At 65.4% G+C, this 55,815-nt stretch carries 53 protein-coding genes, 2 rRNA genes and 3 pseudogenes (1 of these 58 cut by a window edge); 40 read left to right on the top strand and 18 right to left on the bottom strand.

From position 1 onward, the window contains the following. Positions 1-42 precede the first annotated feature (42 nt). The 6 genes from AAG092_RS00305 to AAG092_RS00280 all read left to right on the top strand — a co-directional run bounded on the left by AAG092_RS00305 (position 43) and on the right by AAG092_RS00280 (position 3,155). Positions 43-711 carry a Bax inhibitor-1/YccA family protein gene (locus AAG092_RS00305; RefSeq protein ID WP_373388038.1) on the top strand — a complete coding sequence of 223 codons (669 nt, stop codon included), beginning with the start codon at positions 43-45 and terminating at the stop codon, positions 709-711. Positions 712-801: 90 nt separating this feature from the next. After that, on the top strand, positions 802-1,194 hold the full coding sequence (gene tusD, locus AAG092_RS00300; RefSeq protein WP_373388037.1) for a sulfurtransferase complex subunit TusD: 393 nt from the start codon (positions 802-804) through the stop codon (positions 1,192-1,194). Continuing rightward, positions 1,194-1,553 carry a sulfurtransferase complex subunit TusC gene (gene tusC, locus AAG092_RS00295; RefSeq protein ID WP_373388036.1) on the top strand — a complete coding sequence of 120 codons (360 nt, stop codon included), beginning with the start codon at positions 1,194-1,196 and terminating at the stop codon, positions 1,551-1,553. The genes tusD and tusC overlap by 1 nt, the downstream gene beginning before the upstream one ends. Beyond that, positions 1,553-1,852, top strand: coding sequence for a sulfurtransferase complex subunit TusB (tusB, locus tag AAG092_RS00290; protein WP_373388035.1), 300 nt, complete (start codon positions 1,553-1,555; stop codon positions 1,850-1,852). Before tusC ends, tusB begins: the two co-directional genes overlap by 1 nt. Then, on the top strand, positions 1,849-2,184 hold the full coding sequence (locus AAG092_RS00285; protein ID WP_373388034.1) for a TusE/DsrC/DsvC family sulfur relay protein: 336 nt from the start codon (positions 1,849-1,851) through the stop codon (positions 2,182-2,184). Before tusB ends, AAG092_RS00285 begins: the two co-directional genes overlap by 4 nt. Beyond that, a complete protein-coding gene (locus AAG092_RS00280) occupies positions 2,181-3,155 on the top strand; it encodes a glycosyl transferase family protein (protein ID WP_373388033.1) in 975 nt (324 codons plus the stop codon). The genes AAG092_RS00285 and AAG092_RS00280 overlap by 4 nt, the downstream gene beginning before the upstream one ends. 3 nt (positions 3,156-3,158) lie before the next feature. Here AAG092_RS00280 and cysG read toward each other — a convergent pair whose 3' ends face one another. The 6 genes from cysG to ftsK all read right to left on the bottom strand — a co-directional run bounded on the left by cysG (position 3,159) and on the right by ftsK (position 10,836). Further along, positions 3,159-4,535: a siroheme synthase CysG gene (gene cysG, locus AAG092_RS00275; RefSeq protein WP_373388032.1), complete on the bottom strand. Its 1,377-nt coding sequence runs from the start codon at positions 4,533-4,535 to the stop codon at positions 3,159-3,161. 71 nt (positions 4,536-4,606) lie between these two features. Then, complete coding sequence (gene serS, locus AAG092_RS00270) at positions 4,607-5,887, bottom strand: serine--tRNA ligase (RefSeq protein ID WP_110683612.1); 1,281 nt, start codon at positions 5,885-5,887, stop codon at positions 4,607-4,609. A gap of 151 nt (positions 5,888-6,038) precedes the next feature. Then, positions 6,039-6,410 carry a fluoride efflux transporter CrcB gene (gene crcB / locus AAG092_RS00265; RefSeq protein WP_110683611.1) on the bottom strand — a complete coding sequence of 124 codons (372 nt, stop codon included), beginning with the start codon at positions 6,408-6,410 and terminating at the stop codon, positions 6,039-6,041. After that, the gene (locus AAG092_RS00260; protein WP_373388031.1) at positions 6,407-7,729 is read right to left on the bottom strand and encodes a replication-associated recombination protein A; all 1,323 of its coding nucleotides are present in this window, start codon (positions 7,727-7,729) and stop codon (positions 6,407-6,409) included. The genes crcB and AAG092_RS00260 overlap by 4 nt, the downstream gene beginning before the upstream one ends. Before the next feature lie 17 nt (positions 7,730-7,746). Beyond that, the gene (gene lolA / locus AAG092_RS00255) at positions 7,747-8,373 is read right to left on the bottom strand and encodes an outer membrane lipoprotein chaperone LolA (protein ID WP_110683609.1); all 627 of its coding nucleotides are present in this window, start codon (positions 8,371-8,373) and stop codon (positions 7,747-7,749) included. Between the two features lie 15 nt (positions 8,374-8,388). Next, positions 8,389-10,836 carry a DNA translocase FtsK gene (ftsK, locus tag AAG092_RS00250; protein ID WP_181418808.1) on the bottom strand — a complete coding sequence of 816 codons (2,448 nt, stop codon included), beginning with the start codon at positions 10,834-10,836 and terminating at the stop codon, positions 8,389-8,391. A 169-nt stretch (positions 10,837-11,005) separates the two neighbouring features. On the opposite strand from ftsK, the gene trxB reads away from it, so the two are divergent. The 4 genes from trxB to infA all read left to right on the top strand — a co-directional run bounded on the left by trxB (position 11,006) and on the right by infA (position 13,790). Further along, positions 11,006-11,953: a thioredoxin-disulfide reductase gene (gene trxB / locus AAG092_RS00245; protein WP_373388030.1), complete on the top strand. Its 948-nt coding sequence runs from the start codon at positions 11,006-11,008 to the stop codon at positions 11,951-11,953. Between the two features lie 40 nt (positions 11,954-11,993). Then, entirely contained in the window at positions 11,994-12,674 is a 681-nt protein-coding gene (gene aat, locus AAG092_RS00240; RefSeq protein WP_373388029.1) for a leucyl/phenylalanyl-tRNA--protein transferase, read from the top strand. A gap of 67 nt (positions 12,675-12,741) precedes the next feature. Continuing rightward, positions 12,742-13,449: an arginyltransferase gene (locus AAG092_RS00235; RefSeq protein ID WP_373388028.1), complete on the top strand. Its 708-nt coding sequence runs from the start codon at positions 12,742-12,744 to the stop codon at positions 13,447-13,449. A gap of 122 nt (positions 13,450-13,571) precedes the next feature. Continuing rightward, positions 13,572-13,790 (top strand): translation initiation factor IF-1, encoded by a 219-nt coding sequence (gene infA, locus AAG092_RS00230; protein ID WP_002553999.1) that lies wholly within the window; start codon positions 13,572-13,574, stop codon positions 13,788-13,790. Positions 13,791-13,857: 67 nt separating this feature from the next. Here the strand turns inward: infA and clpA are convergent, their stop codons facing one another. Further along, positions 13,858-16,128 carry an ATP-dependent Clp protease ATP-binding subunit ClpA gene (gene clpA / locus AAG092_RS00225; protein WP_110683604.1) on the bottom strand — a complete coding sequence of 757 codons (2,271 nt, stop codon included), beginning with the start codon at positions 16,126-16,128 and terminating at the stop codon, positions 13,858-13,860. Between the two features lie 30 nt (positions 16,129-16,158). Beyond that, positions 16,159-16,521, bottom strand: a complete 363-nt coding sequence (gene clpS, locus AAG092_RS00220) for an ATP-dependent Clp protease adapter ClpS (RefSeq protein ID WP_110683603.1) — start codon at positions 16,519-16,521, stop codon at positions 16,159-16,161. A gap of 230 nt (positions 16,522-16,751) precedes the next feature. On the opposite strand from clpS, the gene cspD reads away from it, so the two are divergent. Continuing rightward, positions 16,752-17,015 carry a cold shock domain-containing protein CspD gene (gene cspD / locus AAG092_RS00215; RefSeq protein WP_110683602.1) on the top strand — a complete coding sequence of 88 codons (264 nt, stop codon included), beginning with the start codon at positions 16,752-16,754 and terminating at the stop codon, positions 17,013-17,015. Positions 17,016-17,075: 60 nt separating this feature from the next. On the opposite strand, the gene icd is transcribed toward cspD, so the two are convergent. After that, entirely contained in the window at positions 17,076-18,332 is a 1,257-nt protein-coding gene (icd, locus tag AAG092_RS00210) for an NADP-dependent isocitrate dehydrogenase (RefSeq protein ID WP_110683601.1), read from the bottom strand. Positions 18,333-18,647: 315 nt separating this feature from the next. Between icd and AAG092_RS00205 the strand changes: the two genes are divergently transcribed. The 23 genes from AAG092_RS00205 (at position 18,648) to nuoN (ending at position 43,770) form a co-directional block, all read left to right on the top strand. After that, on the top strand, positions 18,648-19,109 hold the full coding sequence (locus AAG092_RS00205) for an NUDIX hydrolase (protein WP_373388027.1): 462 nt from the start codon (positions 18,648-18,650) through the stop codon (positions 19,107-19,109). A gap of 66 nt (positions 19,110-19,175) precedes the next feature. Beyond that, positions 19,176-20,294 carry a tRNA 2-thiouridine(34) synthase MnmA gene (mnmA, locus tag AAG092_RS00200; RefSeq protein WP_373388026.1) on the top strand — a complete coding sequence of 373 codons (1,119 nt, stop codon included), beginning with the start codon at positions 19,176-19,178 and terminating at the stop codon, positions 20,292-20,294. Further along, complete coding sequence (gene hflD, locus AAG092_RS00195) at positions 20,291-20,911, top strand: high frequency lysogenization protein HflD (RefSeq protein WP_373388025.1); 621 nt, start codon at positions 20,291-20,293, stop codon at positions 20,909-20,911. The genes mnmA and hflD overlap by 4 nt, the downstream gene beginning before the upstream one ends. A 1-nt stretch (position 20,912) precedes the next feature. Further along, positions 20,913-21,782 (top strand): DMT family transporter, encoded by an 870-nt coding sequence (locus AAG092_RS00190; protein ID WP_203792133.1) that lies wholly within the window; start codon positions 20,913-20,915, stop codon positions 21,780-21,782. Between the two features lie 76 nt (positions 21,783-21,858). Continuing rightward, positions 21,859-23,229 carry an adenylosuccinate lyase gene (purB, locus tag AAG092_RS00185; protein WP_373389540.1) on the top strand — a complete coding sequence of 457 codons (1,371 nt, stop codon included), beginning with the start codon at positions 21,859-21,861 and terminating at the stop codon, positions 23,227-23,229. A 78-nt stretch (positions 23,230-23,307) separates the two neighbouring features. Continuing rightward, the gene (locus AAG092_RS00180) at positions 23,308-24,474 is read left to right on the top strand and encodes a cupin domain-containing protein (RefSeq protein WP_110683595.1); all 1,167 of its coding nucleotides are present in this window, start codon (positions 23,308-23,310) and stop codon (positions 24,472-24,474) included. Further along, entirely contained in the window at positions 24,467-24,892 is a 426-nt protein-coding gene (locus tag AAG092_RS00175; protein ID WP_373388024.1) for a GNAT family N-acetyltransferase, read from the top strand. The genes AAG092_RS00180 and AAG092_RS00175 overlap by 8 nt, the downstream gene beginning before the upstream one ends. A gap of 9 nt (positions 24,893-24,901) precedes the next feature. Beyond that, on the top strand, positions 24,902-25,534 hold the full coding sequence (locus AAG092_RS00170) for a histone acetyltransferase HPA2 (RefSeq protein ID WP_373388023.1): 633 nt from the start codon (positions 24,902-24,904) through the stop codon (positions 25,532-25,534). Continuing rightward, positions 25,531-26,340: a secretin N-terminal domain-containing protein gene (locus AAG092_RS00165; RefSeq protein ID WP_373388022.1), complete on the top strand. Its 810-nt coding sequence runs from the start codon at positions 25,531-25,533 to the stop codon at positions 26,338-26,340. The genes AAG092_RS00170 and AAG092_RS00165 overlap by 4 nt, the downstream gene beginning before the upstream one ends. A 480-nt stretch (positions 26,341-26,820) precedes the next feature. Beyond that, positions 26,821-28,416: an isocitrate lyase gene (locus AAG092_RS00160; RefSeq protein ID WP_110683591.1), complete on the top strand. Its 1,596-nt coding sequence runs from the start codon at positions 26,821-26,823 to the stop codon at positions 28,414-28,416. 497 nt (positions 28,417-28,913) lie between these two features. Then, positions 28,914-29,327 (top strand): NADH-quinone oxidoreductase subunit A, encoded by a 414-nt coding sequence (locus AAG092_RS00155; RefSeq protein WP_110683590.1) that lies wholly within the window; start codon positions 28,914-28,916, stop codon positions 29,325-29,327. 10 nt (positions 29,328-29,337) lie between these two features. Next, complete coding sequence (locus AAG092_RS00150) at positions 29,338-30,015, top strand: NADH-quinone oxidoreductase subunit B family protein (protein WP_110683589.1); 678 nt, start codon at positions 29,338-29,340, stop codon at positions 30,013-30,015. Positions 30,016-30,070: 55 nt separating this feature from the next. Continuing rightward, a complete protein-coding gene (gene nuoC / locus AAG092_RS00145; RefSeq protein WP_373388021.1) occupies positions 30,071-31,852 on the top strand; it encodes an NADH-quinone oxidoreductase subunit C/D in 1,782 nt (593 codons plus the stop codon). Positions 31,853-31,856: 4 nt separating this feature from the next. After that, positions 31,857-32,357, top strand: coding sequence for an NADH-quinone oxidoreductase subunit NuoE (gene nuoE / locus AAG092_RS00140; protein ID WP_373388020.1), 501 nt, complete (start codon positions 31,857-31,859; stop codon positions 32,355-32,357). Beyond that, entirely contained in the window at positions 32,354-33,703 is a 1,350-nt protein-coding gene (gene nuoF, locus AAG092_RS00135; protein WP_373388019.1) for an NADH-quinone oxidoreductase subunit NuoF, read from the top strand. The genes nuoE and nuoF overlap by 4 nt, the downstream gene beginning before the upstream one ends. A gap of 78 nt (positions 33,704-33,781) precedes the next feature. Continuing rightward, a complete protein-coding gene (gene nuoG, locus AAG092_RS00130) occupies positions 33,782-36,520 on the top strand; it encodes an NADH-quinone oxidoreductase subunit NuoG (protein WP_373388018.1) in 2,739 nt (912 codons plus the stop codon). Then, positions 36,517-37,509, top strand: coding sequence for an NADH-quinone oxidoreductase subunit NuoH (gene nuoH / locus AAG092_RS00125; protein ID WP_110683584.1), 993 nt, complete (start codon positions 36,517-36,519; stop codon positions 37,507-37,509). Before nuoG ends, nuoH begins: the two co-directional genes overlap by 4 nt. Positions 37,510-37,521: 12 nt before the next feature. Next, positions 37,522-38,070, top strand: coding sequence for an NADH-quinone oxidoreductase subunit NuoI (gene nuoI / locus AAG092_RS00120; RefSeq protein WP_110683583.1), 549 nt, complete (start codon positions 37,522-37,524; stop codon positions 38,068-38,070). 10 nt (positions 38,071-38,080) lie between these two features. Further along, a complete protein-coding gene (gene nuoJ, locus AAG092_RS00115) occupies positions 38,081-38,590 on the top strand; it encodes an NADH-quinone oxidoreductase subunit J (protein WP_373388017.1) in 510 nt (169 codons plus the stop codon). Beyond that, a complete protein-coding gene (gene nuoK / locus AAG092_RS00110) occupies positions 38,587-38,895 on the top strand; it encodes an NADH-quinone oxidoreductase subunit NuoK (RefSeq protein WP_061904554.1) in 309 nt (102 codons plus the stop codon). Before nuoJ ends, nuoK begins: the two co-directional genes overlap by 4 nt. Next, positions 38,892-40,739 carry an NADH-quinone oxidoreductase subunit L gene (gene nuoL, locus AAG092_RS00105; protein ID WP_373388016.1) on the top strand — a complete coding sequence of 616 codons (1,848 nt, stop codon included), beginning with the start codon at positions 38,892-38,894 and terminating at the stop codon, positions 40,737-40,739. The genes nuoK and nuoL overlap by 4 nt, the downstream gene beginning before the upstream one ends. Before the next feature lie 13 nt (positions 40,740-40,752). After that, entirely contained in the window at positions 40,753-42,282 is a 1,530-nt protein-coding gene (gene nuoM / locus AAG092_RS00100) for an NADH-quinone oxidoreductase subunit M (RefSeq protein ID WP_373388015.1), read from the top strand. Between the two features lie 9 nt (positions 42,283-42,291). Beyond that, positions 42,292-43,770, top strand: a complete 1,479-nt coding sequence (nuoN, locus tag AAG092_RS00095) for an NADH-quinone oxidoreductase subunit NuoN (protein ID WP_373388014.1) — start codon at positions 42,292-42,294, stop codon at positions 43,768-43,770. Between the two features lie 242 nt (positions 43,771-44,012). Here the strand turns inward: nuoN and AAG092_RS00090 are convergent. The 3 genes and pseudogenes from AAG092_RS00090 to AAG092_RS00080 all read right to left on the bottom strand — a co-directional run. Then, positions 44,013-44,609, bottom strand: a pseudogene (locus tag AAG092_RS00090) (methyl-accepting chemotaxis protein); the annotation flags it as partial. Between the two features lie 261 nt (positions 44,610-44,870). Continuing rightward, positions 44,871-45,671: pseudogene (locus AAG092_RS00085) on the bottom strand (cache domain-containing protein); the annotation flags it as partial. A 149-nt stretch (positions 45,672-45,820) separates the two neighbouring features. Then, the gene (locus AAG092_RS00080) at positions 45,821-47,140 is read right to left on the bottom strand and encodes a Na+/H+ antiporter family protein (protein WP_373388013.1); all 1,320 of its coding nucleotides are present in this window, start codon (positions 47,138-47,140) and stop codon (positions 45,821-45,823) included. Between the two features lie 244 nt (positions 47,141-47,384). On the opposite strand from AAG092_RS00080, the pseudogene AAG092_RS00075 reads away from it, so the two are divergent. The 3 genes and pseudogenes from AAG092_RS00075 to AAG092_RS00065 form a co-directional block, all read left to right on the top strand. Beyond that, a pseudogene (locus AAG092_RS00075) lies at positions 47,385-48,668 on the top strand (HAMP domain-containing protein); the annotation flags it as partial. A gap of 102 nt (positions 48,669-48,770) precedes the next feature. Then, the gene (locus AAG092_RS00070) at positions 48,771-49,526 is read left to right on the top strand and encodes a methyl-accepting chemotaxis protein (protein WP_373389539.1); all 756 of its coding nucleotides are present in this window, start codon (positions 48,771-48,773) and stop codon (positions 49,524-49,526) included. Positions 49,527-49,654: 128 nt separating this feature from the next. Continuing rightward, the gene (locus tag AAG092_RS00065; RefSeq protein WP_373388012.1) at positions 49,655-50,251 is read left to right on the top strand and encodes an NADPH-dependent FMN reductase; all 597 of its coding nucleotides are present in this window, start codon (positions 49,655-49,657) and stop codon (positions 50,249-50,251) included. Here the strand turns inward: AAG092_RS00065 and AAG092_RS00060 are convergent, their stop codons facing one another. The 4 genes from AAG092_RS00060 to AAG092_RS00045 are packed head-to-tail and all read right to left on the bottom strand — an operon-like array spanning position 50,252 to position 52,855. Then, positions 50,252-51,568, bottom strand: a complete 1,317-nt coding sequence (locus tag AAG092_RS00060) for a sensor histidine kinase (RefSeq protein WP_373388011.1) — start codon at positions 51,566-51,568, stop codon at positions 50,252-50,254. Then, positions 51,565-52,233, bottom strand: a complete 669-nt coding sequence (locus AAG092_RS00055) for a response regulator transcription factor (RefSeq protein WP_061904563.1) — start codon at positions 52,231-52,233, stop codon at positions 51,565-51,567. The genes AAG092_RS00060 and AAG092_RS00055 overlap by 4 nt, the downstream gene beginning before the upstream one ends. After that, a complete protein-coding gene (locus tag AAG092_RS00050; protein WP_373388010.1) occupies positions 52,233-52,547 on the bottom strand; it encodes a PepSY domain-containing protein in 315 nt (104 codons plus the stop codon). Before AAG092_RS00050 ends, AAG092_RS00055 begins: the two co-directional genes overlap by 1 nt. Further along, positions 52,547-52,855, bottom strand: a complete 309-nt coding sequence (locus tag AAG092_RS00045; RefSeq protein WP_021700274.1) for a PepSY domain-containing protein — start codon at positions 52,853-52,855, stop codon at positions 52,547-52,549. The genes AAG092_RS00050 and AAG092_RS00045 overlap by 1 nt, the downstream gene beginning before the upstream one ends. A gap of 171 nt (positions 52,856-53,026) precedes the next feature. Between AAG092_RS00045 and AAG092_RS00040 the strand changes: the two genes are divergently transcribed. The 3 genes from AAG092_RS00040 to queD are packed head-to-tail and all read left to right on the top strand — an operon-like array spanning position 53,027 to position 54,894. After that, the gene (locus AAG092_RS00040; RefSeq protein WP_373388009.1) at positions 53,027-54,106 is read left to right on the top strand and encodes a patatin-like phospholipase family protein; all 1,080 of its coding nucleotides are present in this window, start codon (positions 53,027-53,029) and stop codon (positions 54,104-54,106) included. A gap of 21 nt (positions 54,107-54,127) precedes the next feature. Continuing rightward, positions 54,128-54,484, top strand: a complete 357-nt coding sequence (locus AAG092_RS00035) for a DUF5329 family protein (RefSeq protein ID WP_373388008.1) — start codon at positions 54,128-54,130, stop codon at positions 54,482-54,484. 53 nt (positions 54,485-54,537) lie between these two features. After that, complete coding sequence (queD, locus tag AAG092_RS00030) at positions 54,538-54,894, top strand: 6-carboxytetrahydropterin synthase QueD (RefSeq protein ID WP_021700277.1); 357 nt, start codon at positions 54,538-54,540, stop codon at positions 54,892-54,894. Positions 54,895-55,075: 181 nt separating this feature from the next. On the opposite strand, the gene rrf is transcribed toward queD, so the two are convergent. Next, positions 55,076-55,191, bottom strand: a 5S ribosomal RNA gene (rrf, locus tag AAG092_RS00025). A 137-nt stretch (positions 55,192-55,328) separates the two neighbouring features. Further along, positions 55,329-55,815, bottom strand: a 23S ribosomal RNA gene (locus AAG092_RS00020); it runs 2,405 nt beyond the window's last position.

Genomic DNA, 55,815 nt, shown 5'->3' with positions numbered 1-55,815 from the left:
GATCGGCCTGACCACGGATTTTCACCCCTCAGGAGGGAAGCCATGCACGAACAAGACTACACACTCGCCCATGCGCAGGCGGACCAGCTGGAAGTCAGCAAGGTCCTGCGCAACACCTATGGCCTGCTGGCCATGACGCTCGTGTTCAGTGCGCTCTGCGCCTTCTTCAGCGCCCAGCTGAACCTGCCGCATCCGGGCTTCATCATCACCCTGGTCGGCTTCTACGGCCTGTTCTTCCTCACCGCCAAGCTGCGCAACAGCGGCTGGGGCCTGCTCAGCACCTTCGCCCTGACTGGCTTCATGGGCTACGTGCTGGGCCCGATCCTCAACCGCTACTTGGGCATGGCCAATGGCGGCGAAGTGATCGCCAGTGCCCTGGGCATGACCGCCTTGGTGTTCTTCGGCCTGTCCGCCTACGTGCTGACCACTCGCAAGGACATGAGCTTCCTCGGCGGCTTCATCACCGCCGGCTGCTTCGTCCTGCTGGGCGCCATGCTGGTGGCCTGGCTGTTCGACATCAGCGGCCTGCACCTGGCCATCAGCGCCGGCTTCGTGCTGTTCGCCTCGGCCTGCATCCTCTACGAGACCAGCGCCATCATCCACGGCGGCGAGCGCAACTACGTGATGGCCACCATCGGCCTGTACGTGTCGATCTACAACCTGTTCGTCAGCCTGCTGCAGCTGTTCGGCATCATGGGCAGCGACGACTGATTCGCCAAAGCCCTGAACGAGCCCGCTTCGGCGGGCTTTTTCATGCCCCGGCGTTTATCATGGCGCCATCGCAACAGCCGCAGATCCACCATGAAGTTCGCCATCGCCCTGTTCGCCCCCGGCCATGCGCCCTCCTCGCGCCGTGCCCTGCGCTTCGCCCAGGCGGCGCTGGCGGGCGGCCACGAGATCGTTCGCCTGTTCTTCTATCAGGATGGTGTGCACAGCGCTTCCAGCAATGTGGTGAGTCCGCAGGACGAACTCGACCTGCCAAGCGAATGGCGCGAATTCGTGCAGCAGCATCAGCTGGACGCCGTGGTCTGTATCGCCGCCGCCCTACGCCGCGGCGTTCTCAATGCCGAAGAGGCGCAGCGCTATGGCAAGCCGGCCGCCAACCTCCCTGCCCCCTGGGAGCTGTCCGGCCTCGGCCAACTGCACGAGGCGGCGCAAACCGCAGACCGTCTGCTCTGTTTCGGAGGTCAGTGATGGGCAAGTCGATGCTGATCATCAGCCGCCAGGCGCCCTGGGCTGGCCCCGCCGCCCGCGAGGCGCTGGACATCGCCCTGGCCGGTGGCGCCTTCGATCTGCCGCTGGCCATGCTGTTTCTCGACGACGGCGTATTCCAGCTGCTCGCCGGCCAGCAACCCGGCGCGCTGCAGCAGAAGGACCTGACCGCCAACCTGCAGGCCCTGCCGCTGTTCGGCGTGGAGGAGCTATATGTCTCCGGCCGCAGCCTGAGCGAACGCGGCCTGGGTGAAGCGCAGCTGGCACTGCCGGCACAGGCGCTGGACGATGCCGCCCTGACCTTGCTGCTCGACCGTTTCGACCATGTGGTGACGATCTGATGGCGACCCTGCACCTGCTCTCCCACTCCCCCTTCAGCGACAGCCGCCTAGGCAGCTGCCTGCGCCTGCTCGGTGCCGACGACGGCCTATTGCTGACCGGCGATGCGGTCTACGCCCTGCAGCCCGGTACCGCCCAGCTGCAGGCGCTGGAGCTGATGCCCGCCAGCATCGCCCTGTACGCCCTGGAAGAGGACCTGCAGGCCCGCGCCCTGAGCGCGCCAGCCCGCGCCCAGGCCATCGACTACCCGGCCTTCGTCGAGCTCTGTGGCCGCTACGCCAAGGTCAACAGCTGGCTATGACGGCACTGCGCATCGACGGGCGCGAAATCGCCCTGGACAAGGACGGCTACCTGGTGGAGCTGGCCGACTGGTCGCCCGCCACCGCCGAAGCCCTGGCTCAGCGGGAGGAGCTGGAACTGACCGCCGAGCACTGGGAAATCCTCGAACTGCTGCGTGGCTTCTATGCCGAGTTCCAGCTGTCGCCGGCCACCCGCCCGCTGATCAAGTACGTCGCCCTCAAGCTGGGCCCGGACAAGGGCAACAGCCTGCACCTCAACCGCCTGTTCAAGGGCACTCCCGCAAAACTCGCCGCCAAGCTGGCCGGCCTGCCGAAGCCCACGAACTGCCTATGAACCTCGTCACCCCACCGGAACACCCCTTCGCCCAGTTCGTGCGCATCCTCGGCAAGGGCAAGCGCGGCGCGCGCAGCATGACCCGCGAGGAAGCCCGCGAAGCCATGGGCATGCTGCTCGACGGCAAGGTCGAGGACACCCAGCTGGGCGCCTTCCTCATGCTGCTGCGGCACAAGGAGGAAAGCGCCGAGGAGCTGGCCGGTTTCACCGAAGCGCTCCGTGCGCGCCTGCAGGCGCCGCCGATCCGCGTGGATATCGACTGGCCCACCTATGCCGGCAAGAAGCGCCACCTGCCCTGGTACCTGCTGGCGATCAAGGCCCTGGCGGCCAGTGGCGTGCGCATTCTGATCCACGGCGGCGGCGCCCATACTGCCGGCCGCCTGTACAGCGAGCAGCTGCTGCAGACGCTGGAGATTCCTCTGTGTGGCGACTGGAGCGAGGCCGGTGAGGCGCTGGATGAGCACAGCCTGGCCTTTATCCCGCTGGGCGCCTGGGCGCCGCAGCTGCAGCGGATGATCAACCTGCGCAATACCCTCGGCCTGCGTTCGCCGATCCACTCGCTGGCGCGCCTCCTCAATCCGCTGGGTGCGCGGGTCGGCCTGCAGAGCATCTTCCATCCCGGCTACCAGGCGGTGCACCGCGAGGCCAGCCAGTTGCTCGGCGATCACGCCATCGTGATCAAGGGCGAAGGCGGCGAGATCGAGGTCAACCCGGACGGTATCTGCCACCTGTACGGCACCGAGAACGGCGCGAACTGGGACGAGGAATGGCCGGCGCTGTCGGCGCAGCGCCACGTCAAGCCGGACAGCCTGGACCCGCAGCACCTGCTCGCCTTCTGGCGCGGCGAGGCGGAGGACAGCTACGGCCGCCTGGCCGTGCTCAGCACCCTGGCCCTGGCCCTGCGCGGCCTGGGCGAGCCACGCGAAGCGGCGTTCACCCGCGCCGAAGCGATCTGGCAGGCGCGCCGCTAGCTCTCAGCCCTTGTCGAACCAGGCCAGCTTCTCGCGCAGGGTCACCACCTCGCCGACGATCACCAGCGTGGGCGCGTGCACCTCATGCTCGGCCACCAGCTGCGGCAGGTTGGCCAGGGTGCCGGTGAACACTCGCTGATTCTGCGTGGTGCCCTGCTGCACCAGCGCCGCCGGGGTGTCGGCAGCCCGCCCGTGGTCGATCAGGGCCTGGCAGATCTGCGGCAGGCCAACTAGGCCCATGTAGAACACCAGGGTCTGCCCCGGTGCCACCAGGTCGGTCCAGGGCAGGTCGGTGCTGCCATCCTTGAGGTGGCCGGTGACGAAACGCACCGACTGGGCATGGTCACGGTGAGTCAGCGGGATGCCGGCGTAAGCGGCGCAGCCAGAGGCGGCGGTGATGCCCGGCACCACCTGGAACGGGATGCCCTCGGCGGCCAGTTGCTCGATCTCCTCGCCACCACGACCGAAGATAAAGGGGTCGCCGCCCTTCAGGCGCAGCACGCGCTTGCCCTGCTTGGCCAGGTCGACCAGCAGCTGATTGATCTCCTCCTGCGGCACCGCATGCTCGGCGCGGCGTTTGCCGACGTAGATGCGCTCGGCATCGCGGCGGCACAGCTCGATGATCGGCGGCGCCACCAGGCGGTCGTAGAGCACCACGTCGGCCTGCTGCATCAGGCGCAGGGCACGGAAGGTCAGCAGGTCGGGATCACCCGGGCCGGCGCCGACCAGGTACACCTCGCCCAGCGCACGCGGCGCGGCACCGGCGATCTTGGCCTCGAGCAGGCGTTCGCCCTCGCCCAGCTTGCCGGCGAACACGCTCTCGGCGATCTGCCCCTGGAACACGTCTTCCCAGAACACCCGGCGTTGCTGCACGTCGGGGAACAGCTGCTTGACCCGCTCGCGGAATTTCTTCGCCAGGCTGGCCAGCTGGCCATAGGTGGACGGGATCCAGGTCTCGATCTTGGCGCGGATCAGTCGCGCCAGCACCGGCGCGTCGCCGCCGCTGGTGACGGCGACTATCAGCGGCGAGCGGTCGACGATGGCCGGGAAGATCACGCTGCACAGTGCCGGCGCGTCCACCACGTTGACCGGAATGCCCAGCGCCTGCGCCTCGGCCGAGATGCGCGCGTTGAGCGGCTCGTCATCGGTGGCGGCGATCACCAGCGCCACGCCCTGCAGGTCGGCGCTGTCATAGCCGCGCAGATGCACACGGCCTTCGCCGGCCAGCGCGGTGAGTTCGCCACGCACCTCCGGCGCCACCACGCGCAACTGGCCGCCGGCGTCGCTCAGCAGGCGCGCCTTGCGCAGCGCGACCTCGCCGCCGCCGACGACCAGCACGACACGCCCCTGGAGTTTGTGGAACAGCGGAAGGAAATCCATGACTCAGCCTCTCCCGAGGTAAAAAAACGGGGTGGCCATCGCCACCCCGCCATTGTGCATGTGCGATCGGCTTAGCCGATCACCTCGATGCCGCCCATGTAGGGCTTGAGCACCTCCGGCACGCGGATGCTGCCGTCGGCCTGCTGGTAGTTTTCCAGCACCGCCACCAGGGTACGGCCCACCGCCAGGCCGGAGCCGTTGAGGGTGTGCACCAGCTCCGGCTTGCCGGTTTCCGGGTTGCGGTAGCGCGCCTGCATGCGACGGGCCTGGAAGTCACCGCAGTTGGAGCAGGAGGAAATCTCGCGGTACTTGTCCTGGCTCGGCACCCAGACTTCCAGGTCGTAGGTCTTCACCGCGGAGAAGCCCATGTCGCCGGTGCACAGGGCCAGCTTGCGGTATGGCAGCTCGAGCAGCTGCAGCACGCGCTCGGCGTTGGCGGTCATGCCTTCCAGCGCCTCGAAGGACTTGCTCGGCTCGACGATCTGCACCATCTCGACCTTGTCGAACTGGTGCTGGCGGATCATGCCACGGGTGTCACGCCCGGAGGCGCCCGCCTCGCTGCGGAAGCACGGGGTATGGGCGACGAACTTCAGCGGCAGCTGCTTGGCGTCGAGGATTTCGCCGGAGACGATGTTGGTCAGAGACACCTCGGCGGTCGGGATCAGGTAGAAGTCCGCCTCGCCCTCGCGGCTGATCTTGAAGAGGTCTTCCTCGAACTTCGGCAGCTGGCCGGTGCCCTGCAGCGCCGGGGCCTGCACCAGGTAGGGCGTGTAGGCTTCTTCATAGCCGTGCTCGCCGGTGTGCAGGTTGATCATGAACTGAGCCAGAGCGCGGTGCAGGCGGGCGATGGGGCCGCGCAGCAGGGCGAAACGGGCGCCGGAAAGCTTGGCGGCGGTCTCGAAGTCCAGCCAGCCGTGCTGCTCGCCCAGGGCGACGTGATCCTTGATCGCGAAGTCGAAGCTGCGCGGAGTCCCCCAGCGCGCCACCTCGACGTTACCGTCTTCATCCTCACCCACCGGCACCGACTCGTGCGGCAGGTTGGGGATATTCAGCAGCAGGTTGTCCAACTCGGTCTGGATGGCGTCCAGCTCGCGCTTGCCGGCATCCAGGTCGCTGCCCATCTGGTCGACTTCTGCCAGCAGCGGAGCGATGTCCTCGCCACGCGCCTTGGCCTGGCCGATGGCCTTGGAGCGACTGTTGCGCTCGGCCTGCAGCTGTTCGGTGCGCATCTGCACCGCCTTGCGCTGGGCTTCGAGGGCTTCGAAGCGCGCGACGTCCAGCTGGAAGCCACGAGTGGCGAGGCGCGCCGCGACTTCTTCGAGCTGGCTGCGAACGAGTTTGGAATCGAGCATGGTGTAGGTCCCAACAAGCAGATGAACGCCGACGCTGAGTCGGTCTTGAATGTGGCGAAGTTTACGGACTTCGGCGCGCCAAGCCGAGCCCTTTTGCCCGTAACCGTCTCAGTAGCTCACAAGCCTGGGCCGACGAAGCGCAGGCGCTAGTTCAGCGCACCAGCAGCATCCCACCCCAGGCCGCCAGCAAACCACCGAGCAGGCTGCTCAGCAGATAGGCGATGGCCACGCCCGGCTGGCCGTTCTCGAACAGCCGCAGCACCTCCAGGCTGAAGCTGGAAAAGGTCGTCAATCCGCCGAGCACGCCCGTGATCAGTCCAGTGCGCAGTGCCAAGGGCAGATCGGTCCGGGCCAGGAACAGCGCCGAGAGAAGACCAATCAGAAAGCAGCCGACCAGGTTCACCGCCAGGGTCGCCAGGTAGTAATGCCGCGGCCAGTGCGCGACCACCCAGGCACTGGTGAGGAAACGCAGTACGGAGCCGGCGGCACCGCCGGCGGCCACGGCCAGTACGACCTGCATCATGGGCGGCGTCTCCGCGGGCTCTGCCGGTCCAGCTGGGCCAGGCGCTCGAGCTTTTCGCGAATCTTCAGCTCCAGCCCGCGCGGCACCGGCTCGTAGTAGCGACGCGGCTGCAGTTCCTCGGGGAAATAGTCCTCACCGGCGGCGTAGGCATCCGGCTCGTCGTGGGCGTAGCGGTACTCCTCGCCGTAGCCCAGCTCCCTCATCAACCTGGTCGGCGCGTTGCGCAGGTGCAGCGGCACTTCCAGCGAGCCGTGCTCGGCGGCATCGCGCATGGCCGCCTTGAAGCCCATGTACACCGCGTTGCTCTTCGGCGCGCAGGCCAGGTAGACAATGGCCTGGGCCACCGCTAGCTCACCCTCGGGACTGCCGAGGCGCTCCTGCACGTCCCAGGCATTGAGGCACAGGGTCAGGGCACGCGGGTCGGCGTTGCCGATGTCCTCGCTGGCCATGCGCACCACGCGCCGGGCCAAGTACAGCGGGTCGCAGCCACCGTCGAGCATGCGCGCATACCAGTACAGGGCGGCGTCCGGATTGGAGCCGCGCACCGATTTGTGCAGCGCAGAAATCTGGTCGTAGAAGGCCTCGCCACCCTTGTCGAAACGCCGGCGGCTGTCGCCCAGCAGGTTGTGCAGCAGCTCCGGACCCATCTCGCCGCCGTCCTCGGCCAGGTCGGCGGCGTTTTCCAGCAGGTTGAGCAGGCGCCGGCCATCGCCGTCGGCGGCAGCCAGGAGGATCTGGAAGCTCTCCTCGGGCAGCGCCAGATTGCGCTTGCCCAGGCCCTTGTCCTCGCCCAGCGCGCGCGCCACCAGCTTGCGCATGGCCGCCTCGTCCAGGCTCTTCAGCACATACACGCGAGCGCGCGAGAGCAGCGCATTGTTCAGCTCGAAGGACGGATTCTCGGTGGTGGCGCCGATGAAGATCAGCGTGCCGTCTTCGACATAAGGCAGGAAGGCATCCTGCTGGCTCTTGTTGAAGCGGTGCACCTCGTCGACGAAGAGGATGGTGCGCCGGCCGTACTGGGCGGCCTGCTGCTTGGCCACCTCGACTGCCTGGCGGATTTCCTTGACCCCGGACAGCACGGCGGAAATCGTCTCGAAGTGCGCGTCGGACACCTGCGCCAGCAGCCTGGCCAGAGTGGTCTTGCCAACCCCGGGCGGCCCCCAGAAGATCATCGAGTGCAGGGCGCCCTGCTCCAGCGCCTCGCGCAGCGGCTTGCCCTGCCCCAGCACGTGCTCCTGTCCGACATACTCGTCCAGGCTGGTGGCGCGCAGGCGCGCGGCCAGGGGCTGGGCGACGGGGGTGGAGCGGAACAGGTCCACGGCGGTGAGCGGCCTCGTTATTCCTGGATGACGTCGGCGCCCTCGGGCACCTGGAAGTCGAATAGACCGGCATCCAGTTTCTCGTTCATCTTCACGCCAAGGAACAGGATGTTGGTGCGCTGGCCGATGCTGTCGATCAGCTGCATGTCGTTGATCATGCCCTTGCGGAAGGACAGGCGCAGGTTGTCGAACAGGCTGTCCTTGGCCTTGGGCTTGAGGATGAAATCGACCACGTCGCCACCTTCCTTGAAGGTGATGTCGAAGTTCTCGCGGATCTTCGACACATCGCCGGACAGCAGCAGCGCCGGGGTGTGGGTCAGGCGCTGGTCGAGGGTCTGCACGGTGACCTGCATCAGGTCCGGATCGTACAGCCAGACTTTCTGCCCGTTGGACACCAGCAGCTGCTCCTGCGGTGCGTCGGTGTGCCAGCGGAACAGGCCTGGGCGCTGCAGCGCCAGCTGGCCGGAAGTCTCCTGCAACTGGGTACCGGAACCGTCCAGGGTCAGCTGGGAGAAGCGCCCACTCAGGGTCTGGGCCTGATCGAGCAGACCGGTCAGGCGCTTGACCGCGGCCTCGTCGTCGGCATGGGCAAATACGGGGCTGCAGGCCAGTGCGGCCAGCAGCAGCATGCGGATCAGGCGCATGGAAATCCTCTCAATTCAGTCGCGGGACGGCCCCGGCGCTATGACTTCGCGCGAGCCGTTGGTGTTCATCGGGGTCACCACGCCGGCCATTTCCATGGCCTCGATCATGCGCGCGGCGCGGTTGTAGCCAATCTTCAGCTTGCGCTGCACGGCGGAGATGGAGGCGCGACGGCTCTCCAGGACGAAGGCGACGGCCTCGTCATACAGCGGGTCTTCCTCGCTGCCCTCGCCGCCTTCGCCACCGCCGCCGCCCTCGAAGCCGCTGCCGGCCTCTTCGACGCCGGCCAGGATGTCCTCGATGTAGTCCGGCGCGCCGCGCTGCTTCCAGGCCTCGACCACGCGATGCACCTCGTCGTCGGAAACGAAGGCGCCATGCACGCGGATCGGCAGGCCGGTGCCGGGCGGCAGGTAGAGCATGTCACCGTGGCCCAGCAGCTGCTCGGCGCCCCCCTGGTCGAGGATGGTGCGCGAATCGATCTTGCTGGAGACCTGGAACGCCATGCGGGTCGGGATGTTGGCCTTGATCAGGCCGGTGATCACGTCCACCGACGGGCGCTGGGTGGCGAGGATCAGGTGGATGCCGGCGGCACGCGCCTTCTGCGCGATACGGGCGATCAGCTCTTCGACCTTCTTGCCGACGATCATCATCATGTCGGCGAATTCATCGACGATCACCACGATGGTCGGCAGGGTCTTCAGGTACGGCGGCTCGTCGTCCATCGACTCGCGCTTGTACAGTGGGTCGTGCAGCGGCGTACCGGCCTCCTCGGCATCCTTCACCTTGCGGTTGAAGCCGGCCAGGTTGCGCACGCCCATGGCCGCCATCAGCTTGTAGCGGCGCTCCATCTCGGCCACCGACCAGCGCAGGGCGTTGGCGGCTTCCTTCATGTCGGTCACCACCGGGCACAGCAGGTGCGGGATGCCTTCGTAGATGGACAGTTCGAGCATCTTCGGGTCGATCATGATCATCCGAGCCTCTTCCGGCGTGGACTTGAACAGGATCGACAGGATCATGGCGTTGACCCCCACCGACTTACCGGAACCAGTGGTACCGGCCACCAACAGGTGCGGCATCTTGGCCAGGTCGGTGATGATCGGCTTGCCGCCGATGTCGTGGCCCAGGGCCAGGGTCACCGGCGACTTGGCATCGTCGTACTCGCTGGACGACAGCACCTCGGAGAAGCGCACGATCTGCCGGTCCTCGTTGGGAATCTCGATGCCGACGGTGGTCTTGCCCGGGATGACCTCCACCACCCGCACGCTGATCACCGCCAGCGAACGCGCCAGATCCTTGGCCAGGTTGGAGATGCGGCTGACCTTGACGCCCACGCCCGGCTGGATCTCGAAACGGGTGATCACCGGCCCCGGATGCACGGACTCCACCACCACCTCGACGCCAAACTCCTTGAGCTTGATTTCCAGCAGGCGCGACATGGCTTCCAGCGACTCGGGCGAGAAGCTCTTCTGCTTCTTCTCGGCCACGTCGAGGATGGAAATCGGCGGCAGGGTGCCGGCCACGGCGGCATCCTCGAACAGCGGCACCTGCTTTTCCTTGAGCACGCGCTTGCTCGGCTCGGCGGCCTTGGGCGGCGGTGGCGGCGCGATCACCGGGGCGACGCGGGTCTCGCGCTCCACCATGTGCTTGCTCAGCGACTCCTCGCGGGCGATCAGGCGCTCCTTGACCTTGGCCTGCTCGCGACGGTCGCTCACCACGGGGGCGGCCACCTCGCTGACGCGCTCGTCGACTTCGCGCAACTGGGCCACCAGTTGCTTGCGCTGCAGGCGGGCCTCCCACCAGCGGGTGATCAGGCTGTTCACCAGCTCGATCAGGTCGAGGGTGATCTTGCCGGTCAAGTCCATCACTTTGAACCAGGACAGGTCGGTGAATACGGTCAGGCCGAACAGGAACAGAGCCAGGAACAGCAGGGTGCTGCCCTGCACGTTGAGCGCGTTGATCGCCAGCTGGCCCAGGCTCTCGCCCAGCGCACCACCGGCGGAGGCCGGCATGCCGGCCGCGGAATGGAAATGGATATAGGCCAGGCCGGCGCCGGCCAGGACCAGGAACACCAGGCCGATCAGGCGCCAGGAGAACAGCCAGCCACTCCACTGCCAGGGCTGGTGGCGGTTGCGGAACACCTGCCAGGTCTTCACCCCGAGCAACAGCGGAAACAGATAGGCGAAATAGCCCAGGGCCATGAACAGGATGTCGGCGAACCAGGCGCCGGCGCGACCGGCGGCGTTCTGCACCTGCTGGGTACTGCTGGTATGGCTCCAGCCCGGATCGTTCTGGTCGTAGGTCAGCAGGGCCATCCACAGGATCAGGCAGAGCGCGCCGAGCGCGATCAGGGCACCTTCCTTGAGGCGGTAATGCAATTGCTGACGCCAGGCCGGAACCTGGGCTGCTGTACTGGAATTCTTCAAAACGCTGCCGTTCCTGCGCCCTGGGCGCGCCCAACTATCGATAGGACAACTCAAAGAGGCGACTATTGTACAAATTTACAGGTATCACGCCAGGCCAAGGACCGTTTTGCCGGCCCGTCCCGCTTCGGTGTAGCATACCCGGCTATCCCTTGCGCGCCGCCCAATTGGAGCACGCATTCTCTTTTGTGACAAAGGCTTATGGGGTCTTTTTATGAGCGAAGTCAAGCATTCACGCCTGATCATCCTGGGCTCCGGCCCGGCCGGCTATACCGCCGCCGTCTATGCCGCCCGCGCCAACCTCAAGCCTGTCGTCATCACCGGCATCCAGCCCGGCGGCCAGCTGACCACCACCACCGAAGTCGACAACTGGCCGGGTGATGTCCACGGCCTGACCGGCCCTGCACTGATGCAGCGCATGCAGGAGCATGCCGAGCGCTTCGACACCGAGATCGTCTACGACCACATCCATACCGCCGAGTTGCAGAGCAAGCCCTTCACCCTCAAGGGCGACAGCGGCACCTACACCTGCGACGCCCTGATCATCGCAACCGGCGCCAGCGCCCAGTACCTCGGCCTGCCGTCCGAGGAAGCCTTCGCCGGCAAGGGCGTGTCCGCCTGCGCCACCTGCGACGGCTTCTTCTATCGCAACCAGGTGGTCTGCGTGGTCGGCGGCGGCAACACCGCCGTCGAGGAAGCCCTGTACCTGTCCAACATTGCCAAGGAAGTGCACCTCATCCACCGCCGCGACAAGCTGCGCTCGGAGAAGATCCTGCAGGACAAGCTGTTCGACAAGGCCGCCAACGGCAACGTACGCCTGCACTGGAACCACACCCTGGACGAAGTGCTGGGCGACAACACCGGGGTGACCGGCGTGCGCCTGAAGAGCACCGCCGACGGCAGCACCAAGGAGCTGCAGCTGGCCGGTGTGTTCATCGCCATCGGCCACAAGCCGAACACCGAGCTGTTCCAGGGCCAGCTGGAAATGCGCGACGGCTACCTGCTCATCCAGGGCGGCAGCGAAGGCAATGCCACCGCCACCAGCATCGAGGGCGTGTTCGCCGCTGGCGACGTCGCCGACCACGTCTACCGCCAGGCCATCACCTCGGCCGGTGCCGGCTGCATGGCCGCACTGGACGCCGAGAAGTACCTCGACGCCTGAGCCCCTGGCGGGCGCAACCGCGCCCGCCCTGCCCTCCTCCATGCTGACCTGGCTGCAGCGCGACTCGCTGGAATTCCCGCCCTTGGAGCGCGCCCTGCGCGAGCCCAATGGCCTGCTGGCGGCTGGCGGCGATCTGTCCGCCGAACGCCTGATCGCCGCCTACCGGCACGGCTGTTTCCCCTGGTTCAGCGAAGGCCAGCCGCTGCTCTGGTGGTCGCCGAACCCGCGCACCGTGCTGCTGCCCGAGGAGTTCCACCTGTCGCGCAGCCTGGCCAAGCTACTTCGCCAGCAGCGCTTCCAGGTGACCTTCGACCAGGACTTCGCCGCCGTCATCGATGGCTGCGCGGAGCCGCGCGACTATGCCGACGGCACCTGGATCACCGACTCGATGCGCGCCGCCTACCTGGAACTGCACCGTCGCGGCTTCGCCCATTCGGTGGAAGTCTGGGGCGGCGATCAACTGGTCGGCGGCCTCTACGGCCTGGCCATGGGCCGCCTGTTCTTCGGCGAATCCATGTTCAGCCGCACCGACAACGCCTCCAAGGTCGGCTTCGCCACCCTGGTGGGCAAGCTGCGCGAGTGGGGCTTCGCCCTGATCGACTGCCAGATGCCAACCCAGCATCTGCACAGCTTCGGCGCCCGCCCCATCGCCCGCCAGGAATTCGCGGCCTATCTGCAACGCTACCTGGACCAACCCAGCACCGCCGACTGGCGGCCGTGACTGCGGCATGTGGTAGGCGCCAGTAGGCTGGCATACACTTGCCCCAGGGGTTCCCCGAGGATCGACCATGACCGAGCTGGCTCGCCTCAAGTTCTATGCCACTCAGCCACATCCATGCAGCTATCTGCCCGAGGAACAGGCCACCACCCTGTTCCTCGATCCCAGCCAGCCCATGGATGTGCAGGTCTATGCCGAACTGTCGGAAATGGGCTTTCGCCGCAGCGGCGACCACCTCTACCGCCCACACTGCCAGCGCTGCACCGCCTGCGTGCCGGCACGCATCCCCGCCGACCAGTTCATTCCCACCCGCCAGCAGAAGCGCATTCTCAAGCGCAACGCCGACATCCTGGTCAGGGCCGTGCGTCCGGCGTTCAACGAGGAGTACTACGCCCTCTACGTGCGCTACATCGAACAGCGCCATGCCGACGGCGACATGTACCCACCGAGCCGCGACCAGTTCAGCACCTTCCTGGTCCGCGACCTGCCCTTCGCCCGCTTCTACGAGTTCCGCCTGGCCGGCCGTCTGGTTGCCGTGGCCGTTACCGACGTGCTGCCCAACGGCCTGTCGGCGGTCTACACCTTCTACGACCCGGCCGAGGAGCGTCGCAGCCTGGGGCGCTTCGCCATACTCTGGCAGATCGGCGAGACCGCGCGCCTGGGCCTGCAGGCCGTCTATCTCGGCTACTGGATCAAGAACTGCCGGAAGATGAGCTACAAGACCCAGTACCGCCCCATCGAGCTGTTCGTCAATCAGCGCTGGGTCGTCCTGACCTGAACGCAATACCCGCAGCCACCCAGCCACTTGGCGGCCCTCCCCCTTTTCGGGCACAATGCACGCCGCTTTTGCCTGGGCACCCATGCGCCAGGCCAATCTTTGGATACCGAGGGCTTTACTGCATGTCGAAAGAAGACAGCTTCGAAATGGAAGGTACTGTCGTCGACACCCTGCCCAACACCATGTTCCGTGTGGAGTTGGAAAACGGGCACGTCGTTACCGCGCACATCTCCGGCAAGATGCGCAAGAACTACATCCGCATTCTGACTGGCGACAAGGTCCGCGTCGAACTGACGCCCTACGACCTGAGCAAGGGCCGCATCACCTACCGCGCCCGCTGATCGCACGACGATCCCGAATGCAAAAACGCCCGGCACTGCCGGGCGTTTTCGTTTGCAGTGCCGACCGTCAGGCCGGCTCTGCCGTGGTTTCGAACTCGAAGTGCAGCTCGCCATCGACCAGGTCGATGTGCACCACCCCGCCATGCTCGGCCAGCTCGCCAAACAGGATCTCCTCGGCCAGCGGCCGCTTGATCTTGTCCTGGATCAGCCGTGCCATCGGCCGCGCGCCCATCGCCGCATCGTAACCATGCTCGGCCAGCCAGCCGCGCGCCGCATCCGTGACATCCAGCTGCACCCGCTTGTCCTCCAGCTGCGCCTGCAGCTCGGTGAGGAACTTGTCGACGATGCTCTTGATGGTCTCGTGGCTCAGGCGACCGAACTGGATGATGGTATCCAGGCGGTTGCGGAACTCCGGCGTGAAGCTCTTCTTGATCACTTCCATGGCGTCGGACGAGTGGTCCTGCTGGGTGAAGCCGATCGACGCGCGAGCCGCGGTCTCCGCCCCGGCGTTGGTGGTCATGATCAGGATCACGTTGCGGAAGTCGGCCTTGCGCCCGTTGTTGTCGGTCAGGGTGCCGTGGTCCATCACCTGCAGCAGCAGGTTGAACACTTCCGGGTGGGCCTTCTCGATCTCGTCCAGCAGCAGGACGCAGTGCGGCTGCTTGGTGATGGCCTCGGTCAGCAGGCCGCCCTGGTCGAAACCGACATAGCCGGGTGGCGCCCCGATCAGGCGCGACACGGTGTGGCGCTCCATGTACTCGGACATGTCGAAGCGCACCAGCTCGATACCCATGGCCTTGGCCAGCTGGCGGGCTGCCTCGGTCTTGCCGACACCGGTCGGGCCGGCGAAGAGGAAGGAACCGACCGGCTTGTCCGGCGCCTTGAGACCGGCACGCGACAGCTTGATGGCGGTGGACAGCGAGTCGATCGCCGCGTCCTGACCGAACACGGTAAGTTTGAGGTCGCGCTCCAGGTTGCGCAGCAGCTCCTTGTCCGAGCTGCTGACGTGCTTCGGCGGAATCCGCGCGATCTTCGCGACGATGTCCTCGACCTGGGCCACCTCGATGCGCTTGGCGCGCTTCTCCTCCGGCTGCAGGCGCTGGTAGGCGCCGGCCTCGTCGATCACGTCGATGGCCTTGTCCGGCATGTGGCGGTCGTTGATGTAGCGTGCCGCCAGCTCGGCCGCCGCACGCAGGGCCTCGTCGCTGTATTCGATGTGGTGGTGCTGCTCGAAGCGCGCCTTGAGCCCCTTGAGGATGCCCACGGTGTCCTCGACGGACGGCTCGGTGACGTCGACCTTCTGGAAGCGCCGCGCCAGGGCCCGGTCCTTCTCGAAGATGCCGCGGAACTCCTGAAAGGTGGTGGAGCCGATGCAGCGGATCTCGCCGGACGACAGCAGCGGCTTGAGCAGGTTGGAGGCGTCCATCACCCCGCCCGAGGCCGCACCGGCGCCGATGATGGTGTGGATCTCGTCGATGAACAGGATGGCGTGCGGGCGCTTGCGCAGCTCGTTGAGCAGCGCCTTGAAGCGCTTCTCGAAGTCGCCGCGGTACTTGGTGCCGGCCAGCAGCGCGCCGAGGTCGAGGGAATAGACCACGCTCTCGGACAACAGATCGGGCACCTGGCCGTCGACGATGCGCTTGGCCAGCCCCTCGGCAATGGCGGTCTTGCCGACGCCGGCCTCGCCCACCAGCAGCGGGTTGTTCTTGCGCCGCCGCGCGAGGATCTGCGCCACGCGCTCGACCTCGTGCTCGCGGCCGACCAGCGGATCGATGCGCCCCAGGCGCGACAGCTCGTTGAGGTTGCTGGCGTAGGCATCCAGCGGATTGCCGGAGGTCGAGGACTCGCCGCCCTCGTCGTCCTGCATCTCCTGCTCACTCTCGTGGTGATCGGTATGGCCCGGCACCTTGGAGATGCCATGGGCGATGTAGTTGACCACGTCGATGCGGGCCACGCTCTGCTGCTTGAGCAGGAACACGGCCTGGCTCTCCTGCTCGCTGAAGATGGCGACCAGCACGTTGGCACCGGTCACTTCGCGCTTGCCGGAGCTCTGCACATGGAACACGGCGCGCTGCAACACGCGCTGGAAACCCAGGGTCGGCTGGGTCTCGCGCTCTTCGTCGTGCTGAGGGATCAGCGGCGTGGTGGAGTCGATGAACTCCTGCAGGTCATGCCGGAGCTTGTCCAGATTGGCGCCGCAGGCGCGCAGTACGGTCGCTGCAGCCTCATTGTCCAGCAAGGCAAGCAGCAGGTGCTCGACCGTCATGAACTCATGGCGCTTGGCACGTGCCTCCTTGAAGGCCAGATTGAGGGTGACTTCCAGCTCTCGATTCAACATAGCTTCACCTCTTGCCCAAGCGGGACGGCGTCAACCGTCCTTCTCTATCTCACAGAGTAGCGGATGCTGGCTTTCCCGGGCGTACTGGTTGACCTGCATCGCCTTGGTCTCTGCGATATCGCGGGTGAACACCCCGCAGATTGCCTTGCCTTCCGTATGGACCGTCAGCATGACCTTGGTCGCCAACTCGCGGTTCATGCCGAAGAACAACTCCAGCACTTCGACCACGAAATCCATCGGGGTGTAATCGTCGTTGAACATCAGCACCTTATACATGGGCGGCGCCTGCAACGCCGGCTTCGCCTCCTGCACGGCCAGGCCGGTGGAATCGTCCTCGTGCTCGCCGGGGTGCTGCTGATTGAATGTTAGTCGAATCTGGCTGCGTGAATGCATGCTGAACTGATGGTGTCGCGACCGGTCGGAGAGTGGTGCTAGACGGACTTTGACGGGCTTCTCAGCCGTCCGACCTAGTGCCTTGACTAAAGGCGAAACAGTGTTACAAACAGTGAATACCCTACTCGGGTATCGGGGCTCCGCGGCTAGTGCCAAGATGGCCGAAGTCGGGCGTGGAGCTGAAGTGGATGATACTCCAGTGATGGAGTCCTTTGCAGAGGGATGTCAGCATGCTCAGCGGTAAGGTCAAGTGGTTCAACAACGCCAAGGGCTACGGATTCATCGTGGCCGATGGCCGAGATGAGGACCTGTTCGCCCATTACTCGGCTATCCAGATGGACGGCTACAAGACTCTCAAGGCCGGCCAAGCGGTCAAGTTCGATATTCTGCAAGGCCCCAAGGGCCTGCACGCGGTGAATATCAGCCCGATTCTGGCAACCAGTGACACCCCGGCGACCGCCAGCGCGCCGCAAAGCACTCCGGTAGAAGCCTGAAAAGAGCACCAATGAAAAAGGCCGGTCAGATGACCGGCCTTTTTGTTACCACTCGTCGCCTTACATGTGGGCGATGATGGCATCACCGAACTGCGAGCAGGACAACAGCTTGGCGCCTTCCATCAGACGCTCGAAGTCGTAGGTCACGGTCTTCGCGGCGATGGCACCGTTGGTGCCCTTGATGATCAGGTCGGCCGCTTCGGTCCAGCCCATGTGGCGCAGCATCATCTCGGCAGAGAGGATGACCGAGCCCGGGTTGACCTTGTCCAGGCCGGCGTACTTCGGCGCGGTACCGTGGGTGGCCTCGAACATGGCGACGGTGTCGGACAGGTTGGCGCCCGGGGCGATACCGATACCACCCACTTCGGCCGCCAGGGCGTCGGACAGGTAGTCACCGTTCAGGTTCAGGGTGGCGATCACGTCGTACTCGGCCGGGCGCAGCAGGATCTGCTGCAGCATGGCGTCGGCGATGGCGTCTTTCACCACGATGGTCTTGCCGGTGTTCGGGTTCTTGAACTGCATCCACGGGCCGCCATCCAGCAGCTCGGCGCCGAACTCGTCACGCGCCACCTCGTAGCCCCACTCCTTGAAGGCACCTTCGGTGAACTTCATGATGTTGCCCTTGTGGACGATGGTCACGGAGCTGCGATCGTTGTCCACGGCGTACTGCAGGGCCTTGCGCACCAGGCGCTTGGTACCTTCCAGGGAAACCGGCTTGATGCCGATGCCGCAGTTTTCGGTGAAGCGGATCTTCTTGACGCCCATTTCCTCGGTGAGGAACTTGATGACCTTCTCGGCCTCGGGGCTGCCGGCTTTCCACTCGACACCGGCGTAGATGTCTTCCGAGTTCTCGCGGAAGATGCACATGTCGACATCACCCGGCTTCTTCACCGGGCTCGGTACGCCTTCGAACCAACGTACCGGACGCTGGCAGACATAAAGATCCAGCTCCTGGCGCAGGGCCACGTTCAGCGAGCGGATGCCGCCACCGACCGGAGTGGTCAGCGGACCCTTGATGGACACGACGTAGTCGCGCACGGCTTCCAGGGTTTCTTTCGGCAGCCAGGTGTCCTGGTCATAGACCTGGGTGGCTTTCTCGCCGGCGTAGACTTCCATCCAGGCGATCTTGCGCTGGCCGGCATAGGCTTTTTCAACGGCAGCGTCGACGACCTTGATCATCACCGGGCTGATATCGACACCGATGCCATCACCCTCGATGAACGGGATGATCGGGTTGTTCGGTACATTCAAGGTCATGTCGGCGTTGACGGTGATCTTTTCGCCGTTCGCAGGCACCTGGATCTTCTGGTATCCCATGCTGGACTCCGTTTGTTTTCGTGGTCTGACAATCCACCGCACGGGTAATGCGGCGGACGATACTTCTGGGTCTCGGAAAGGTGCTGCATTCTTGTAGTTTTTCTACAGAAAGTCACGCACTTTTCGCCATTTACTGACAGCCCAGCGACAGCCTAGACTGCTTGAATACTGGGTTCGCGCCAAACATGTAGTCAAACTACATCAGCGCTACAAAAAGCCTTCTTGGGGCGACTTCAATCCTAGCAGCTTGGCTCCAGATTGCTTCGATCCAAGCCTCGGCCAATAGTTGCCGCAGACTCGCGGAGGTTCATTGCAATGCGTTTCACCCCACACGTCACCGTTGCCACCGTGGTCGAGGACCAGGGCCGCTTCCTTCTGGTCGAGGAGCTGGCCGGCGGCCAGGCGGTATTAAACCAGCCTGCCGGCCACCTGGAAGCCGACGAAAGTCTCATCGCCGCAGCCCTGCGCGAGACGCTAGAGGAAACCGGCTGGGAAGTTGAGCTGACCGCAGTCACCGGCATCTACCTGTACACCGCGCCGAGCAACGGCGTGACCTACCAGCGTGTGTGCTTCGCCGCCAGGCCGCTGCGCCACCTGCCGGAGGCGCCACTGGACGAAGGCATCCTCGGCCCGCGCTGGCTGACCCGCGAGGAACTGGCCGCCCAGCCAGAGCGCTGGCGCAGCGAACTGGTGCTGCGCTGCATCGACGACTACCTGGCAGGCGAGCGCCACCCGCTCAGCCTGATCCGCGACCCGGGCGATCGCGGCCCGGCCTGATTCGCCGAGCAGCGCCCGCTCCTGATAGAATCGCAAGCTTTCCGCAGTCACCCTGTCCCGATCCCCATGCGCGAACCAGCCAATACCCGAGTGATAGTCGGCATGTCCGGCGGCGTCGACTCCTCCGTTTCCGCCCTCCTGCTGCTCGAACAGGGCTACCAGGTCGAGGGCCTGTTCATGAAGAACTGGGAAGAGGACGACGGCACCGAATATTGCACCGCCATGACCGACCTGGCCGACGCCCAGGCCGTGTGCGACCGCATCGGCATCAAGCTGCACACCGCCAACTTCGCTGCCGAGTACTGGGACAACGTGTTCGAGCACTTCCTCGCCGAATACAAGGCCGGGCGCACGCCGAACCCGGACATCCTGTGCAACCGCGAGATCAAGTTCAAAGCCTTCCTCGACTACGCCCTGTCGCTCGGTGCCGACCTGATCGCCACCGGCCACTATGTGCGCCGCCGCGATGTCGACGGCCGTAGCGAGCTGCTCAAGGGCCTCGACCCGAACAAGGACCAGAGCTACTTCCTGCACGCCGTCGGCGGCGAGCAGATCGGCCGCACCCTGTTCCCGGTCGGCGAACTGGAGAAGCCGCAGGTGCGCGCCATCGCCGAGAAGTACCAGCTGGCCACGGCCAAGAAGAAGGACTCGACCGGCATCTGCTTCATCGGCGAGCGCCGCTTCAGCGACTTCCTCAAGCAGTACCTGCCGGCCCAGCCGGGTGATATCGAGACCACCGAGGGCCAGGTGATCGGCCGCCATGTCGGCCTGATGTACCACACCATCGGCCAGCGCCAGGGCCTGGGCATCGGCGGCATGAAGAACGCCGGCGACGAGCCCTGGTATGTGCTGCACAAGGACCTGACCCGTAACGTGCTGATCGTCGGCCAGGGCAACGACCACCCCTGGCTGTTCTCCCGCGCCCTGCTCGCCTCGGACATCTACTGGGTCAACCCGGTCGACCTGTCCAGCCCACGCCGCCTCACTGCCAAGGTGCGCTATCGCCAGGCCGACCAGAGCTGCACCCTGGAGAAAACCGCAAACGGCTACCGTGCCCTGTTCGACGAGCCGCAGCGCGCAGTCACCCCGGGCCAGTCCGTGGTGTTCTACGACGGCGAGGTTTGCCTCGGTGGTGGCGTGATCGAAGTCGCCGAACCCTGTGTCGAGGGAGCGCCGCGCGCATGAGTCCGACCCAGGAACAGCTGCTGGCCCTCTCCGCCGTGTTCCAGGCCGCCAGCCTGGTGGACAAGCTGGCGCGTACCGGCCAGATCAGCGACGCCCAGGTCGGCTGCCTGCTCGGCAGCCTGCTGGTGCGCGACCCGAAGAGTACCCTGGAGGTCTACGGCGGCGACGACCTCAACCTGCGGGAAGGCTACAAGGCCCTGGTCGGCGCCCTGGAGCGCAATCCGGCCAGCCTGCAACGCGAACCGCTGCGCTACGCCCTGGCCCTGCTCGGCCTAGAGCGCCAGCTGGCCAAGCGCGACGACCTGCTGCAAGTGATCGGCAATCGCCTGGACCAGATCCAGAACCAGGTCGAACACTTCGGTCTGACCCACGACAACGTGGTGTCCGCCTGTGGCGCGCTGTACCAGGACACCATCAGCACCTTCCGCCAGCGCATCCAGGTGCATGGCGACATGCGCTTCCTGCAACAGCCGGCGGTCGCGGCCAAGGTGCGCGCCCTGCTGCTCACCGGCATCCGCTCCGCGCGCCTGTGGCGCCAGCTCGGCGGCCATCGCTGGCAGCTGGTGTTCAGCCGCGGCAAGCTGCTCAAGGAACTCTACCCGCTGCTGCGAGGCTGAGGTGAGCATCCCCAGCCGCAGCGTGAAGCCGGTACAGGGTGCCCTGCTGCTGGCGCTCTCCGCCCTGCTGTTCTCGCTGATGGGCGTGGGCATCCGCGAAGTCTCCAGCGGGGTCAACAACGAGTCGGTGGTGTTCTTCCGCAACCTGGTCGGCGTGCTGTTCTTCCTGCCGCTGCTGCTGCTCAAGGGCGCCGCGCCACTGAAGACCGGCCGCATCAGGTCGCACCTGTGGCGCACCGGCTACGGGCTGGCGGCGATGTACTGCTTCTTCTATGCCATCGCCCACCTGCCGCTGGCCGACGCCATGCTCTTCACCTACTCGGCGCCGGTGTTCACCCCGGTGCTGGCCTGGTGGCTGCTCAAGGAGCCGCTGACCAAGCGCATGCTCATCACCACCGGCATCGGCCTGGTCGGCGTGCTGCTGGTGGCCAAGCCCAGCCAGGCATTGCTCGACAGCCAGGCGCTGGTCGGCCTGGCGGCCAGCATCCTGGCTGCCTTCGCCTTCGTCTCCATCCGCGAGATGAGCGACAGCGAGCCGGCCTTCCGCATCGTCTTCTACTTCTCGCTGTTCAGCGCGCTGATCTCCGCGGTGCCGCTGACCTGGGCCTGGCAGCCGCTGGATTCGCACCAGCTCGGCCTGCTGCTGGTGATCGGCCTGCTCGCCACGGTCAGCCAGATCGTCATGTCCAAGGCCTACGGCCTAGCCCCGCCCGGACTGATCGGCCCCTTCGCCTACCTCGCCATTGTCTTCGCCGGCGTCATCGCCTGGCTGCGCTGGGGCGAGATGCCGGACCTCAGCTCGCTGATCGGCGCCGCGCTGATCTTCGCCTCCAGCCTGCTGTCCATCGCCCGCCGCCCGGCCGCCCGCTAATCGGGCGGGCCAGCACGGGCGACTTCATGTATGATGTGCGCCCTTTTCGTTGACCGACCTGTCCGAGAACGCCTCCATGCAGCTCTCCTCGCTCACCGCGGTTTCCCCCGTCGATGGCCGCTACGCCGGCAAAACCAGCGCCCTGCGCCCGATCTTCAGCGAATACGGCCTGATCCGCTTCCGCGTCATGGTCGAAGTCCGCTGGCTGCAGCGCCTGGCCGCCCATGAAGGCGTCGCCGAAGTGGCCCCCTTCTCCGCCGAAGCCAACACCCTGCTCGACGAGCTGGCCGAGAACTTCGCCATCGAACACGCCGAGCGCGTGAAAGAGATCGAGCGCACCACCAACCACGACGTCAAGGCCGTGGAGTACCTGCTCAAGGAGCAGGCCGCCAAGCTGCCGGAACTGGCCAAGGTCAGCGAATTCATCCACTTCGCCTGCACCAGCGAGGACATCAACAACCTGTCCCACGCCCTGATGCTGCGTGAGGGCCGCGACAACGTGCTGCTGCCGCTGATGAAGCAGATCGCCGGCGCCATCCGCGAGCTGGCCGTCAAGTTCGCCGGCGTGCCGATGCTGTCGCGCACCCACGGCCAGCCGGCCTCGCCGACCACCCTGGGCAAGGAACTGGCCAACGTCGTCTACCGCCTGGAGCGGCAGATCGCCCAGGTGGCCGCCGTGCCGCTGCTGGGCAAGATCAACGGTGCCGTGGGCAACTACAACGCCCACCTGTCCGCCTACCCGCAGATCGACTGGGAGGCCAACGCCAAGCAGTTCATCGAAGGCGACCTGGGCCTGCAGTGGAACCCCTACACCACGCAGATCGAGCCGCACGACTACATCGCCGAGCTGTTCGACGCCATCGCCCGCTTCAACACCATCCTCATCGACTTCGACCGCGACGTGTGGGGCTACATCTCCCTCGGCTACTTCAAGCAGAAGACCGTGGCCGGTGAGATCGGCTCCTCGACCATGCCGCACAAGGTCAACCCGATCGACTTCGAGAACTCCGAAGGCAACCTGGGCATCGCCAACGCGATCTTCCAGCACCTGGCCAGCAAGCTGCCAATCTCGCGCTGGCAGCGCGACCTGACCGACTCCACCGTGCTGCGCAACCTCGGCGTCGGCTTCGCCCACAGCGTCATCGCCTACGAAGCCAGCCTCAAGGGCATCGGCAAGCTGGAGCTGAACGAGGCACGCATCGCCGAAGACCTGGACGCCTGCTGGGAAGTCCTGGCCGAGCCGATCCAGACCGTGATGCGCCGCTACGCCATCGAGAATCCCTACGAGAAGCTCAAGGAGCTGACCCGCGGCAAGGGCATCAGCCCCGAGGCGCTGCTCACCTTCATCGATGGCCTGGACATGCCGGCAGCCGCCAAGGAGGAACTCAAAGAGCTCACCCCGGCGCGCTACATCGGCAACGCCGTCGCCCAGGCCAAGCGCATCTGAGCGCCACCAGCCTCTCCAACGCCCGGCTGAGCCGGGCGTTTTTGTTTTAGCCATTTCACTTCTTTCAAGGGCTTAGCCATGAATCCTGATACTCCTCTGCAGCTGCTGGGCGGCCTTACTCCTCGCGAGTTCCTGCGTGACTACTGGCAGCAGAAGCCCCTGCTGGTGCGCCAGGCCATCCCCGGCTTCGAGAGCCCGATCAGCGCCGACGAGCTGGCCGGCCTGGCCCTGGAAGAGGAAGTCGAGTCGCGCCTGGTGCTGGAGCACGGCGCCCACCCCTGGGAGCTGCGCCGCGGCCCCTTCGCCGAAGACACCTTCAGCCAGCTGCCGGAGCGCGACTGGACCCTGCTGGTGCAGGCCGTCGACCAGTTCGTCCCGGAAGTGGCCGAAGTGCTCAAGGACTTCGGCTTCCTGCCCAGCTGGCGTATCGACGACCTGATGATCAGCTTCGCCGCGCCGGGCGGCAGCGTCGGCCCGCATTTCGACAACTACGACGTATTCCTGCTGCAGGCCGAAGGCCAGCGCCGCTGGAAGATCGGCCAGATGTGCGATGCCGACAGCAAACTGCTGGCGCACGCCGACCTGCGCATCCTCGCCGACTTCGAGCAGACCGACGAATGGGTACTGGAGCCCGGCGACATGCTCTACCTGCCGCCGCGCCTGGCCCACTACGGCATCGCCGAGGATGACTGCATGACCTACTCGGTGGGCTTCCGCGCCCCCAGCGCCGCCGAGGTACTGACCCACTTCACCGACTTCCTCGCCCAGTTCCTGCCGGACGAGGAGCGCTACAGCGACGCCGGCATGGCGCCGACCAGCGACCCGCATCAGATCCAGCAGGATGCCCTCGACCGCCTCAAAGCGCTGCTGACCGAGCACATGAGCGACGAGCGCCTGCTGCTGACCTGGTTCGGCCAGTTCATGACCGAGCCGCGCTACCCGGAGCTGGTCAACGGCCCGGAAATCGAGGAGCAGGACTTCCTCGCCGCCCTCGAAGACGGCGCCGTGCTGGTACGCAACCCCAGCGCACGCCTGGCCTGGAGCGAAGTGGACGTCGGCCTGGTGCTGTTCGCCAGCGGCCAGAGCCGCCTGCTGCCGGCCCACCTCAAGGAGCTGCTGCGCCTGATCTGCGCTGCCGATGCCCTGCACGCCGACAACCTGGCGCCTTGGTTGGCGGACGAGGACGGGCGTACACTTGTGCGCGAACTGGTCCAGCAAGGAAGTTTGGAGTTTGCTGATGAGTGAGATCCACGTCCGCCTCGCCCACTGGCAGAAGGACAACGCCGACCTGCGGCGCATCCGCGAAGCAGTCTTCATCGCCGAGCAGGCCGTGCCGGCGGAACTGGAATGGGATGACGAGGACAGCGAGGCCGTGCACTTCCTCGCCCTCGAAGGCGATTACCCGATCGGCACCGCGCGCCTGCTGGCCGACGGGCAGATCGGCCGGGTTTCGGTGCTCAAGGACTGGCGCGGCCTGAAGGTCGGCGATGCCCTGATGCAGGCCGCCATCGCCGCCGCCGAGCAGCGCGGCCAGCGGGTGCAGAAGCTCAGCGCCCAGGTCCACGCCGCCGCCTTCTACGAGCGGCTGGGCTTTCGCATCGAAGGCGACGAGTACCTCGAAGCGGGTATCCCCCACGTACTGATGGTGCGCCATAGCGACTAGGACCACAGCATGAGCGAAGAAAACGCCCCGATCGACGCGAACGAACCGGAACTGCCGGCCATCGATTTCCAGTCGCCGGGGCGTTTTGCCGTGCACAACCCGGACAACCAGCCCGGTATCACCGCGGAACCCCGCGAGCCAGCGCCCTTCGTGCTCGGCAGCCACGTCGACCTGGAGCGCTTCAGCAGACCGGAACAGGCCCAGGCGCACGCCCTGGCCCTGCTGCTGCAAGCCCGGCAGAACCTGTGCCTGTACAGCCCGGACCTGGAAGCCTGGCTGTACAGCCACAGCAGCGTGCAGCAGGCCTGCACCCAGTTCCTCCTGGCCAGCCCGAAGAATCGCCTGCGCATCCTGGTGCGCGATGTCGGCAAGCCGGTTCGCCAGGGCCACCGCCTGCTCAACCTGGCCCGGCGCATCACCAGCAACCTGCATATCCGCCGGATCAACCCGGACCATCCGGCCGACGAATGTGCCTACCTGCTGGCCGACGACCGTGGCCTGCTGCTGCGCGAGCAGCCCGAGCAGTACGCCGGCTATGCCCTGTACAACGATCCCGGCCGCGTGCGCCAGCGCCAGGCGCAGTTCGACCAGGCCTGGGATCTCAGCCTTCTCGACCCCGACCTGCGGAGTTTCCTGCTATGAGCCTGCGCCACTGCCTGCTCGCCCTGCTGCTCGGCCTCAGCCTGCCTCTACAGGCCGCCACCGAGCTGATCCAGCTCAACTACCGCAGCGCCGACGAGGTCCTGCCACTGGTGCAGGCCGCACTCGATGGCCAGGGCAAGGCCAGTAGCTATGGCAACCAGCTGCTGATCAATGCCGCGCCGGAGAAGATCGCCGAGATCCGCGACCTGCTCGGCCAACTGGACAAGGCCCCGCGCCGCCTGTTGATCAGCGTGGACACCAGCGAGCAGAGCCTGGAGGACCGCGACGGCTATCGCGTCGATGGCAGTGCCAGCGCCGGCGACGTCGAAGTGATCGCCGGGCGTGGCGAAGTCCAGGGCCGCGACCAGGTGCGCATCATTCGCCGCTCGACCAGCAGCAACAGCGGCGGCACCCAGCAGGTGCAGGCCACCGAGGGCTACCCGGCGCTGATCCAGGTGGGCCAGAGCGTGCCCCTGACCAGCACCAGCGTCGGCCCCTACGGCCAGGTCTACCAGAACACCGAGTATCGCAACGTCACCCAGGGCTTCTACGTCACCGCCACCCTGAGCGGCGACAGGGTCCACCTGAACATCAGCGCCAACAACGACAGGGTGAACCCCTATCAGCCGGGCGTGATCGATGTGCAGAGCACCGACACCCGGGTCAGCGGTCGCCTGGGCGAATGGATCCCCCTCGGCGGCGTCAGCCAGCAGAGCCAGGGCGATGACTCCGGCTTCCTGCGCCGCCACTCCACCCGCGGCAGCAACGACATGAGCATGCGCATCAGGGTCGAGGCACTCGACTAAAGTCGCCTCGCCATTCATGTAGTTGCTCAAAAAAAGCACTACAAAATGATTGACGAACGCCCGTTTGAAAGCGCATCATGGCCTCGCTCCCGCTAGCCAGGGGCTCTCTTGCAGAGCCTCCAGATCGATCCCGTACCACCATTCGGGGCGGTCCGTGTTCTAACAGCCCACAAGGCGTTTCAACGAGGTTGCGACTGGAACGAAAGTTGTCCTGAGGGACGGGGAAGCCTAAGCGTTATCAGCCAGACCGCCTGACCAGAGAACCTGCACCGCCCAACGGCATCCACGAGCCGGTAAGCCGCAGTCACTGTTCGCCCGGACTGTCTTGTTTCGTCCTCTCCTCCCCCTCCGCTGCACACTCGTCCCCGTCAATATCTCGAAGTTCCGCCCTGTGTCGCCCGCAACACTGCAGCTTTTTTGCACGTTGGTTTTGGGTGGGAAGTCGGTGCTCAACCAAACTCATACTTTGAAGGATTGACCATGTCAGCTTATCAAAACGACATCAAAGCCGTTGCCGCTCTGAAAGAAGCCGCAGGCAGCAGCTGGAGCGCGATCAACCCTGAGTCCGTCGCTCGCATGCGCGCTCAGAACCGCTTCAAGACCGGTCTGGAAATCGCCCAGTACACCGCTGACATCATGCGCAAAGACATGGCCGAGTACGACGCCGACTCGTCCAAGTACACCCAGTCCCTGGGTTGCTGGCACGGCTTCATCGGTCAGCAGAAGCTGATCGCCATCAAGAAGCACCTGGGCACCACCAACAAGCGCTACCTGTACCTGTCCGGCTGGATGGTCGCCGCCCTGCGCTCCGACTTCGGCCCGCTGCCGGACCAGTCCATGCACGAGAAGACTGCCGTTTCCGACCTGATCGAAGAGCTGTACACCTTCCTGCGCCAGGCTGACAGCCGCGAACTGGACCTGCTGTTCACCGCCCTGGACGCTGCTCGCGCTGCCGGCGACAACGCCAAGGCCGCCGAGATCCAGAACCAGATCGACAACTACGAGACCCACATCGTCCCGATCATCGCCGACATCGACGCCGGCTTCGGCAACCCGGAAGCCACCTACCTGCTGGCCAAGCGCATGATCGAAGCCGGCGCCTGCTGCATCCAGATCGAGAACCAGGTTTCCGACGAGAAGCAGTGCGGCCACCAGGACGGCAAAGTGACCGTTCCGCACGCCGACTTCCTCGCCAAGATCGCTGCCGTTCGCTACGCCTTCCTGGAACTGGGTATCGACAACGGCGTGATCGTTGCTCGTACCGACTCCCTGGGTGCCGGCCTGACCAAGCAGATCGCCGTAACCAAAGAGCCGGGCGACCTGGGCGACCAGTACAACTCCTTCCTGGACTGCGAAGAAGTGTCCGCTGCCGAACTGAAGAACGGCGACGTCGTAATCAACCGCGGTGGCAAACTGCTGCGTCCGAAGCGCCTGCCGTCCAACCTGTTCCAGTTCCGCGCTGGCACCGGCGAAGACCGCTGCGTCCTGGACTGCATCACCAGCCTGCAGAACGGCGCCGACCTGCTGTGGATCGAAACCGAGAAGCCGCACGTTGGCCAGATCAAGGGCATGGTTGACCGCATCCGCCAGGTCATCCCGAACGCCAAGCTGGTTTACAACAACAGCCCGTCCTTCAACTGGACCCTGAACTTCCGCCAGCAGGTATTCGATGCCATGGTTGCCGAAGGCAAGGACGTCTCCGCCTACGACCGCGCCAAGCTGATGAGCGTCGAGTACGACGAGACCGAACTGGCTCAGATCGCTGACGAGAAGATCCGTACCTTCCAGCGTGACGGTTCCGCCCACGCCGGCATCTTCCACCACCTGATCACCCTGCCGACCTACCACACCGCCGCACTGTCGACCGACAACCTGGCCAAGGGCTACTTCGCCGACCAGGGCATGCTGGCCTACGTGAAAGGCGTGCAGCGTCAGGAACTGCGCCAGGGTATCGCCTGCGTCAAGCACCAGAACATGGCTGGCTCCGACATCGGCGACAACCACAAGGAGTACTTCGCTGGCGAAGCTGCTCTGAAGGCCAGCGGTAAAGACAACACCATGAACCAGTTCCACTAATAGGAACCGGCTCTGCGGCCCAAGCCGCAGGTGTTATCAGACGAAGCCCCGGCAGCGATGCCGGGGCTTCGTCGCATTCACGACTACAGAAAGCCCTGCCTCAGCCGCATCTACCCCATCGCCAGCGATACGCCATGCACTCCTTCGCTTATACCTTTCAGCGAAAACAGCATCTGCTGGACAATTAAGCGCCCGTAATAAAACACTGCGATCCGCTCAAGCATCAATTAATAGGGCGACTGTAAACAATTACCGACAGACTCTTTCAGAAAAGCGTCATGCCCGCCTAAGACCAAAGCCGCAGGACCGCCTGCAGCCCGCACCAGACGGCCACCTGCAGCATCAGATGGCGGCAAGGCGTTCATTTTTTTATTCGGAAAAATTTACTTACCTCGCGCAGCCGGCATAAAATTGCCGACACACTACTTCGCGGAGCCGCTTCCATTGGCGGCTGCGATCATTAAAAGAAGCCGTCCCTTTACCCAAGGAGTACCGGCATGCCTGATGCGGTATCGACCATGTCCCATAACTGGGCCTTCGCTGTATTCCTGCTCGGAGTCTTCGGACTCATCGCCTTCATGCTCGGCCTGTCCAGCCTGCTCGGCAGCAAGGCCTGGGGACGCAGCAAGAACGACCCGTTCGAGTCCGGCATGCTCCCGGTCGGCAGCGCGCGCCTGCGCCTCTCGGCAAAGTTCTATCTGGTCGCGATGCTCTTCGTGATCTTCGACGTTGAAGCCCTCTTTCTCTTCGCTTGGGCGGTCTCGGTGCGCGAAAGCGGCTGGGCCGGCCTGATCGAAGCTACAGTTTTCATAGCAATTCTGTTGGCTGGTCTTGTCTATCTTTGGCGTATCGGTGCGCTCGACTGGGCACCCGAAGGCCGTCGCAATCGGCAGGCGAAGCTAAAACAATGAGGCTTTGGCGATGCAATACAAACTTACTCGGATCGATCCGGATGCGCCTAACGAGCAGTATCCGATCGGCTCGCGGGAGACCGTAGCCGACCCGCTGCTGGAAGATCAGGTCCACAAGAACATCTTCATGGGCAAGCTCGAAGATGTGCTCAACGGTGCGGTGAACTGGGGGCGCAAGAACTCCCTGTGGCCGTACAACTTCGGTTTGTCCTGCTGCTACGTGGAAATGACCACGGCCTTCACCGCGCCGCACGACATTGCTCGTTTCGGCGCCGAAGTCATTCGTGCGTCACCGCGCCAAGCCGACTTCATGGTTATCGCCGGTACCTGCTTCATCAAGATGGCGCCGATCATCCAGCGTCTCTACGAGCAGATGCTGGAACCCAAGTGGGTCATCTCCATGGGTTCGTGCGCCAACTCCGGCGGCATGTACGACATCTATTCTGTGGTCCAGGGGGTCGACAAGTTCCTCCCGGTGGACGTCTATATTCCCGGCTGCCCGCCCCGCCCCGAGGCATTCCTGCAAGGCCTGATGCTGTTGCAGGAGTCCATCGGCCAGGAGCGCCGACCGCTGTCCTGGGTCGTCGGCGACCAAGGTATCTACCGTGCCGAAATGCCGTCGCAGAAGGAGCAGCGTCGCGCCGAGCGCATCGCCGTGACCAATCTGCGCAGCCCCGACGAAGTGTGAGCCGGCGCCCGCGCCCGCTCACTGATGCCGTATACCGCCGATAGCGACCGAGACCATGACTGCAGACAGCATTCTGTCCGTTCCACCCTACAAGGCCGATGACCAGGACGTGGTCGTCGAACTGAACTCCCGTTTCGGTGCCGAGACCTTCACCGTCCAGAGCACCCGCACCGGCATGCCGGTGCTGTGGGTCGCCCGTGATCGCCTGATCAACGTGCTGACCTTCCTGCGCAACCTGCCGCGCCCCTATGTCATGCTGTACGACCTGCATGGCGTCGACGAGCGCCTGCGCACCCAGCGCCGCGGCCTGCCGGGCGCAGACTTCAGCGTGTTCTATCACCTGATGTCGATCGAGCGTAACAGCGACATCATGATCAAGGTCGCCTTGAAAGAAGGCGATCTCAACGTGCCGACCGTCACCGGCATCTGGCCCAACGCCAACTGGTACGAGCGTGAGGTCTGGGACCTCTACGGAATCACCTTCCAGGGCCACCCGCACCTGACCCGCATCATGATGCCGCCGACCTGGGAAGGTCACCCGCTGCGCAAGGACTACCCGGCGCGCGCCACCGAATTCGATCCGTTCAGCCTGACCCTGGCCAAGCAGCAGCTGGAAGAGGAAGCCGCGCGCTTCAAGCCGGAAGACTGGGGCATGAAGCGCCATGGCGAGCACGAGGACTACATGTTCCTCAACCTCGGCCCCAACCACCCCTCCGCCCATGGTGCCTTCCGCATCATCCTGCAGCTGGACGGCGAGGAGATCATCGACTGCGTCCCGGACATCGGTTACCACCACCGTGGCGCCGAGAAGATGGCCGAGCGCCAGTCCTGGCACAGTTTCATCCCCTACACCGACCGCATCGACTACCTCGGCGGGGTGATGAACAACCTGCCTTACGTGCTGGCCGTGGAGAAGCTGGCCGGGATCAAGGTGCCGGACCGCGTCGACTTCATCCGCGTGATGCTCGCCGAGTTCTTCCGCATCACCAGCCACCTGCTGTTCCTCGGTACCTATATCCAGGACGTCGGCGCCATGACTCCGGTGTTCTTCACCTTCACCGACCGCCAGCGCGCCTACAAGGTGATCGAGGCCATCACCGGCTTCCGCCTGCACCCGGCCTGGTACCGCATCGGCGGCGTCGCCCACGACCTGCCACGTGGCTGGGACAAGCTGGTCAAGGAATTCGTCGACTGGCTGCCCAAGCGCCTCGACGAGTACACCAAGGCCGCCCTGAAGAACAGCATCCTGATCGGTCGTACCAAGGGCGTGGCCCAGTACAACACCAAGGAAGCGCTGGAATGGGGCGTCACCGGCGCCGGCCTGCGCTCCACCGGCCTGGACTTCGACCTGCGCAAGGCACGCCCCTACTCCGGCTACCAGAACTTCGAGTTCGAAGTGCCGCTGGCCCACAACGGTGACGCCTACGACCGCTGCATGGTCCGCGTCGAGGAGATGCGCCAGAGCATCCGCATCATCGACCAGTGCCTGCGCAACATGCCGGAAGGCCCGTACAAGGCGGATCACCCGCTGACTACGCCGCCGCCGAAAGAGCGCACCCTGCAGCACATCGAGACCCTGATCACCCACTTCCTGCAAGTCTCCTGGGGCCCGGTCATGCCGGCCAACGAGAGCTTCCAGATGATCGAGGCGACCAAGGGCATAAACAGCTACTACCTGACCAGCGACGGCAGCACCATGAGCTACCGCACGCGCATCCGGACGCCCAGCTTCGCGCACCTGCAGCAGATCCCCTCGGTGATCCGCGGCAGCATGATCGCGGACCTGATCGCCTACCTGGGTAGCATCGATTTCGTTATGGCCGACGTGGACCGCTAATCACATGAGCCAGACCAACCTGATCCAGACCGACCGCTTCGAACTCAGCCAGGCCGAGCACGACGCCATCGAACACGAAATGCACCACTACGAGGACCCGCGCGCGGCGTCCATCGAAGCGCTGAAGATCGTGCAGAAGCAGCGTGGCTGGGTGCCGGACGGCGCCATCTACGCCATCGCCGACATCCTCGGCATTCCCGCCAGCGACGTCGAGGGCGTGGCCACCTTCTACAGCCAGATCTTCCGCGTGCCGGTGGGTCGCCACATCATCCGCGTGTGCGACAGCATGACCTGCTTCATCGGCGGCCACGAGAACCTGCTCGGCAGCCTCAAGGACAAGCTGGGCATCGTCCCCGGCCAGACCACCGCCGACGGCCGCTTCACCCTGCTGCCGGTGTGCTGCCTGGGCAACTGCGACAAGGCCCCGGCGGTGATGATCGACGACGACACCTACGGCAACCTCGATGCCGACGGCATCGCCCAGCTGCTGGAGTCCTACGCATGAAGACCCTCACCTCCGTCGGCCCGATCAACCGCATCGCCCGCAGCGAAGAAACCCATCCGCTGACCTGGCGCCTGCGTGACGACGCCCAACCGGTGTGGCTGGAGGAATACCAGGCAAAGAACGGCTACGCCGCCGCGCGCAAGGCCCTGAGCGAAATGGCCCAGGCCGACATCGTGCAGACGGTCAAGGACTCCGGCCTCAAGGGCCGCGGCGGTGCGGGCTTCCCCACCGGCGTGAAGTGGGGCCTGATGCCGGCCGACGAATCCATGAACATCCGCTACCTGCTGTGCAACGCGGACGAAATGGAGCCCAACACCTGGAAGGATCGCCTGCTCATGGAGCAGCTGCCGCACCTGCTGGTGGAAGGCATGCTGATCTCCGCGCGCGCGCTCAAGGCCTACCGCGGCTACATCTTCCTGCGCGGCGAGTACGTCGACGCGGCGGCCAACCTCAATCGCGCCATCGCCGAGGCCAAGGCCGCCGGCCTGCTGGGCAAGAACATCCTCGGCAGCGGCTTCGACTTCGAGCTGTTCGTCCACACCGGTGCAGGGCGCTATATCTGCGGTGAAGAAACCGCGCTGATCAACTCCCTGGAAGGTCGCCGCGCCAACCCGCGCTCCAAGCCGCCCTTCCCCGCCGCCGTCGGCGTGTGGGGCAAGCCGACCTGCGTGAACAACGTCGAGACCCTGTGCAACGTGCCGGCGATCGTCGCCAACGGCGTCGACTGGTACAAGACCCTGGCCCGCCCGGGCAGCGAAGACATGGGCACCAAGCTGATGGGCTTCTCCGGCAAGGTGAAGAACCCCGGCCTGTGGGAGCTGCCGTTCGGCATCCCGGCCCGCGAGCTGTTCGAGGACTACGCCGGCGGCATGCGCGACGGTTACAAGCTGAAGTGCTGGCAGCCCGGCGGCGCCGGTACCGGTTTCCTGCTGCCCGAGCACCTGGATGCAGCGATGTTCGCCGGCGGCATCGCCAAGGTCGGCACCCGCATGGGTACCGGCCTGGCCCTGGCCGTGGATGACTCGGTCAACATGGTCTCGCTGCTGCGCAACATGGAAGAGTTCTTCGCCCGCGAGTCCTGCGGCTGGTGCACCCCGTGCCGCGACGGCCTGCCGTGGAGCGTGAAGATCCTCCGCGCGCTGGAGCGTGGCCAGGGCACCCAGCAGGACATCGACACCCTGCTGCAGCTGGTGAACTTCCTCGGCCCAGGCAAGACCTTCTGCGCCCACGCACCGGGTGCCGTCGAGCCGCTGGGCAGTGCGATCAAGTACTTCCGTCCGGAGTTCGAGGCTGGCGTGTCCAGCAGCGCCGCTCCGGCCGCCGCGGCGCAGTTCGCCCCGGCCTGAAGAATTCGCGCGGGCCAGCCCGCGCACCGTGATTCCATTAGCCAAGCCCGTTTCGACGGGTAAGAAGAAACCTGAACCATGGCCACTATCCACGTAGACGGCAAAGATTTCGAAGTCGATGGTGCGGACAACCTGCTGCAGGCCTGTCTGTCCCTCGGTCTCGACATCCCCTACTTCTGCTGGCACCCGGCGCTGGGCAGCGTCGGCGCCTGCCGCCAGTGCGCGGTGAAGCAGTACACCGACGAGAACGACAAGCGCGGCCGCCTGGTCATGTCCTGCATGACGCCGGCGACCGACAACACCTGGATCAGCATCGACGACGAGGAGGCCAAGCAGTTCCGCGCCAGCGTCGTCGAGTGGCTGATGACCAACCACCCGCACGACTGCCCGGTGTGCGAGGAAGGCGGTCACTGCCACCTGCAGGACATGACGGTGATGACCGGCCACAACCAGCGCCGGTACCGCTTCACCAAGCGTACCCACCAGAACCAGCAGCTCGGCCCGTTCATATCCCACGAGATGAACCGCTGCATCGCCTGCTACCGCTGCGTGCGCTACTACAAGGACTACGCCGGCGGCACCGACCTGGGCGTCTACGGCGCACACGACAACGTGTACTTCGGCCGCGTCGAGGACGGCGTGCTGGAGAGCGAATTCTCCGGCAACCTCACCGAGGTCTGCCCTACCGGCGTGTTCACCGACAAGACCCACTCCGAGCGCTACAACCGCAAGTGGGACATGCAGTTCGCCCCGAGCATCTGCCATGGCTGCTCCAGCGGCTGCAACATCAGCCCCGGCGAACGCTACGGCGAGATCCGCCGCATCGAGAACCGCTTCAACGGCTCGGTGAACCACTACTTCCTGTGTGACCGCGGCCGCTTCGGCTACGGCTACACCAACCGTGACGACCGTCCGCGCCAGCCGCTGCTGGGCAGCCAGAAGCTCGGCATCGACGCCGCGCTGGACAAGGCCGCCGAGCTGCTCAAGGGCAAGCGTGTGATCGGCATCGGCTCGCCGCGCGCCAGCCTGGAAAGCAACCACGCCCTGCGCGAGCTGGTCGGCGAGGCCAACTTCTACAGCGGCATCGGCGCCGTCGAGCTGGACAACCTGCGCCTGATCCGCGACGTGCTGCAGAACGGTCCGCTGCCGGTGCCGTCGATCCGCGAGATCGAAGACCACGACGCCGTGTTCGTTCTCGGCGAGGATCTGACCCAGACCGCCGCGCGCATCGCCCTGGCCCTGCGCCAGTCGGTCAAGGGCAAGGCCACCGAAATCGCCGCCTCGATGAAGATCCAGGACTGGCACATGGCTGCGGTGCAGAACGTCGCTCAAGACGCGCTGAATCCGCTGTTTATCGCCAGCGTCGACGCCACCCGCCTGGATGACGTGGCTGAAGCCTGTGTGCACGCAGCCCCGGCCGACTTGGCGCGCATCGGCTTCGCCGTGGCCCACGCCATCGACCCGAGCGCCCCCGCGGTGACCGGCCTGGACAGCGAAGCCATGGAACTGGTGCAGCTGATCGCCGAGGCCCTGCTGGCTGGCAAGCGTCCGCTGATCGTCAGCGGCGCCTCGCTGGGCGAGAAGAGCATCATCGAGGCTGCGGCCAACATCGCCCAGGCCCTGAAGAACCGCGAGAAGAACGCCTCCATCAGCCTGGTGGTGCCGGAAGCCAACAGCATGGGCCTGGCACTGCTTCTGGGTGAAGAGTTCGGTGGGAAGTCGGTCGACGCCGCACTGGAAGCCCTGACCGCAGGCAAAGCCGACGCCGTGGTGGTGCTGGAGAACGACCTGTATCGCCGCGCCGATGCCGCCAAGGTCGATGCCGCCCTGGCCGCCGCCAAGGCAGTGATAGTCGCCGACCACCAGCAGACCGCGACCGTGGCCCGCGCCCACCTGGTGCTGTCCGCCGCCAGCTTCGCCGAAGGCGATGGCACCCTGGTCAGCCAGGAAGGCCGCGCCCAGCGCTTCTTCCAGGTGTTCGAGCCGAGCTACTACGACAGCAACATCCTGGTGCGCGAGGGCTGGCGCTGGATGCACGCGCTGCACAGCACCCTGCAGGGCAAGGCCGTGGACTGGACCCAGCTGGATCAGGTCACCGAGGCCGTTGCTGCCAGCAGCTCCGTGCTGGCCGCGATCAAGGACGCCGCGCCGAGCGCCTCGTTCCGCATCAAGGGCCTCAAGCTGGCGCGCGAGCCGCACCGCTACAGCGGCCGTACCGCCATGCGCGCCAACATCAGCGTGCACGAGCCGCGCCAGCCGCAGGACCAGGACAGCGCCTTCGCCTTCTCCATGGAAGGCTACGCCGGCAGTGCCGAGCCGCGTCAGCAGGTGCCGTTCGCCTGGTCGCCGGGCTGGAACTCGCCGCAGGCCTGGAACAAGTTCCAGGACGAAGTCGGCGGCCATCTGCGCGCCGGTGATCCGGGCGTACGTCTGATCGAGTCGCAGGGCAAAACCCTGGCCTGGTTTGCCGTACCGGGCGCCTTCGCCCCGGCCCAGGGCACCTGGCAGGTGGTGCCGATGCACCACCTGTTCGGCAGCGAGGAGAACTCGTCGCGCGCAGCTCCCGTGCAGGAGCGCATCCAGCCCGCCTACGTCGCCCTGGCCAAGGCCGAGGCCGAGCGCCTGGGCGCGGGCGACGGCGCGCTGCTCAGCCTCAACGTCAACGGCCAGGCCCTGCGCCTGCCGGTGAAGGTCAGCGAAGACCTGGCCCTGGGCCTGGTCGGCCTGCCGGCCGGTTTCGCTGGCATTCCGGCGGCCCTCGCCGGCGCCACTGCAACCGCTCTCGGTCTTGTAGGAACCCAGGAGGCCGCGCAATGAGCTGGCTGACGCCCGAACTGATCGACGTGCTGGTCGCCGTCCTCAAGGCCATCGTCATCCTGCTGGTGGTGGTGGTCTGCGGCGCTCTGCTGAGCTTCGTCGAACGTCGCCTGCTCGGCTGGTGGCAGGACCGCTACGGCCCCAACCGCGTGGGCCCGTTCGGCATGTTCCAGATCGCCGCCGACATGATCAAGATGTTCTTCAAGGAGGACTGGACGCCGCCGTTCGCCGACAAGTTCATCTTCATGATCGCGCCGATGATCGCCTTCGCCGCCATGCTGATGGCCTTCGCGATCATCCCGGTCACCCCGACCTGGGGCGTGGCGGACCTGAACATCGGCATCCTGTTCTTCTTCGCCATGGCCGGCCTGTCGGTCTACGCCGTGCTGTTCGCCGGCTGGTCCAGCGCCAACAAGTACGCCCTGCTCGGCAGCCTGCGCGCCTCGGCGCAGACCATCTCCTACGAGGTGTTCCTGGCCCTGGCGCTGATGGGCGTGGTGGCACAGGTCGGCTCGTTCAACCTGCGCGATATCGTCGACTACCAGGCCGAAAACCTGTGGTTCATCATTCCGCAGTTCTTCGGCTTCTGTACCTTCTTCATCGCCGGCGTGGCCGTGACTCACCGTCACCCGTTCGACCAGCCGGAAGCGGAGCAGGAGCTGGCCGACGGTTACCACATCGAATATGCCGGTATGAAATGGGGCATGTTCTTCGTCGGCGAGTACATCGGCATCGTGACCATCTCGGCCCTGCTGGTGACCCTGTTCTTCGGCGGCTGGCACGGCCCGTTCGGCATCCTGCCGCAGATCCCGTTCTTCTGGTTCGCCCTGAAGACCTGCTTCTTCATCATGATCTTCATCCTGCTGCGCGCCTCTATCCCGCGCCCGCGGTATGACCAGGTCATGGCGTTCAGCTGGAAGTTCTGCCTGCCGCTGACCCTGATCAACCTGCTGGTGACCGGCGCGCTCGTGCTGGCCGCGGCCCAGTAAGGAGAAACACTCATGTTCAAGTACATCTGGGACGTGGTGCACGGCACCTGGACCCAACTGCGCAGCCTGGTGATGATCTTCGGCCACGGCTTCCGCAAGCGCGACACCCTGCAATACCCGGAAGAGCCGGTGTACCTGCCGCCGCGCTACCGCGGCCGCATCGTGCTGACCCGCGACCCCGACGGCGAGGAACGCTGCGTGGCCTGCAACCTGTGCGCCGTGGCCTGCCCGGTCGGCTGCATCTCGCTGCAGAAGGCCGAGACCGAGGACGGTCGCTGGTACCCGGAGTTCTTCCGCATCAACTTCTCGCGCTGCATCTTCTGCGGCCTGTGCGAGGAAGCTTGCCCGACCACCGCAATCCAGCTCACCCCGGACTTCGAGATGGGCGAGTTCAAGCGCCAGGACCTGGTCTACGAGAAGGAAGACCTGCTGATCAGCGGGCCGGGCAAGAACCCGGACTACAACTTCTACCGGGTGTCCGGCATGGCCATCGCCGGCAAGCCGAAAGGCGCCGCGCAGAGCGAAGCCGAACCGATCAACGTCAAAGGCCTGCTGCCCTGAGGAGAGGATGATGGAGTTTGCTTTCTACCTCGCCGCGGGTGTCGCCGTGGCCTCTACTGTGATGGTCATTACCGGGACCAACCCGGTACATGCCCTGCTCAACCTGATCGTTTCCCTGCTGGCCGTGGCCTGCACGTTCTTCGCCCTGGGTGCGCCGTTTGCCGGCGCCCTGGAAATCATCGTCTACGCCGGCGCCATCATGGTGCTGTTCGTCTTCGTGGTGATGATGCTCAACCTCGGCCAGGAAGCCGTAGAGCAGGAGAAGAAGTGGCTCAAGCCCGGCATCTGGACCGGTCCGGCCATCCTCTCCGCCCTGTTGCTGGCGCAGCTGCTGTACGCCCTGTTCGCCACCCCGAGCGGTGCCGCCATCGGCCTTGAAACCGTCGATGCCAAGGCCGTCGGCATCAGCCTGTTCGGCCCCTACCTGCTGGTGGTCGAGCTGGCCTCCATGCTGCTGCTCGCCGCCCTGGTCGCCGCCTACCACCTGGGCCGCCACGAAGCCAAGGAGCCCACCGCATGAATGCCATTCCCCTGGAACACGGCCTGGCGCTGGCCGCCGTGCTGTTCAGCCTGGGCCTGATCGGCCTGATGGTGCGCCGCAACATCCTCTTCGTGCTGATGAGCCTGGAAGTGATGATGAACGCCACCGCCCTCGCCTTCGTCGTCGCCGGCAGCCGCTGGGTGCAGCCTGACGGCCAGGTGATGTTCATTCTGGTGATCACCCTGGCAGCCGCCGAGGCCAGCATTGGCCTGGCGATCCTGCTGCAGCTGTATCGCCGCTTCCACACCCTCGATGTCGACGCTGCCAGCGAGATGCGCGGATGAACCTTCTATTCCTTACCCTGCTCTTCCCGCTGCTCGGCTGGTTCCTGCTGGCCTTCTCCCGCGGGCGACTCTCGGAAAACACCGCCGCCCTGATCGGCGTCGGCTCGGTCGGCCTGGCCGCCCTGAGTGCCGCCTGGGTCATCCTGCAATTCCTCAGCCTGCCGGCGGGTGGCGTCTACACCCAGACGCTGTGGCAGTGGATGAACGTCGGCAACCTGGCGCCGAGCTTCACTCTGCACCTGGACGGCCTGTCGGCCACCATGCTCGGCGTGGTCACCGGCGTCGGCTTCCTGATCCACCTGTTCGCCAGCTGGTACATGCGCGGTGAAGAGGGCTACTCGCGCTTCTTCGCCTACACCAACCTGTTCATCTTCAGCATGTTGCTGCTGGTACTCGGCGACAACCTGCTGGTGCTGTTCTTCGGCTGGGAAGGCGTGGGCCTGTGCTCGTACCTGCTGATCGGCTTCTATTACAAGCACGTGCCCAACGGTAACGCGGCGCTCAAGGCGTTCATCGTCACCCGCATCGGCGACGTGTTCCTGATGATTGGCCTGTTCCTGCTGTTCCTCAACCTCGGCACCCTGAACATCCAGGAGCTGATGGTGCTGGCGCCGCAGAAGTACGTGGCCGGTGATACCTGGCTGTGGGTCGCCACCCTGATGCTGCTCGGCGGTGCGGTGGGCAAATCCGCCCAGCTGCCGCTGCAGACCTGGCTGGCCGACGCGATGGCCGGTCCGACCCCGGTCTCCGCACTCATTCACGCCGCCACCATGGTGACCGCGGGCGTGTACCTGATCGCCCGTACCCACGGCCTGTTCCTGCTGACCCCCGAGATTCTCGAGCTGGTCGGCATAGTCGGCGCCGTGACCCTGGTGCTGGCCGGTTTCGCCGCCCTGGTACAGACCGACATCAAGCGCATACTCGCCTACTCGACCATGAGCCAGATCGGCTACATGTTCCTCGCCCTCGGCGTGCAGGCCTGGGATGCGGCGATCTTCCACCTGATGACCCACGCTTTCTTCAAGGCCTTGCTGTTCCTCGCCTCCGGTGCGGTGATCCATGCCTGCCACCACGAGCAGAACATCTTCAAGATGGGCGGCCTGTGGAAGAAGCTGCCGCTGGCCTACGCCAGCTTCGTCGTCGGTGGCGCCGCCCTGGCCGCGCTGCCGCTGGTCACCGCCGGCTTCTACTCGAAGGACGAGATCCTCTGGGAAGCCTTCGCCAGTGGTCACAGCGAGCTGCTCTACGCGGGTCTGGCAGGTGCCTTCCTGACCTCGATCTACACCTTCCGCCTGATCTTCATCGCCTTCCATGGCGAGCAGAAGACCGAGGCCCATGCCGGTCACGGCCTGGCCCACAACCTGCCGCTGGCCACTCTGATCGTGCTCTCGACCTTCGTCGGCGCGCTGATCACCCCGCCGCTGGCCGGTGTGCTGCCGCAGAGCATCGGTCACGCCGGTGGCGAGGCCAAGCACGGCCTGGAGATCGCCTCGGGCGCCATTGCCCTGGCCGGTATCCTCCTGGCCGCAATGCTGTTCCTCGGCAAGCGCACCTTCGCCACGACCGTTGCACAGAGCGCTCCGGGCCGCTTCCTGTCGGCCTGGTGGTTCGCCGCCTGGGGCTTCGACTGGCTCTACGACAAGCTGTTCGTCCAGCCCTACCTGCTGATCTGCCGTCTGCTCGGTCGCGATCCGATCGACCTGAGCATCGGCCTGGTGCCGCGCCTGGCCCGTGGCGGCAACGCCCTGCTGGCCCGCAGCCAGACCGGCCAGGTGCGCTGGTACGCCACTTCGATCGCCGGGGGTGCCGTGCTGGTACTCGCCGCCCTCCTCTTTCTGAGTTAAGGAAAACAGCCTGATGATTCTCCCCTGGCTAATCCTGATTCCCTTCATCGGTGGCCTGCTGTGCTGGCAGACCGAGCGCTTTGGCAACACGCTGCCGCGCTGGATCGCCCTGCTGACCATGGGCCTGCTGTTCGGCCTCGGCCTGTGGCTGTGGGCCAGCGCCGACTTCAGCCTGGCCCCGGCCCCCGGCGCCGAGCTGGCCTGGGCCGCCGAGTTCCAGGTGCAGTGGATCGAGCGTCTCGGCATCAGCATCCACCTCGGCCTCGACGGCCTGTCGGTGCTGATGATCGTCCTCACCGGCCTGCTCGGCGTGCTGTCGGTGCTGTGCTCGTGGAACGAAATCCAGAACCGCGTCGGATTCTTCCACCTCAACCTGATGTGGATCCTCGGCGGCGTGGTCGGCGTGTTCCTCGCCATCGACCTGTTCCTGTTCTTCTTCTTCTGGGAAATGATGCTGGTGCCGATGTACTTCCTCATCGCGCTCTGGGGTCATAGCGGCAGCAAGGGTCACTCGCGGATCAACGCCGCCACCAAGTTCTTCATCTTCACCCAGGCCAGCGGCCTGATCATGCTGGTGGCGATCCTCGCCCTGGTGCTGATCAACTACAACGTCACCGGCGTGCTCACCTTCAACTACGAAGACCTGCTCAAGACCCAGCTGCCCGCCGGTACCGAGTACCTGCTGATGCTCGGCTTCTTCGCCGCCTTCGCCGTGAAGTTCCCGGTAGTGCCGGTGCACTCCTGGCTGCCGGACGCCCACGCCCAGGCCCCGACTGCCGGCTCCGTGGACCTCGCCGGCATCCTGCTGAAAACCGCCGCCTACGGCCTGATGCGCTTCGCCCTGCCGCTCTTCCCCAACGCCTCGGCCGAGTTCGCGCCGATCGCCATGTGGCTGGGTGTGTTCGCCATCGCCTACGGCGCCTTCCTGTCGTTCGCGCAGACCGACATCAAGCGCCTGGTGGCCTACTCCAGCGTTTCGCACATGGGCTTCGTGCTGATCGCCATCTACTCCGGCAGCCACATCGCCCTGCAGGGCGCCGTGGTGCAGATGATGGCGCACGGCCTGTCCGCTGCGGCGCTGTTCATCCTCTGCGGCCAGCTCTACGAGCGCCTGCACACCCGTGACATGCGCGAGATGGGCGGTATCTGGGCCCGTCTGCCCTGGCTGCCGGCGGTGAGCCTGTTCTTCGCCGCCGCGGCGCTCGGCCTGCCGGGCACCGGCAACTTCGTCGGCGAATTCCTGATCCTGATCGGCAGCTTCCCGGCCGCGCCCTGGGTCGTGGTCCTGGCCGCCTGCGGCCTGGTGCTGGGCTCGGTCTACTCGCTGGCGATGATCCACCGCGCCTACTTCGGCCCGGCCAAGTCCGATGCCCCGCTGCAGGCCCTCAAGGCCCGCGAGCTGTACATGGTGCTGGGCCTGGCGGTGCTGCTGATCCTGCTCGGCGTCTACCCGCAGCCGGTGCTCGACACCTCCGCGGCCAGCATGCACGGCGTGCAGCAATGGTTCAGCGGCGCCCTCACTCAACTCGCTTCGGTCCGGTAATCACGCGCTATGGAACTGACGACTCAACACTTCATCGCGCTGCTGCCGCTGCTGGTCACCAGCGCCACCATCATCGTGGTGATGCTGGCCATCGCCTGGAAACGCAACCACGCCATGGCCTTCATCCTCTCGGTGCTGGGCCTCAATCTGGCCCTGCTGTCGCTGATCCCGGCCGTGGAGGTGACGCCGCTGCAGGTCACCCCGCTGCTGCTGGTGGACAAGTTCGCCTGCTACTACATGGCCCTGGTGCTGGCCGCCACCCTGGCCTGCACCACCCTGGTCCACGCCTACCTGGGCGGCGAATCGGGCAAGCAGGGCTACCCGGGCAACCGCGAAGAGCTGTACCTGCTGATTCTGCTGTCCGGCCTGGGCGGCCTGGTACTGGTCAGCGCGCAGCACCTGGCCGGCCTGTTCATCGGCCTGGAACTGCTGTCGGTGCCGACCTACGGCATGATCGCCTACGCCTTCTTCAACAAGCGCTCGCTGGAAGCCGGCATCAAGTACATGGTGCTGTCCGCCGCTGGTAGCGCCTTCCTGCTGTTCGGCATGGCCCTGCTGTATGCCGAGTCGGGCAGCCTGAGCTTCGCTGGTATCGGCGACAAACTCGCTACGGACGGCCTGCCCAGCCTGATCGCCCAGATCGGCATCGGCATGATGCTGATCGGCCTGGCCTTCAAGCTGTCGCTGGTACCCTTCCACCTGTGGACCCCGGACGTCTACGAAGGCGCCCCGGCACCGGTCGCCGCCTTCCTGGCCACCGCCAGCAAGGTCGCCGTGTTCGCCGTGCTGCTGCGCCTGTACCAGGGGTCGCCGGTCACCACCGGCGGCTGGCTGAGCGACCTGCTCAGCCTGCTGGCCATCGCCTCGATCCTGTTCGGTAACCTGCTGGCGCTGCTGCAGAACAACCTCAAGCGCCTGCTCGGCTACTCCTCGATAGCCCACTTCGGCTACCTGCTGATCGCCCTGATCGCCAGCAAGGGGCTGGCCGTGGAGGCCATCGGCGTGTACCTGGCCACCTACGTGCTGACCACGCTGGGTGCCTTCGGCGTGATCACCCTGATGTCCACGCCCTACAGCGGCCGCGATGCCGATGCCCTGTACGAGTACCGCGGCCTGTTCTGGCGCCGCCCGTACCTGACCGCCGTGCTCACCGTGATGATGCTGTCGCTGGCCGGCATCCCGCTCACCGCCGGCTTCATCGGCAAGTTCTACGTGGTCGCCGCCGGTGTCGAGTCGCAACAGTGGCTGCTGCTGGGCACCCTGATCCTGGGTAGCGCCATCGGCGTGTTCTACTACCTGCGGGTCATGGTCACCCTGTTCCTGCAGGAGCCCAACCTCAAGCGCCACGACGCGCCGTTCAACTGGGGCCAGCGCGCCGGTGGCATCATGCTGCTGTTCGTCGCCCTGCTCGCCTTCTTCCTCGGTGTCTACCCGCAGCCGCTGCTGGAACTGGTGCAGCAGGCCGGACTGGTGGCAGTCGTCCACTGAGCGCCGCCAGCACACAAAGACCCCGGCCCCGGCCGGGTTCTTTCTGCCCCTCGTTTTATTGAGCGTGGCTAGACCTATCCGCGACAGGTGCCAGCCCTACCCGTGAAGCAAGCGTGGCCCGGATGAAATTCGGGTAGATGTGCCCCCGGATTTCATCCGGGCTACTGGACCGAGTCAGCGGTGCAGGCCGCAACAGAATGAACAAGGGCGCCCATGGGCGCCCTTGCTCGTTGTGTAGGTACTCAGATACGGAACTGCCGCACCAACGCCCCCAGGCGCTCGCCCAGGCCGGCCAGGCTGCGCGAGGTCTCGGCGCCGTGACGGGTTTCCTCTGCCACGCTTTCCACCGCCACGGCGATCTGGTGCACGCTGCGATTGATCTCCTCGGCCACCGCGGTCTGCTCCTCGGCGGCGCTGGCGATCTGCGCGTTCATCGCATTGATGGTGCCGATCAGCTGAGCGATGGCGTCCAGCGAGGCGCCGGCCTGGTTGGCCTGCTCGCTGGTGATCTCGCCGGCATCGCTGGAGCGGCGCATGGCGGTGACGGCGTCACGGGTGCCCCCCTGCAGGCGGTCGATCATGCCCTGGATTTCCTGGGTGCTCTGCTGGGTGCGGCTGGCCAGCGCGCGCACCTCGTCGGCAACCACGGCGAAGCCACGCCCGGCCTCGCCGGCGCGGGCCGCCTCGATGGCGGCGTTGAGCGCCAGCAGGTTGGTCTGCTCGGCGATGGAGCGGATCACGTCGAGCACGCTGACGATGGACTGCACGTCCTGCTGCAGGTTGTCCAGCGACACGCCGCTCTCGCGGATGTCCTCGACCAGGGCGTGAATGCGCTCGATGCTGCCATCGACCACCTTCTTCGCCGCCTGGCCCTCGTTGTCGGTCTGCTGCGCCGCCTCGGCCGCGCCCTGGGCGCTACGCGCCACCTCGTGGGCGGCAGCGGACATCTCGTTGATCGCCGTGGCCACCTGGTCGGTCTCGTGGCGCTGGCGCTCCATGGCCTGCTCGGAACGCTGCGCCTGCGCGGCCACCTCGCCAACCAGGCCGGTCAGCTGGGTGGTCATCTCGGCGATCTGTCGCACCAGGCCGTGGATTTTCTCGACGAAACGGTTGAAGGAACCCGCCAGTTCACCCAGCTCGTCCTGGCTGGTAACCGGCAGGCGGCGGGTCAGATCACCCTCGCCGGCGGCGATGTCATCCAGGTTGGCCTTGATCTGCTGCAGCGGACGCAGGAAGGCGTTGCTCAAGGTCAGGCCGAGGATGCCGAACACCACCAGCATGATCACGGCGATCACCAGGATGCTGGTGAGGATGGTGCTGACACGCTCCTCGATGGCCGCCTCGACCTCGGCGACCTGGGCCTCGACGCCGTCCAGGTTGACCGCCGTGCCCAGGGCCAGGTCCCACTTGGGCAGGTAGTAGCTGTAGGCCAGCTTGGGTACCAGCACATTCTCGTTGTTCGGCAGCGGCGAGCTGTACTGCACATAGTTGCTGCCGTCCTTGGCCACGCGAACGAGCTCATCGTTGACGCGTACGCCGTTGGGGTCCTGGCGGCCGGTAAAGCTCTTGCCCACATCCACCGGGCTGTCGCCGCGAAACAGGCGGATCACCTGGGAGTCGTAGCCGAAGAAGTAGCCATCCTTGCCGTACTTGATCTTGGCGAGGATGGCGATGGCCTGCTCGCGGCTGGCCATGTCGCCCTGGCTCGCGCCGTCATACAGCGCCTGCACCGAGCCCATGGCGATCTGCATGTAGTGCTGCAGCTCGCGGCGACTCTCCTGCAGCAGGCGCTCGCGCGTCTCCTTGACCTCGCCCTCGGCCAGATCGAGCAGAATCTTGGCCGCCGCGCCACTGAGCACGATGGCGAACAGGATCACCGGCAGCAGGGCCAGCAGGAGCATTTTGCTTTTCAGTGTGAGGCGCATTGTCCTTTCCTCTGGAGGGCGTCTATTCGAAAGCGAAACGGGGCTGCCGGTTTATCGGCAGCCCCGTCGATTGCATAAGCGACCGAGCGGTCACTTAGGTTTAGCGCAGGGTGTCGGCTTGCGCCCTAGAGCAGCATGGCGGCGGCCCAGCCGAACATCAGCAACGGCAGGTTGTAGTGCAGGAAGGTCGGCACCACGGTGTCCCAGATGTGGTTGTGCTGACCGTCGATGTTCAGCCCCGAAGTCGGGCCTAGCGTCGAGTCGGAGGCTGGCGAGCCGGCATCGCCCAGGGCGCCGGCGGTACCGACGATGCAGACGATCGCCAGCGGGCTGAAGCCCAGTTGCACCCCCAGCGGCACGAAGATCGCGGCGATGATCGGCACGGTAGAGAAGGACGAACCGATGCCCATGGTCACCAGCAACCCGACCAGGAGCATCAGCAGTGCGCCCATTGCCTTGCTGTTGCCGATCCAAGCAGCCGAAGAATCCACCAGCGCCTGCACGTCGCCGGTGGCATTCATGACCTCGGCAAAGCCCTGCGCGGCGATCATGATGAAGCCGATCATGGCCATCATCTTCATGCCTTCGGTGAACAGGTCGTCGGCCTCCTTCCAGCGCACCACGCCGGACACCGAGAACACCACGAAGCCCGCCAGCGCCCCGACTATCATCGAGTCCAGCCACAGCTGCACGACAAACGCCACGGCCACCGCCACGCCGGCCACCAGCAGGCTCAGCGGGCTGTAGCGCGTCTCGACCCGCTCGGCCTGGGCAATCGGCTGCAGGGCGTACTCGCGCTTGCCGCGGTAGCTAAAGAACACCGCCAGCAGCAGGCCGAACAGCATGCCGACGGCCGGGATCAGCATGGCCTCGGTGACATTCACCCCGCTGACGTCCACCCCGGCCTTGGCCACGTTGGCCAGCAGGATCTCGTTGAGGAAGATGTTGCCGAAGCCCACCGGCAGGAACATGTAGGGGGTGATCAGGCCGAAGGTGATGACGCAGGCGACCAGCCGGCGATCGATCTGCAGCTTGCTCAGTACATACAGCAGCGGCGGCACCAGCAGCGGGATGAAGGCAATGTGGATCGGCAGGATGTTCTGCGAGGACACCGATACCGCCAGCAGCAGGCCGACCAGCAGCCACTTCAGCGCGCCACCGCCCTGCTCCTGCTGGCTCCCCACCAGCGCCAGTGCCCGATCGGCAAGGGCATGGGCCAGGCCCGACTTGGCGATGGCCACGGCGAAGGCGCCGAGCAGCGCGTAGGACAGCGCCACGGTAGCACCGCCGCCCAGGCCTTTATTGAAGGCGGCCAGCGAGCCCTCCAGCCCCAGGCCGCCGAGCAAACCGCCGGCCAGGGCGCCGACGATCAGCGCCACCACCACGTGCACCCGGCACAGACTGAGGACCAGCATGATGCCGACTGCGACTACCACTGCGTTCATTGCGAGACTCCAATTGCCGACTTGCACAAACCGCGCGCGGCGGGAAAAAAGCGCAAGACTCTGCCTGATCGGTCAGCTTCTGTCAAAGAATCCGGCGTGCGAAATTCTGGGCAATGCGTGCATAATTCCTGTCAGCTCACCCAGCGGTTTTCCGCCGTAGCTCAAGTCGGCCATGAAATCGGTCAAGCTTCCGTCGCCCTTACCGATACATGACTCAGTAGTCTGAACTCACAAGGACCCGCCCATGCTGTCCCGCCTGTCTATCCAGTGGAAAATCACCCTGCTCGCCGGCCTCTGTCTGCTGGCCATAGTGACCTTGCTGGTAGGCGCCTCGTTGTACCAGGCCACGCGCAGCGCGCAGCTGGTACGCACGGCCAGTTCGGGCATGCTGGAAGAGTCCGCGCGGCTGCGCATGGCCGCCCGCGGTGAGCTGCAGGCGATCCGCATCCAGCGCTACTTCATGGACGCCTACCAATACGGCAAGGGCTTCTCGCGCCAGGTGCTGTTCCTCAAGGATCAGGCCGAGAAACGCTTTCTCGATGCCTTCGACCTGCGCGAGGACATGACCCGCCAGGTGCGCTCGGCCCTGGAGGCCAACCCCAACCTGCTCGGCCTGTATCTGGTGTTCGAGGCCAACGGTCTGGATGGCAAGGACGACCTGTTCGCCGGTCAGGCCGAACTGGGCAGCAACGACAAGGGCCGCTTCTCCCTCTACTGGTCGCAGAGCACGCCGGGCACGCTGGAGTCGGAGTCGATGGACGAAGCGCAGCTGCAGGACACCACCGCCGGCCCCAGCGGCACCCCCTACAACGCCTGGTACACCTGCCCGCGCGACAGCCGCAAGACCTGCGTACTCGACCCCTATTTCGACGAGGTCAACGGCCAGCAGGTGCTGATGACCAGCATCGCCTTCCCGCTGGAGCAGAATGGCAAGGTCATAGGCGTGATGGGCGTGGACATCAGCCTGGAGAGCCTGCAGCAAATCGCCCAGAAGGCCAGCAGCGAGCTCTACGACGGCCAGGCCCATGTCAGCATCCTCAGCCCCGCAGGCCTGCTGGCCGGCCACAGCCGTGAAGCCGGCAAGCTGGGCAAGCCGCTGGAGGATGCCTTCAGCGATCACCAGAGCGAGATCAAGGCCCTGCTCGGCAGTGGCCGCGCCGAGTTCCTCGAACACGACAGCGTCCTGCGCGTGTTCGAGCCGCTGCTGCCGATTCCCGAGGCCCAGCCCTGGGGCGTGCTGCTGGAGGTTCCGCAGCAGACCCTGCTCGGCCCGGCCAGGCAGCTCGAACAGCGCCTGGAGGAGCGCCGCACCGGCGACTCGCTGTTCTCCCTGGCGGTCGGCCTGCTCGCCATCCTGGTCGGCCTGGCCCTGATGTGGCTGACCGCGCGTGGCGTGACCCGCCCCATCCTCGGCGTGGCCGGCATGCTGCGCGACATCGCCAGCGGCGAAGGCGACCTGACCCGCCGCCTGGACTATGCCAAGCAGGACGAGCTGGGCGAGCTGGCCGGCTGGTTCAACCGCTTCCTCGACAAGCTGCAGCCGATCATCGCCGACGTGAAACGCTCGGTGCAGGACGCCCGCAGCACCGCCGACCAGTCCGCCGCCATCGCCAGCCAGACCAGCGCCGGCATGCAGCAGCAGTTCCGCGAAGTGGACCAGGTGGCCACCGCCTCCCAGGAAATGAGCGCAACCGCCCACGACGTGGCCAACAACGCCGCCCAGGCCGCCGATGCTGCGCGCAGTGCCGACGCCGCAGCCCGCGAAGGGCTGACGGTGATCGACCGCACCACCCTGTCCATCGAGCAGTTGGCCAGCGAACTCAGCTCCGCCATGAGCGAGGTCGAAGCCCTGGCCAGCAGCAGCGAACAGATCGGCTCGGTACTTGAAGTGATCCGCGCCATCGCCGAGCAGACCAACCTGCTGGCCCTCAACGCGGCCATCGAGGCGGCCCGTGCCGGCGAGGCCGGCCGCGGCTTCGCCGTGGTCGCCGACGAGGTGCGTAACCTGGCCAAGCGCACCCAGGACTCGGTGGAGGAAATCCGCCAGGTGATCGAGAACCTGCAGAGCGGCACCCGCGACGTGGTCGGCTCCATGCACAGCAGCCACAAGCAGGCCCAGGGCAGTGTCGAGCTGGTCGAGCAGGCGGTGACCTCGCTGCGCCGCATCGGCGACGCGGTCACCGTGATCAACGACATGAACCTGCAGATCGCCTCGGCCGCCGAGGAGCAGAGTGCGGTGGCCGAAGAGGTCAACCGTAACGTGGCGAGCATTCGCGATGTCACCGAGGCCTTGTCCAGCCAGGCCGAAGAGTCGGCACGGGTCAGCCAGAACCTGAACAGCCTGGCCAACCACCAGCAGGGGCTGATGGACCAGTTCCGCGTCTGACTCTATCTCTGCGCCGCGCCCCGACCGGGGCGCTGGCGTCATCCGACCACATCCCTGTCGCCCCGCCACTTGCCTCGTTCCAGAGCGGCCGGTAGCCTGCGCGCAGTCATTCGCCAGGAATTCTCGCCATGCTCAATATCGCCCTGATCGCCGGCTCCAGCCGCAGTGGCAGCCAGTCCGCCAAGGTCGCCCGCTTCCTCCGCCAACGCCTGATCGAGCTGGGCCTGACCCGCCATGAGCAATGCAGCCTGCTCGACCTCGGCGAACGCGGCCTGCCGCTGTGGCCGGCCGACGACAAGGGCCCCTGGACCGAATACCAGCAGCAGCTGGCCGCCGCCGACGCGCTGGTGGTGATCGCCCCGGAATGGAACGGCATGGCCTGCCCGGCCGTGAAGAACTTCTTCCTGTACGCCAGCAAGGCCGAACTGGCGCACAAGCCAGCGTTGCTGGTGGGGGTTTCCTCGGGGATCGGTGGTGCCTACCCGATCAGCGAACTGCGCGCCTCGGGCTACAAGAACTGCCGCATCGCCTACCTGCCGGAACACCTGATCGTGCGTCAGGTGGAGGCGGTGCTGAACGAGGGCGAGGCCAGCGGCGAGGACGACCTGCGCATCCGCAAGCGCGCCGACTACGCCCTGGACATCCTCGGCAAGTACGCCGAAGCGCTGAAGCCGGTGCGCGCGGCCATCGACCTGAGCAATCCGGCCTTCACCAACGGCATGTGATCAGCGCCGCCCGGGCAGGCTGATCGCGACCCGCAGCCCGCCCAGCGGGCTGTCCTCGAGGCTCAGGCTGCCGCCCCAGGCCTCGACCATGTCACGCACGATGCCCAGGCCCAGGCCGTGGCCGGCAACCTGCTCGTCCAGGCGGGTGCCACGCCCCAGTACCGCCTCGCGGCGTTCGGGGGCGATTCCGGGCCCATCGTCGTCTACCCACAGCCGATAGTCCTCGCCTTCCTGCACCAGGCTCAGGCGTACTTCGGCATCGGCCCATTTGCAGGCGTTGTCCAGCAGATTGCCGAGCAGCTCGAGCAGGTCTTCCCGGTCCCACGGCAGGCACAGCCCGGGCTCGGCCTGCCACTCCAGCTTCAGGCCGTGGCTGTGGATCATGCCCAGGGTGCTGAACAACCCCGGCAGCTCCGCCGCACAGTCGAAATGCGCCCCCGGTAGCGCCTCGCCAGCCAGGCGCGCGCGCCCCAGCTCGCGCTCCAGGCGCTGGCGGATCTGCCCCAGCTGCTCACGCAGGGTGACCTGCAGCTCGGGCTGATCGCGCAACTCCTCACGTTCGCTGAGGCTGACCAGCACCGCCAGCGGCGTCTTCAAGGCATGCCCGAGATTGCCCAGCGCATTGCGCGAACGCTTGAGGGTGTCCTCGGTATGGCTCAGCAGGTGATTGACCTGCGCCACCAGCGGCACCAGCTCCTGCGGCACCTGGCTGTCCAGCTCGGTGCGCCGGCCCTGCTGCAGCTGGGCAATCTGCTCGCGCACCCGTTCCAGCGGGCGCAGCGCCGAACGCACCGTGTAGCGCTGGGCCAGCAGGATCAGCAGCAGCGCGGCGGCGCCGAGTCCCAGCCCCAGCCATTGCAGGCGACGAAAGCTCTCCAGAATGGGCGTGTAGTCCTGCGCCACGCTGATGGAAAAACGCTGACCAAAACGCTGATAGTCGCCACGATAGACCAGCAGCAACTGGCCCCGCGGACCGTCACCCAGGCCGTCCTGCAGGCCCGCGCGGGCAGGCTTGGGCATATCACGATCCCACAGGGAGCGCGAGCGCCAGGTCTCGTCGGCAAAATCGATACGGAAGTAGTGGCCGGAAAACGGCCGCTGGAACGTCGGGTCCAGCCGCCGCTCGTCCAGCTGCACGCCGCTCTGGCCGCGCACCAGGGCGACCAGCAGGGTCTGCGTCTCGTCCTTGAGGTCTTCCTGCAGGTAGCGGCGCAGGCTGTGGTCGAACAGCCACAGGCTGCTCTGCGCCAGGATCAGGCCCACCACGATCAGCACACTGGCCAGGCCCAGGCTGAGGCGACGTTGGATCGACTTCAAGTGTCGACCCCGGCGTAACGGTAACCCTGGCCACGCCGGGTCTCTATCACCTCGCGCCCGAGCTTGCCGCGCAGGCGATTGACATGCACCTCCAGGACATTGGAGTCGCGCTCGCTCTCGCCATCATAGAGATGGTCGGCCAGCTGGCTCTTGGACAGGATCTGCCCGGGATGCAGCATGAAGTAGCGCAGCAGGCGGAACTCGGCGGACGTCAGCTCGATCTGCTCACTGCCACGCGTCACGCACTGGCGGCTTTCGTCCAGCTGCAGCCCGGCAGCCTCCAGCTGCGGCTGGTTGGCCAGGCCGTGGGCGCGGCGCAACAGCGCCTGGATACGCAGGGCCAGCTCTTCGGGATGGAAGGGTTTGGTCAGGTAGTCGTCGGCGCCGGCCTTGAGACCATCGATGCGCTCGGCCCAGGAACCGCGCGCCGTCAGAATCAGCACGGGCGTGCTCAGGCCGCCGGCGCGCCACTCACGCAGCACCTCGAGCCCCGGCTTGCCCGGCAAGCCGAGGTCGAGAATGATCAGGTCATAAGGCTCGGTTGCCCCCTGATAGGCGGCATCACGGCCATCGGCCAGCCAGTCCACCGCATAGCCCTGCCCTTTGAGGCTGACCAGCAGTTCATCGGCCAGGGGCACATGGTCTTCCACCAGCAACAGGCGCATCAGTCCTCCACTTCGTCCTTGAGGATACGACCGTCACGGGCATCCAGCTCCAACTCGCGAACGGTGCCGTCGGCGGTCAGCAGCTCCACCTCGTAGACCAGCACGTCATCCTCCTCTTCCAGTTCCGCCTCCAGCAACTCGGCCCCGGGGTAACGCCCCAGGGCCGGTGCCATCAGATCTTCCAGGGGGCGGATGACACCCTCCTGGCGCAGGCGCAGAGCCTCATCCTGGTCGAGATCGCGGGCCTGGGCATCGAGGGCCAGTACCGCGACGATCAGGGCGAAGATGCCGCTATAGCGAAACACGAACTTCATCAGTCATCCCGGTGCTCTTGCAGGATCTGGCCATTGGTGGCGTCCAGCTCCACGTCCCACTGCACGCCCTGGGCATCACGCAGCTCGACCTGATAGACATAGCGGCCATGCTCCTGCTCCAGTTCGGTGTCCTCGATCTTGCCGCCCGGGTACTTGGCCAGCGCAGCCGCGTTGAGCTTCTGGAAATCCTGGATGGTGCCTGCATCGCGTAGCTTCAGCGCCTCGTCCGGGCCCAGGTCACGAGCCTGGGCGATACCGGCGGTGGTGGCGAGGGCCGCGATGGCAAAAAGACTGGTCAGCTTGTTCATGGTGTTCTCCTTGGGGGTGTCTGTTGTCTACGGTGCCCAAGATAGCGATGCCGACTTAATTCAAGCTGAATCCGCACAAGACTCACAGCTGACGGGGTATTCACCCGCTGAAGCCGCTTGGCCTGAACCGGCACGCCACTATAATCGCTGGCCTGCAATACGGAGCCGAGCATGACCGCCATCCATATCAAGTCCCCAGCCCTCAGCCTGCGCGCCGGCAAGCGCGCCCTGAGGCGTATCCGCGAGCAGGGCCTGCGGCCAGCCGATGTCGCTATTCTGCCTGGCGCCGCCGGTGGCCCCAAGGGCCTCGGCATCCAGGGACTCGATCTGGCCCTGTTCGGTGACTGGCTGCCACGTGCACCCCGCGAACGCACCCTGATCGGCGCCTCGATCGGCTCCTGGCGTTTCGCCAGTGCCTGTCTGCCCGATCCCTGCGCCGGTATCCGCCGCCTCGGCGAGCTGTATACCGGCCAGCGCTTCGCCAAGGGCGTGAGCATGGCCGAGGTATCGCGCAGCTGTGTGCAGCTGCTCGATGACCTGCTCGAAGGCCAGGACGCGGCGGTGCTGGATAATCCGCTGTACCGCCTGAATATCGTGGTGGTACGCAGCCACGGCCTGCTCCAGCATGACCATCGCGGCAAGCTCGGCTTGGGCCTGTCGTCGGTGATCGGCAACAACCTGCTGAGCCGCAGCCGCCTGGGCCGGCATTTCGACCGGATAATCCTCCACGACGCCCGCCAGATGCCGCCACTGGGTGCCTTGAACGACTTCCGCTCGCACTTTCATACCCTCGCCGAGGACAATCTACGCCACGCCCTGCTGGCCTCGGGCTCGATCCCCATGGTGATGGAGGCGATCCGCGAGATCCCCGGCCTCGAACCGGGCGCCTACCGCGACGGTGGCCTGCTCGACTATCACCTCGACTTGCCCTACCAGGCCGATGGCGTGGTGCTCTATCCGCACTTCACCGACAAGGTCATCCCCGGCTGGTTCGACAAGGGCCTGTCCTGGCGCCGCGGCGACGCCGAGCGCCTGCAGGACGTGCTGCTGCTGGCGCCGTCGCGCGAGTATCTGGCCAAATTGCCCCATGGCAAGCTACCGGACCGTAGCGACTTCAAGCGCTACCTAGGCGACGATAGCGGACGCGAACGCTACTGGCGCAAGGCAATGATCGAGAGCCAGCGCCTAGGTGATGAGTTCCTCGAACTGGCCGACAGCGGTCGCCTGGGCGAACGCCTGCAACCTCTATGAACGTACGGCCAGAAAGCAATCATGCCGCTAAGCCGAAGCCGGGCGCTTTCTACCCTGATCTTCTGCGGCAACGTGCAGGCCGCTCTGGATGAGCAGGGCCGCAAGGAAGTGAATGAACTGCTCGCCTTCGTCGAGGGCAGCGGCTGCCGGTTCATCCGCAGTGGCAGCAAGCATTCGCCCGCCAGCAACTGCAGAGATCTGGAGGAGAAGGGCCTGCTCAACTCGCCCGAGGACTTCATCACCCGCGCAGCGACCGCAAGCAGCATGAGCGATGAGCCCCTCCTAGTGAATTGCCGGGGCAAGTTGCAGCCTTCGCCGGCTGGCTCAACAGCACGTTCGATCGCCTGCGGCAGGCTCGTCAAGCGTCCGAACTGGTAAACTGCCAGGCGAGCTTCACGCCGCTTCGCGGCCTATCCAGCAGAGCGTTTATCTTGGAACTGTTCAAAGAATTCACCTTCGAATCCGCCCATCTCCTGCCGCATGTGCCGGCGGGCCACAAGTGCGGCCGCCTGCATGGCCACTCCTTCCGCGCCGCCATCTATATCGAGGGCGAGGTCGATCCGCACACCGGCTGGATTCGCGACTTCGCCGAGATCAAGGCGATCTTCAAGCCGATCTACGAACGCCTCGACCACAATTACCTGAACGACATCCCCGGCCTGGAAAACCCCACCAGCGAGAATCTGGCCAAGTGGATCTGGCAGGAACTCAAGCCGCTACTGCCGGAACTGTCACGCATCCGCGTACACGAGACCTGCACCAGTGGCTGTGAGTACCGCGGCGACTGACCTGCCCTAGCGCTGAAGAAACGCAAAAGCCACCGGTGCGGTGGTTTTTTAATGCGCGCGATTCACGCATGCGGGATGCGCACTTTGCCCTCGGACTGCCGAGACAGCAGTCCTGGAAAGTATTTCGCCCATAAAGGCCAAACCCCCACCCGCTTTCGCGGATGGGGGTTTGGGGATAGGAGCTTGACGATGACCTACTCTCACATGGGGAAACCCCACACTACCATCGGCGATGCGTCGTTTCACTACTGAGTTCGGGATGGGATCAGGTGGTTCCAACGCTCTATGGTCGTCAAGCAATTCGGTTGCTGTGTCGGTGTTAAGCCGCCACAGCGAATTGGGTATGTGATCTTGGCTTTGCGGTTCTTAGCGAACTTTCGGTTCGTTTGTCGACTTCACCATCACCGACAATCTACAGATTGTTTGGGTGTTATATGGTCAAGCCTCACGGGCAATTAGTATTGGTTAGCTCAACGCCTCACAGCGCTTACACACCCAACCTATCAACGTCGTAGTCTTCGACGGCCCTTTAGGGAGCTCAAGGCTCCAGTGAGATCTCATCTTGAGGCAAGTTTCCCGCTTAGATGCTTTCAGCGGTTATCTTTTCCGAACGTAGCTACCCGGCAGTGCCACTGGCGTGACAACCGGAACACCAGAGGTTCGTCCAACCCGGTCCTCTCGTACTAAGGTCAGCCCCTCTCAAATCTCAAACGTCCACGGCAGATAGGGACCGAACTGTCTCACGACGTTCTAAACCCAGCTCGCGTACCACTTTAAATGGCGAACAGCCATACCCTTGGGACCGGCTTCAGCCCCAGGATGTGATGAGCCGACATCGAGGTGCCAAACACCGCCGTCGATATGAACTCTTGGGCGGTATCAGCCTGTTATCCCCGGAGTACCTTTTATCCGTTGAGCGAT

Source organism: Pseudomonas alcaligenes (assembly GCF_041729615.1).
Lineage (GTDB): Bacteria > Pseudomonadota > Gammaproteobacteria > Pseudomonadales > Pseudomonadaceae > Aquipseudomonas > Aquipseudomonas alcaligenes_B.
This window is presented reverse-complemented; position numbering and strand designations above follow the sequence as displayed.

What these genes read in the sequence shown, in the direction of transcription:
- AAG092_RS00175 (WP_373388024.1), top strand. Translation starts at nt 24,467, where the DNA reads ATGAGTGAGATCCACGTCCGCCTCGCCCACTGGCAGAAGGACAACGCC.
- crcB (WP_110683611.1), bottom strand. Translation starts at nt 6,410, where the DNA reads ATGATGCAGGTCGTACTGGCCGTGGCCGCCGGCGGTGCCGCCGGCTCC.
- cysG (WP_373388032.1), bottom strand. Translation starts at nt 4,535, where the DNA reads ATGGATTTCCTTCCGCTGTTCCACAAACTCCAGGGGCGTGTCGTGCTG.
- nuoN (WP_373388014.1), top strand. Translation starts at nt 42,292, where the DNA reads ATGGAACTGACGACTCAACACTTCATCGCGCTGCTGCCGCTGCTGGTC.
- tusB (WP_373388035.1), top strand. Translation starts at nt 1,553, where the DNA reads ATGGCGACCCTGCACCTGCTCTCCCACTCCCCCTTCAGCGACAGCCGC.
- tusD (WP_373388037.1), top strand. Translation starts at nt 802, where the DNA reads ATGAAGTTCGCCATCGCCCTGTTCGCCCCCGGCCATGCGCCCTCCTCG.
- AAG092_RS00235 (WP_373388028.1), top strand. Translation starts at nt 12,742, where the DNA reads ATGACCGAGCTGGCTCGCCTCAAGTTCTATGCCACTCAGCCACATCCA.
- AAG092_RS00155 (WP_110683590.1), top strand. Translation starts at nt 28,914, where the DNA reads ATGCCTGATGCGGTATCGACCATGTCCCATAACTGGGCCTTCGCTGTA.
- AAG092_RS00305 (WP_373388038.1), top strand. Translation starts at nt 43, where the DNA reads ATGCACGAACAAGACTACACACTCGCCCATGCGCAGGCGGACCAGCTG.
- icd (WP_110683601.1), bottom strand. Translation starts at nt 18,332, where the DNA reads ATGGGATACCAGAAGATCCAGGTGCCTGCGAACGGCGAAAAGATCACC.
- hflD (WP_373388025.1), top strand. Translation starts at nt 20,291, where the DNA reads ATGAGTCCGACCCAGGAACAGCTGCTGGCCCTCTCCGCCGTGTTCCAG.
- AAG092_RS00165 (WP_373388022.1), top strand. Translation starts at nt 25,531, where the DNA reads ATGAGCCTGCGCCACTGCCTGCTCGCCCTGCTGCTCGGCCTCAGCCTG.
- clpS (WP_110683603.1), bottom strand. Translation starts at nt 16,521, where the DNA reads ATGCATTCACGCAGCCAGATTCGACTAACATTCAATCAGCAGCACCCC.
- AAG092_RS00205 (WP_373388027.1), top strand. Translation starts at nt 18,648, where the DNA reads ATGCGTTTCACCCCACACGTCACCGTTGCCACCGTGGTCGAGGACCAG.
- AAG092_RS00150 (WP_110683589.1), top strand. Translation starts at nt 29,338, where the DNA reads ATGCAATACAAACTTACTCGGATCGATCCGGATGCGCCTAACGAGCAG.
- mnmA (WP_373388026.1), top strand. Translation starts at nt 19,176, where the DNA reads ATGCGCGAACCAGCCAATACCCGAGTGATAGTCGGCATGTCCGGCGGC.
- AAG092_RS00280 (WP_373388033.1), top strand. Translation starts at nt 2,181, where the DNA reads ATGAACCTCGTCACCCCACCGGAACACCCCTTCGCCCAGTTCGTGCGC.
- tusC (WP_373388036.1), top strand. Translation starts at nt 1,194, where the DNA reads ATGGGCAAGTCGATGCTGATCATCAGCCGCCAGGCGCCCTGGGCTGGC.
- nuoM (WP_373388015.1), top strand. Translation starts at nt 40,753, where the DNA reads ATGATTCTCCCCTGGCTAATCCTGATTCCCTTCATCGGTGGCCTGCTG.
- aat (WP_373388029.1), top strand. Translation starts at nt 11,994, where the DNA reads ATGCTGACCTGGCTGCAGCGCGACTCGCTGGAATTCCCGCCCTTGGAG.
- cspD (WP_110683602.1), top strand. Translation starts at nt 16,752, where the DNA reads ATGCTCAGCGGTAAGGTCAAGTGGTTCAACAACGCCAAGGGCTACGGA.
- nuoE (WP_373388020.1), top strand. Translation starts at nt 31,857, where the DNA reads ATGAGCCAGACCAACCTGATCCAGACCGACCGCTTCGAACTCAGCCAG.
- AAG092_RS00035 (WP_373388008.1), top strand. Translation starts at nt 54,128, where the DNA reads ATGCCGCTAAGCCGAAGCCGGGCGCTTTCTACCCTGATCTTCTGCGGC.
- AAG092_RS00065 (WP_373388012.1), top strand. Translation starts at nt 49,655, where the DNA reads ATGCTCAATATCGCCCTGATCGCCGGCTCCAGCCGCAGTGGCAGCCAG.
- AAG092_RS00170 (WP_373388023.1), top strand. Translation starts at nt 24,902, where the DNA reads ATGAGCGAAGAAAACGCCCCGATCGACGCGAACGAACCGGAACTGCCG.
- AAG092_RS00160 (WP_110683591.1), top strand. Translation starts at nt 26,821, where the DNA reads ATGTCAGCTTATCAAAACGACATCAAAGCCGTTGCCGCTCTGAAAGAA.
- AAG092_RS00050 (WP_373388010.1), bottom strand. Translation starts at nt 52,547, where the DNA reads ATGAAGTTCGTGTTTCGCTATAGCGGCATCTTCGCCCTGATCGTCGCG.
- AAG092_RS00055 (WP_061904563.1), bottom strand. Translation starts at nt 52,233, where the DNA reads ATGCGCCTGTTGCTGGTGGAAGACCATGTGCCCCTGGCCGATGAACTG.
- AAG092_RS00080 (WP_373388013.1), bottom strand. Translation starts at nt 47,140, where the DNA reads ATGAACGCAGTGGTAGTCGCAGTCGGCATCATGCTGGTCCTCAGTCTG.
- nuoL (WP_373388016.1), top strand. Translation starts at nt 38,892, where the DNA reads ATGAACCTTCTATTCCTTACCCTGCTCTTCCCGCTGCTCGGCTGGTTC.
- nuoK (WP_061904554.1), top strand. Translation starts at nt 38,587, where the DNA reads ATGAATGCCATTCCCCTGGAACACGGCCTGGCGCTGGCCGCCGTGCTG.
- AAG092_RS00040 (WP_373388009.1), top strand. Translation starts at nt 53,027, where the DNA reads ATGACCGCCATCCATATCAAGTCCCCAGCCCTCAGCCTGCGCGCCGGC.
- infA (WP_002553999.1), top strand. Translation starts at nt 13,572, where the DNA reads ATGTCGAAAGAAGACAGCTTCGAAATGGAAGGTACTGTCGTCGACACC.
- lolA (WP_110683609.1), bottom strand. Translation starts at nt 8,373, where the DNA reads ATGCGCCTGATCCGCATGCTGCTGCTGGCCGCACTGGCCTGCAGCCCC.
- nuoF (WP_373388019.1), top strand. Translation starts at nt 32,354, where the DNA reads ATGAAGACCCTCACCTCCGTCGGCCCGATCAACCGCATCGCCCGCAGC.
- trxB (WP_373388030.1), top strand. Translation starts at nt 11,006, where the DNA reads ATGAGCGAAGTCAAGCATTCACGCCTGATCATCCTGGGCTCCGGCCCG.
- nuoH (WP_110683584.1), top strand. Translation starts at nt 36,517, where the DNA reads ATGAGCTGGCTGACGCCCGAACTGATCGACGTGCTGGTCGCCGTCCTC.
- serS (WP_110683612.1), bottom strand. Translation starts at nt 5,887, where the DNA reads ATGCTCGATTCCAAACTCGTTCGCAGCCAGCTCGAAGAAGTCGCGGCG.
- nuoI (WP_110683583.1), top strand. Translation starts at nt 37,522, where the DNA reads ATGTTCAAGTACATCTGGGACGTGGTGCACGGCACCTGGACCCAACTG.
- AAG092_RS00045 (WP_021700274.1), bottom strand. Translation starts at nt 52,855, where the DNA reads ATGAACAAGCTGACCAGTCTTTTTGCCATCGCGGCCCTCGCCACCACC.
- purB (WP_373389540.1), top strand. Translation starts at nt 21,859, where the DNA reads ATGCAGCTCTCCTCGCTCACCGCGGTTTCCCCCGTCGATGGCCGCTAC.
- AAG092_RS00285 (WP_373388034.1), top strand. Translation starts at nt 1,849, where the DNA reads ATGACGGCACTGCGCATCGACGGGCGCGAAATCGCCCTGGACAAGGAC.
- nuoJ (WP_373388017.1), top strand. Translation starts at nt 38,081, where the DNA reads ATGGAGTTTGCTTTCTACCTCGCCGCGGGTGTCGCCGTGGCCTCTACT.
- AAG092_RS00180 (WP_110683595.1), top strand. Translation starts at nt 23,308, where the DNA reads ATGAATCCTGATACTCCTCTGCAGCTGCTGGGCGGCCTTACTCCTCGC.
- clpA (WP_110683604.1), bottom strand. Translation starts at nt 16,128, where the DNA reads ATGTTGAATCGAGAGCTGGAAGTCACCCTCAATCTGGCCTTCAAGGAG.
- nuoC (WP_373388021.1), top strand. Translation starts at nt 30,071, where the DNA reads ATGACTGCAGACAGCATTCTGTCCGTTCCACCCTACAAGGCCGATGAC.
- AAG092_RS00070 (WP_373389539.1), top strand. Translation starts at nt 48,771, where the DNA reads ATGCAGCAGCAGTTCCGCGAAGTGGACCAGGTGGCCACCGCCTCCCAG.
- nuoG (WP_373388018.1), top strand. Translation starts at nt 33,782, where the DNA reads ATGGCCACTATCCACGTAGACGGCAAAGATTTCGAAGTCGATGGTGCG.